This is a genomic window from Mogibacterium diversum (genome assembly GCF_938028775.1).
GTDB classification, from domain to species: Bacteria; Bacillota; Clostridia; order Peptostreptococcales; family Anaerovoracaceae; genus Mogibacterium; species Mogibacterium diversum_A.
The window spans coordinates 1-57,671 of sequence record NZ_CALIZG010000022.1 but is presented as its reverse complement, the minus strand read 5'-3'; the positions used below and the strand labels follow the sequence as shown (position 1 = coordinate 57,671).

Sequence of the window (57,671 nt, the reverse complement as noted above, 5' to 3'; positions counted from 1 at the left end):
ACGAGTAATACCACAGATGCCCTATAACGATTACAAATACTGGCAGTACGAGGTGCCAGGCTCTGTCCAGGAGATTTCCTTCAGCCCCGTACGAGTAAGCCCCTCCAGTTGGCAAGATTCGGAGATTTACCGCAAATATCAATATGCATATCAGAGATAAAAAGAATACTGGTATGTTTCCCGATATTACCCCTGCCTTGCAAATGAATCTATCGAGCTTCGTACCTTCTCGCTTCGCCGACAATCTTCCGAGACGAAAAGCCAGCACGAAGGTCATGATATAAGCTGTTAATCCAAATACTATTGTATTTGCGAGCACGTCACAAATTACCTCAGCAACAGGTCTCTTGTACTTGTACGATAATCCTAGTTCCCCATGAGCTAGATCTTTAAGCCATATGCCGTACTGAACTGGAAGCGACTTCTCTAAGCCTAGACTCTCACGAGCAGCAGTTTTTTGCGCCGCACTCATTCTGTCCACACCATCTCCGTACCACGAACGGAGCGGATCCCCGGGACAGAGACGGGATAGCGCAAACACAATCATTGAGAGAATGAGCAATATGAGAATCATCTCGGCGATTCTGCATAGGGCATATTTAAATGTGCTCTTTCTCTCATAATCCATGTGAATATAGTTACTCCTGTAAATTTGCGTATAAAAAGACCGGGTATGATTGCTTCAGCAATCTATCCGGCCTTCTTGGCTTGGTTAATGTTTTATAAAGGCTATTTAATTGTCGTCGCCACCATAGATTCTTACGATTCTTTCGACCGCATCTTCGATACTATCTTTTACTGGTAGCGCTTTAGTGCCTGCAATTATGGTGTTACAATGCGCAGTCGGAATTAGCACCTTCGGGGCGGTGCTAGAACCTACGCTTTCCGCTATGGCTGGAGATATCTCTCCAAGCATCGCATTAGCAACAAGAATACCAATTGGTCCTGTGATAATCTCTGCCTGCGATGCGCAGTACCTGATAGCATTCTCACCTGTCGCCGCTTTTTTCGCTCCTGCTTTAAGCATGGCATTCGTTGCCATGCTATTGGTCCCTACAGCTACTATATCTGCTTCTGGGATCCTCTCTATCAGCTTAGCTACCAGCTGGCGTCCTATGCCGCCACCTTGCGCATCGATTACTAGTATATTCATGTTATCGCCTCTCTTATTATATCAAGTGCTTCATGCACTCTAATGACGATAATTATTATAACATAGTTCAATGCGCTTTTTTCTGGGGCGAGCTAAGTTACCACAATTAGGCGAGTCTGTATGGAATTATCTTCTTTGTTATGTGTTGTTATGTACTTTTATGCTGCTACTAATTATGCTTTTATACAAAAACTATTAGTACTTTAATCCAAGACCGTCGGCGATATTGCAGATGAAGTCCTGTGCATTTGTTATGATACCCTTCGAAGAGAGGGATCCTCTATCAGCCAGCTTATTTACTACAAATTCAGATGCATCGCAAACGTAGAAATATGTCTGACGAATTGTTCCATCCTCTAGCACGCGGAAGCTTGGTGTCATGTTACCAACAGCGATTGAATGAAGCATTGTAGCCATTGTAATTACAGTCGTCGCTTTGCTAACATGCGCTCTCATAGCGTCCTGTGCATCGTAGCAATCTCCGTACACCTCTGGAAGAGGTCCATCATCACGGATTGAACCACCGAGCACTATAGGAACATCATTCTTGATAGCCGCTGTCATTACGCCATTATCTAGATTCTCCTGCTCAACAAATGCTTTCATAGATCCAGCAGCTCTTACTCTGTTGATCAAGTCTAGGTGGTTATAGTGACCATTTGGCACGTTCTCCTGCGTATAGATATTCTGCCCTAAAGCTGTCTGCATATACGCACCTTCAAGGTCATGAGAAGCTAGAGCATTTCCTGCTAGAACTGCATGAGCATATCCATTTTCGATGAGTGCCGAAAGAGCTCTTCTAGCCTTGATATCGAACGAGAAAGCAGGTCCCATAACCCAAACAACCTTCCCGTTATCCTTCTCGTGCTTCAGTAGCTCAACGATTTCGTCGAAATCCTTGGAAAATGCAGTCTCTCTCGAACGTCCTGTTCTAAATGCAAATGTATCTGCCTTTACGCCTGTGTTTTCATTGAATCCATCGGCGTGCATGTAGATTCCTTCCTCGCAGCACTCTGTACGTCCGCAAACTACAAGTTGTCCTTTCTTAACTCTTCTTGCCTCTAGAGCGAGTACCTTTCCGCCATCGTATACTGGAACTGTGTCCATTCTGCTCTCTTCACAGAGCAACCATTCTCCGTTGATCTTGAAGTACTCAGGGAAAATACTTAGTGCGTGGAAGTCAAATGGAACTACACCATCCTTAGGTGCTTCCTCAAGTCTGCAATCTGGTGAATCAATAAATTTCTGCTCAGCGAAATCTGGATGCGTATATTTTTTTAGTTCGAATGCCATAATCAGTCTCCTTGTACATCTGATTTTTGATAATAACGATTATTTTAACATGTACAGTTCTACGATTTTACTCGATAATGTTCGATAATGCGCAATAATATGTATTATCACGTTACTTTTACGAGTTTACGCAGTCTGTTCTTCTTGCGCTTCTCTTGCCTTATCTGCCTTGCTCTTTAGGAAGCTTGGCTGTAGTTCTGCGATTAGAATAGCGGCAAACATGAGTACGAATCCTATAGCCTTATTCACAGTCATCGTCTCGTTGAAGAATACCATTCCGAACACTATGCCGAAGATGTTCTCAAAGCTTAGTATGATAGATACACTTGTAGGTGACTCTGTCTTCTGTGAAATAGTCTGGAAGAGGAAGCAAAGTCCTGAACAAACTATACCTAGGTAAAGAACTCCAAAGATTACTTCTCCGTTAACCTGCACTTTCCCGAGATGTTCCTGTGTTAAGGTGAATCCCCATGCCAAGACTGCAGATACTATGAACTGTAGCATTGTGATGATTCCTGGATCCTTATCCTTACCCCACTTAGCAATAGCGATAATCTGAGCAGCCCAGAACAGTGAGCTTAGAATTGAGATACTATCGCCAAAGCTGATGCTAAATGTTCCTGCAACCGATACGAATATGATGCCGACTGCACACATTGTCGCAGCAACGATGTGGTACATCTTTGGTTTTTCTCTAAGAACTATCCATCCGATAAACGGTACAAATACGCAGTATGCGGATGAGAGGAAGTGGCTCTTTCCAGGCATCTCAAGCATAACTCCGATAGTCTGCGTGAAGTATGCACAGAATAAGCATACGCCGATGAAAATACCCGCCTTGATATAATCTTTATCTATAAGCTTAAGCTGCTTGCGATAAATAAGAGCTAGTATGACACTTGCAATCGTAAAACGTAGTGCAAGAAGCATACCTGGTGGGATAAAGTCCGTAGAGCCTTTAATGACTACCATCGAACTTCCCCATGCAACCGCGATAAATAGTAGTAAAAGTTTACCTTTAATGCTACCTGACTTCTGCATAAGACAACTCCTTTCATGTCTTTACTTTACTAGAAATAATTTCGTTATTATCTTGTCAGTATGACTTCAAAAAAACTCACAGAACCTCATAAAGATTCCGCAAGTTTATTATAATACATGTTTTTTAATTATTTTTCTTTTATTCGCAAAATTTATTCCTCAATAAAGTCCCGATATACATTAAGCCCATCCATGAACTTCGAGATACTAACTCGCCCTCCTGCTGGCGAAAGTCCTTCTTGAAAGTTGACTTCCATTTTGATAGAAAGATGATCAAATACATATTTTGCATATATCTGAATATCGTCCTGAACCATATCAATCTTTGCTGCCGCAACATTACTTAACGCTTTTTTAAGAGCCCTTCTTACTCGTTGTTCAACATTTTTTTCGCTATCTCCAAGTGATCGAGCAACGTCACCTAAAATATGCTTAGAATATGCACTATTGCTCTTCTCCATGCACGCGTAAATCTTGCGTATATCGTTAGTTCCTTTTTCCCCAAGTATGCCAAGCGATCCGAGCAGAACATCTAGCCAGTTTTGCTTCCTTTCAGCGGTCAATTCCCTCTTAGCTTGTACCCCGTCGCTAGAATTATTAACCTCCATGAATACATTTTGAATGTTATCCACAACTTTCTTGAGCCTTATTCTCTCAATTATGTTCTGGCACACGCGTTCAATCTCTAACACGTTAATCGGCTTGCTTACGAAGAACTCGACTCCTGCATCATAAGCCTGATTTACTAGAGACTTATCGGATAATTTAGAGATCATGATAAATGCCACCTCGCGATTGAACTTTTTAACTTCCTTAATAAAGGTGATTCCGTCCATCTCTTTCATCATGAAATCCACCATTATTATCGATGGATTTTCTTCTTTTATATCCTCAATCGCACACTCAACATCGGTGTTATATCCGATAACTGTACCGATTTTCCTCTCCGTAATTATGTGTTTCAGCGTTTTTACAACCGCTATATCGTCATCTAGGATGTAAAAATCCATCTGGTTTCCTCCTCAAAATTTCCCGGTGGTATCTCGATTACGAATCTAGTACCACCTTCTTTTCGATTCTTAACTTTGATTCTGCCACCGAAGTCATTCTCTACATAGTCTCGTACAAGCGAGAGTCCAAGTCCTCGCTGCACAATTCCTGTGTCCATGTTCATCTTGGTAGAATACCCTGGAAGAAATATTGTTTCGATATCCGCCTCATCGATTCCAGGGCCATTATCTTCGACTTCAATACGGTGACACGGTCCTAGGCTGCTGTGTCTGCACCAGGTAGCCATTACTCTAATCTCTCCATCAGAGCCTTCAAATGCTTCTAGCGCATTAACCGTAAGATTCCTTAGAACCGAAATCGTCTTGTAGCTCTCCTTGACTTTGAAATCTATGCGCTGATCTATATCAAACTTCACATTCATATGCTTGGTTAATGCAGTCTTCAAGACATTACTCTTCATGAACTTCAAGATTTCCGACATCAGAAGATCTGGCTCACCTTGAGAATTTCTATTTAGGTTGTCTAGCGTATCTAGAATCTCTTGATAGCAGCCTTTAATCTCATGTGTCCCTCTAGCTATTTCGAGAGCGCGTCTCGTGAACTCATCAGAAATCCCTGCCTCCTTCATGTCAGTATGTAGAGCGTATGCCTCTTTGAGGACGCGCTCTACATCCTCCTTATTGTTGAGTATAAATCTCATCTCATCAGATATAGTTACACTTTGATCCACCATGAATTGAATCTTGCGATTATGCGAACGCTCCGTCTGCACCTTTGTGTAATACTCCATACTGAGAATTATTGCGAGCGCTATTCCTGTCCTCGCCATCGCTATAATCATTAGTGTATTAAACATATCTGTTGATATGAAATTCCCATTTCTTATCAAAGACAGCACGTACACTTCTGATGCATTTCCCACAAAATCAGCTACGAAAATCGAGATACCAAAGTACATTAACGGAACTTTCTTGTCTCTATATACCACAAGGCATATCGTCATTATAAGACCATACGTAATAAAGAAAATGGCATCAGGAAAACAATTTAACGCATTTTCCTTGAAAGTCATACCTGCGCTCATCGACGTAATAAAACGGAACGTCGGAGAAAAAACTGCAGAGATGAGAGCTATTTGCATAGCAGAATATTTATCTGAAAAGCAAAAAATGAACAGATTAAGAACGATTACATCTATGGCGAACACGAATCCTGGTGCTACCTTGGGCGCATCTATGTTTATCTGCGCCGCGACTGATATAACAAGCGCAATCGCAAGCACGTTCTTGTGTTTATCTAGATAGTGATTCATTTCAGCTCCTTTGATCTTTGTGTATACAATAACAGTATATTATCTTGACCTGCTACTAGCAATAAAAAAATGCCTCGCCCCATTAAGGGGCGAAGCAAATATTTGATCACATTATTAAGAAATTTTTAGTCTTTTACTAACCTAAATAGCATTATAGATCAGTAAGTTTCGTAGTATACTACGCTCTCTTTCTTCTGTAGGAAACAACTCCTGCAAGAGCTGCACCTGCGAGAACAAGAACTAGAGCATATGTAAATGCATTTGAACTGTCGCCAGTCTTAACCACATTTCTGTGCACAGCACCAACTCTAGACATTCCTGGTCTTGATGCTGCACCAGCACCTGCTCCAGGTCTTGAGCTTACGCTCGATCCAGCACCTGCTCTTGTTACAGAGAAGCTTGTAGATGCAGACTCTCCACCTCTGAACTTAGCTTTGATTGAGTGTCTTCCATTACCAAGGCTTCTGATATAGCTCTCTCTTAGTGTTAGGACAACGCTTCCAGCCTTTGCTTCGTAGTTTGAAGGATCTACAGTCTGTCCATCAACTTCGATTCCCTGGAATCTGTCAAACACTTTGTCTCCAGCAGCATTCTTGTCTACTTCTGTATTCTCAATCTTGAATCCAAGATCTCCAGCACTCCATACGGCGTCCTTACCAACTGTGAAGTTATACCCTGTAGCAACTGGCGCTGGAGTAGCAGTCTTCTCGTAAGTGTATGTAATTGTATTGTAAGGGAATGCCTTTACGAATACAGTTGCACCATTTAGTCTTCCATCCTCCAGTGAATCTGGTGTTGCAAGCATTGCGTCTAGCAGAGCCTTATCTGGATCTGCTTTAACTAGCTTATAACCGTCGATTTCCTTTGCAGTTAGTCCAAGTGCGTATAGCTCATGGATTCCGTATGCCTTTACATGCTTTGGTTCAGCAATCTTGTTTCCGTTCTTATCAACGTAATTAACTGTGATGGTTCTCAGCTTAGTGTAGTCATCCATGTTGAATGCAGCATTAGAAGTATCTATTATGCCATCATTTCTTACGATTACAGTTGCCTTGAGGTTCTCGTCAAAGTTCTCCCCATCTGGTGCGAATGTTAGTGTAAATGTATGATTCATACCAAGTGCACGAGGAACGAGAAGCTCGATGTGCTGTTCGTTCTTTGAAGGTACATTTGGAAGGTACATGTTGCTCCACTGCCATCTGTAAGTTGCTCCGCACTCATATACTGGCTTAGCTGGCCACTCTGTTCCGTTTTCGTCAACAACCTTGACCTTCATCTTCTTGGCATCAAGATTAGTTCCACGGAGAACAGCATTTATCTTGAGTGATACGTTGTGACTCTTAACGTCTACTTCGTAGATTTCTGGAGCAGGGTTTTCATCACTTGCTCCGCTTACCATAACTGTAGATAGCGTCTTGTCTGCAGAGTTCTTTCCTGCAGGTAGAACGGAGACTATATCGTATCCCTTTATATATGTCGAATAAATCTGTCTGCCATATATTACAGGGATGATTCTGTATGACTCGGTTCTATCTGTTGCATTTGCTGGTAAATCAGCAGTTACAACTGCCTCAGTGTTGCTCTTCACATTAACAGTGAGGTTGTATGGTGTAACGTCACTGAGTGTAACGTCATTCTTAGCGACATTTACATTGAACTCAGGAAGTCCTGCTACGTTGTTCTTTAGATTGTGACCCTTAATAGTCGCTACGAGATGTCCTCCGTTCGAATCGAATGTAATCTTATTAAATTCCATCGAATCAACGTGTGCTCCATCTGTAATATAACGGAAGTGCTCTCCTGTGCCATCCATCTTGTATTTTAGGTATGCACCCTTATCATTCTTAAGAGCGCCTGCCTTGAACATTAGATATGAAGGCACCTTCTTGTCCTTATCAGCAAGCTGAATAGTTAGAACATTTCCCTCTAATGTTACTGTGTCGTTATCGGTGAGCTCAACCTTTTTGCTTCCTCTATCGGAAAAGTAGATGAATTTCTTGATATCCATCTGGCTGTTTAGAGAAACTGGTTTCTTAAATATAACGTTAAACTGACCATCTCCCATGTTATAAGCCGACCAATCATCGATATCTAGCGCAAATGTCTTTGCTCCTGCTGGAATAGCAGAGGTATCACCTGTCTGCTCCTGCGCCTTCGCCGCAACAGTTAATAGCTGTTCCTGATTGGACATATCTTTAATTGCAGAATAATTTACATTTCCTTTAGTTGCTACTCTTAGAGCGTAAGAAAGCGTTGATGTGCTGCTATTTGTAGGAAGCGTAAACTTTACCTTAGCGTGTGTGTCATCAACTACTTCAACCTGTGTAGGAAGCAGTGCATCATCCACAGTACCCTCTGGATTAACTTTATAAACCTTTGCCTTAAGAGCATCTACCTGAGTAAATCCAACACCGCTTAGCTCTGCAACTACTGCTCCGCCGTTTGAGTCTAGTGATGTCTTGTCATAGCTTACAGAGTTAACCTTTACCTCAGTTGGAGCAACTGGTGTCACACCTGTTCCAGGTGTAGAAGATCCTGACTTTCCTGCCTGTACAAGCGAGAATGATGCGTCAACATCCTCATAGCTGAAAGTATAGCCCTTCTGCTTCTTAATCTTATATGTTATCGAGTCTGTACTTGTATTTTCAGGAATCACAAGCTTGATAGTTCCTGTTGTATTGCTTGTCGCAACTAGCTTTGCCTCGATATTGGTCTTTGTTGAACCAGCATATACCTTTAGGTTGATAGGCTCCCCAAAGTCAAGGTTCTTACCAGTAACCTGAACGTTCACGGTCTTTCCTGCTGCCGGAACATTCTTATCAGCAACACTTAGTGATGTTATTCCCTTATCTAAAGAAATAGAATAACCAACTACATCACTAGTTGTAGGAGTTCCATCTGCTGACTTCAAAGCTCCTGCCTTGAATTTTAGACCGCTATAGTACTTATATCCCCCTGCTAGTTTAATCTTGACATTCTTTCCACTAGCGGTTACCTCATCTGAAGCGTCCAATGGGGTTTCCTGTCCGTAGTTTGTCAAAACAACCTTTTCTTTTGCATCATCAGCTAATGTAACATTGTCGCTAAATGTAACAGTTACAGTATCAGATGATGTCCACTTTGATCCTTCGATTATCGGTTTGAAATTAGCAGCTGAAACGCTCGGTAAAACAACTCCGCTCGTCATCAGCATTGCAACCGAAAGGACCATAGTTGAAAACTTTTTAATAAAGTTTTTCATGCTTTCTTTCCTTTCTTTCTCTTAATATGTGACTAATAACATAGACATTGTTATTCTAATACATTCACACAACTATCACTATTTGATTTATCTATAACAAAAGTCATAAGTATAGATATAATCTATACTTATGACTGCCTTTCTTCAACTCGTTAATATTTCAACGCTTTAAAAATTTAAAAAAATTTAGTTATTTTTTATCAGATTGTATTTGTTTACATAATTTCGGTACTATCGAGCACTATCGTGAACGGTCCGTCATTTAAAAGACTAACCTTCATGTCGGCACCGAACTCTCCACGCTCAACTACATTTACACGTTCCTTGCATCTCTCGATTATATATTCATATAAAGCATTTGCCTCATCAGGTGCACCCGCATCGATGAACGATGGTCTGTTGCCCTTCTTGCAGTTTGCATAGAGCGTAAACTGGGAGATGAGGAGAAGTTCGCCACCTACGTCATCTAGGGATAGATTGGTCTTTCCATTCTCGTCTTCAAATATCCTGAGCTTAATCATCTTATCTACCATCTTATCAGCGATAGCCCTGTCATCTTCCTTTGACACACCGATGAGCACCATGAAGCCCTTGCCTATCCTGCCCAGCTCATTTCCATCAACGACCACATCTGCATGTGTCACTCTTTGTATTACAAATTTCATATGTCCTAACAGCTCCTTATTTCCTTGATTTTTCGCGCATATTCTCATAAAATTATAGCATTATATAGATATAATTACACGAATAAGAATGTTCAATTGGAGGATATTATGAACCCATTTAAAAATACAATAGCACTAAACAAGATCAGAGCTGGCTTTCGTAAATACATGAAAAACGTACCTGCAATCAGGGCCGCACAGGCACAGAATGATCATGCAAAGGCACAGAGACTGATTAGGAAGGCGGAGGATGAATTTTGTGATTATACAGGTAAGACGCTCGGGATTACGGTTGACGTTATTAATCCAGAAAACATTCCTGCCAAGAGCCCTTTCCTCGTTGTTGCCAATCACCAAGGGTATGCGGACATATATGCGATGATTGCAGCTTTCCGTTCTACGCAAATAGGCTTTATCTCAAAATCTGAGACCAAGAAGCTCAAGCCACTCGCTGATGTTATTCGAGGCACACAGTCGGTGTTTATCGACCGCGGCAATCCTCGTTCTGCCGTAAAAACTCTAGCAGAGGTTACCGACCTATTCAAGAAAGGATATTCTTTCGTAATATTCCCAGAGGGTACGAGAAGTCACAGCAATGATATGGGTCATTTCAAGGAAGGTAGCTTTAAATTTGCACAGAAGGCTGGCGTTCCAATCGTACCAGTTTCGATTATCGATTCATATAAAATATTTGAGGAGCACAATACATTCACTGGCGGAACCATTAAGGTTGTAATACACCCAACTGTAGACCTCTCGGGCATGCCTAGGAAGGAGCAGCTTGCTGCGCAGCACGAAGTTGAAGATACTATAAGGGCTGGGATCGAGAAGTATCGCTAGATATTAACTGCGCTCTCTGAATAGGAACTAAGCTACTAAGTTTTAAATATTGGAATCACGATAAAACCACTGCAGCCGCGCTTGCGACCACAGTGGTTTTTGATTTAATTAGAATCGATATTTATTGAAATGATTCTCTGATTATTTATGCCCTCTTCCTTCTGTAAGTAGCAACTCCTGCGAGAGCTGTACCTGCGAGAACGAACATGATTGCAAATGCAACTGTGCTTGAGCTATCTCCTGTCTTTACGACCTTCGCACGCACTGGAGTCTTCTTAACTACTCCTGGTGTTCCAGGCTTTGGTGTCTTCTTTGCTCCTGCTACAGTGAAGTATGTAGTTGCTGGATTTCCACATCTGAACTTTGCCTTGATGGTGTGCTTTCCTGTGCTTAGGCTTCTGATGTAATTCGACTTAAGTATAAGTACGACACTTCCTGGCTGTGCAGTATAGTTCGCTTTATCTACGGCTTTGCCATCTATTTCGATTCCCTGGAATCTGTCGAATACTCTTTCGCCTGGCTGATTCATATCTACTAGAGGATTCTCGATTTTAAATAGCAGATCTCCACCATTCCATACTGCATCGTTACCAACTGTAAATCTGTAGCCATCTTCAGCATTGACAGGGTCTGGCTGAGGTGTTGGCTGTGGTGTTGGTGTTGGCACAACAGGCTGTGGTGTAGGCTGTGGCTGTGGTGTTGGTGTTGGCACAACAGGCTGTGGTGTTGGGGTAGGAACTACAGGCGTTGGCTGTGGTGTTGGCTGCGGCCTTACAGCATCATTCTCGTCTGCTTCCTGAATAAGTATAAATGACATAGTAGGTGCATCCTTAAAGAAATCATCATATGTCTTACCACCGTCAACTGAGTACTTAAATATGTAACCGAGTCTCTTTCCGGTCCTGTTCTCAGGAATTGTTACAGAGCAATTACCAGCAGTGTTGTCCTTTACATTAAGAGTTGCCTCTATATTCGTCGGCTTAAAGTTTGCTGTGCTGCCTCCGGATTCACCTGAATATAGCTTAAGCTTAATATCATGTCCATTATCAAGCTTTAAATTATATCCACTTGCACTTATTTTTAAGGTTTTTCCCTCCTTAGGAACCAAGTTAGTAGTTGGTACTCCTTCGTATTCAATGCCAACACGGCTAAGAGTCTTTTCTACCTTGACATTTGATACTCTAATATCTTCAGTGTTCTTTATGTTTTCATCATTTACATCTACTAAAGAACCCTTCTTGAATACCACACCTGTATACTCTTTCTTCTGTCCTTCTAGAAAACGTATAAAGATAGTGTCGTTTAGATATCCAAAGTCATCATTAGGTCCTAAAGCAACTTCCCTGCCATCAGAAGTTAGCAACTTTACACCTGCTTTGCGGTTCTGTGGAAATGGGTTAACTTTGATATTGCGATCGAACTTTACTCTAATCTCCTGTGGTGCAGCCCATCTTGCATCAACTGGCTTAGCATTGAAATCAGCCGCTGAAACGCTCGGTAGGAAAACGCCACTTGTAAGGAGCATCGTAGCCGATAAAATTAATGCTGAAAACTTCTTGAAAAAGTTTCTCATATTACGGTTCCTTTCGTCTTTCTTAATCATTTTGCTAATAACGTACTTGTATATTTTACTATAAATAAATATCCATTACCATAAATATGACTAAAATAGTCTTGATTAATCGTATTAATTATATTAAAGCGCTATAATTTTTCCATTTTAATACAATGCTAGAAAAGCACCGCATCCATTTAGAATGCAGTGCTTTGCGATTATATGATTCTTAAAAATCCATCTTTTTATTTTATCTATTAAACCCTTTTTCTTCTGTAATAGCAGATGCCTGCAAGAGCTACGATTGCCAAAATTAATGTAGCTTCATATGCAAATGCTATATTTCTGTCACCTGTCTTTACGACACTTCTATGAACTCGTGCTTTCTTAGCAATCACTAGGTTTTTAGCTTTGCTCGAAGCATTTACGATTGACCCAGAGTTTCTCTGTGAATTATTACCAGCAACTGTAAATCTAGCTTCAACAGCCCCATTCTGGAAGTAGATCTTTGCAGTGTGACTTCCGTTACTAAGAGTCTTGAGATAACTGGACTTAAATTTGAGTCTCAGGCTTCCTTTAGTCTTCGTATAATTATCAGCAGATACTAGAACTCCATCCACTGTAACGTGTGAGAAATTATCGTATGTATCTTCGTCGCTACTCTTTGCCTTTACTACTATTTCGAGAGCTTCATCACCGCTATTCCACTTTAGCGAATCCTTGTTTACAACGTAGTATTCTGCCTGCTCATTGCTGCCGTACTCGATTACGTTGTTGTACATAGACATGGTGTCCATCAGGAACTTAACCTTGTCTCCATCTTGGCTAAACTTAACCTTTACTGGCTTTCCTGCTTCATCGATGTAGTATACCTGCTTTACGGATTTTCCAGCGGGTACTTTGCGAGTTACTTCAAATGAACCATGTGCAAGTTTCGAGATTTCTACGCGCGCCATGTTAACGGTATCAATGTCGATAACCTCGTAATCTTTCCCTTCAAATCCCTTTACGGAGCCATTTGGAAGAACTCTCTCGTTAAGAGCGTACTTACCCTCTGTTCCGAAGTTGAGCCCTGTCAATTCCACGTTATCATCGTAAGTGGATATCACAGTGTCATGCTTGTGGTCATCTGCCTTGTCAAACACGATAAGAGATAGCACATTTCTACAGCTGAGGTGGTCATAAGGATGCTTTCCAGAGTTCCATTCCGACTTATCCTTTACAGTAAGAGGGAATGAATCCATCGCATATGTGCCTCCCGAAACCTCGATCATGTAGTTATTATCTTCAATCAAATCACACTCAATAAATCCATCCTCATCTGATGTCACCGTTACAGTATCAATTGGACTGGTGAGTTTAAACTTTACGTTCGGTGCCGGCACCTCACTGCCCTGCTTATCCTTATAAAATACAGGTAGCTGAACCCTTACTCGCTTATGATTATCCGTACCATCTGCAGGCTTAGTGCGCTTTATTAGCACTAGCTTATCGACGGTCTTACCGTCTATCTTGTAGTTCTGGGGCAGAGCTCCATCCTTATTTGAAGTGATATAGGCATTATCCATATCATATTCTTTGTCGTCGATAGAAATTATGTAGTTGTTGTCTTTTACTAAAGTCAATTCCTTTAGCTTCGAATCTGCAGAAACGGCATTAGTCTCATGCTGCTGCGTTGTGCTGTTATATACGGAGAACTTAACTGCCTTAGTAACTGGCACCTCCTTGCCGTTAACCTTTTCATATATAGGAAGATCCGCAAGCTTAACCTTTTCCGTCTCATACACCTTCGCATAATCAGACGGTTTGTATTTACCCTGTTCATTAGGCTTTACAGTTGGTTCGTCTTCCTTAGGACCAGATTTATTAAGCTTCTTCCATAGGTCTGGATAGATATAAATATCCATTACCGTAGCCTTGGTGAGGTTCGGTTCAAAGTCTGTCTCAGGATATGAGATATATACGTCATCTTCCGAGTACTTGCTTATATCGATACCGTTGATGATAATCGGTTTCTTTGCGTTAATGTCAAATACATTTCCTTTTTTTAACGAAACGTATACGTGCACATTCTTCTTCTGGAATTTAACGTCCACCTTGTCAGCATAGTCTGGTTTAGACGAAATTAGCTTTCCATCTGTCTCAGTTATATCAATGCTTAGAGATACATTGTTCTCTTTCGGCTTAGTATCCTCTCCGCTCTGACCGCCCTTCTTGATTAGCTCCCATGCCTCTGGATATATATAGAGGTCTAGCATAGCAGTCTTCTTGATTGAAGGGTCAAAGTCAGACTCTGGATATGAGAAGTAGACCAGCGAGTCCTTATACTTGTTCAACTCCACGCCGTTAATAGAGATTGGCGTATCTCCATCCACCTCAACCTCAGATCCTGGCTTAAAGATGATATTAACTTTTACAAACTTCTTCTCATGCTTTGCCGTAATCTCTTCGACATTGCTTGGCGCAACGCAAGTGATTTTGCCATCTGTGTCTGTAACCTTAATCTCTGTCCTCGCCTTATCCTCTGCAGCTACTGTCCACATAGTCGCTGGCATCATTGTAAAGACAAGCATTAAGGTCATCAGAGTAACTATGACTTTGGTTAAATTCTTTCTTAAATAAGTCATTTATTCTCCTAGCTTCCCTCTTAATTAATAGTAGTAACTAAAAAGCTCTTAATCATTGACTACTTTAATAAGCAATCTTGGATTAAGAGCTTTGAGCTTTTAGTTTACCATCCGCTTATAAATATTTTAAATAGATTATTTCAATATGAATGTCGGATAGAGGAAATTAACTCAATATTCATTCATTTTCATTATAGAAGTTCTATAATTCTATCGTTAAGCCTGTCATAAGTTTTTAAATCTTCGTCTGTTATTTTTATACCTGCATATCTAGCAAGTTCACACAGCATTTTAAATATATCTTTTGAATTTTTCCCTTCCAAATTGCATATCGATTCGTCTGTTATGCAAGTAATATTATGAGCCGCACGATTACGAACGCTCTCCTCTATATCTCTGATTTTGTAAATAATATTTTTTATACTTAAGTCGATTCCACCCTTGCCATTTTCATCAATAATTGCAATATAATCAAATGACTTTACATATTTATTGGTTTCTTTTACCCATGCTGATCCAGACCTCTTGTCAAATCTGACTAATGAATTTAAATCAACAATTTGCGTTTTCTTGATTATCATCTCCAGTAGCTTTAGAAACACGGGTGAAATAGATCTAATATAATCCGCGAATTCCTCTTTCTCTAGTTTGATTCTCATAATCATAAGATATTCAAAGATGTTCCAATGGTCGCCTTGCTTAATTGGATAAATATCGTAATTTACAGACTTTGCTTTCTTCTCACAGTTTGATTTATCAAGCTTTAGCCTAGCGGAACCAGCTTCTATTAGGGAAATTGCATCCTTACTAATGTAATCTCTGACACTATTAGCAACGTCTAATGCCGCTCTATAGTCATATGCTTCTATGTGCTCTTGTATGATGCTTGACTCATGCACTTATGCATTGTTCTTTCTTTTATCAATTACAGCTACAACTATAGCCAGAATTATGATAAGTAGCTCTATTAGCATAAGTTCAAACTGCAAGACAAGTAAAATACCTAATACTGGAAATAGCATAAATAACGCTACAATATAAGCTATGCAAAAACCAACCATACTTTCATCAGCATTTGAATCAATTCTACGCACAGTGAGAAGCAGATAAGCTAAAGTAAGTAATTCAATTAGTAGCATTCTCCTTAACATGGTTGCACTATATCCAGAACTCCAAACTATATAGTAGGCAACTGATTGTAGTATAAGCATTATACTGCTACATGTTAACATCATTTGATTTTTCTTCATTTTCTCTTTCCACCTCTATTTCTTTCAAATAACGCAGTCAAGATCTCTCAAGACCAGACTAATAAAGTTTTCGTCCCCTATCGGGGTTTTCGTTTTCTAATCCACTTTTATTTTCTAGAGTAATATTTAATTTACAGAACATAGTTCCTCCATACTACAAAATAATAAATAATACTGTAGTCTGATTATAGCATTTATGTATCTATTTAAATACATTTTAACCTTTTATACTATAAAAATTTTCTATTAACTTGTAATTTAATACATTGATATACAATCAGATTTAAAGTACTACACTCATATCAAAGAATACCTTAATCAAATTAATATTATTTTCGCACTTAAAAAGGATTGGACGAACCAATCCTTTTTGCTTATTTATTTTCTAATATTGTATGTCCCTTAGAGCTATAGTGTTTTCTCTTTAATTTTTAGAAGATGTTTCACACATATCTAAAGCGTTTACCATCTCCCACTATGATCGAACCCCTTAGATACATAGTTATTATCACCATTTCCGTTATTTGGCACGATTACACGGGAGTTATTCAGAATCTCAATCTGCTTCTTCATGTCCTTAATGCAGAGCATCGCTAGATTCATTCCGAAATCCTGTCTGAGCACTAGTCTCTGTACATCGATATCCTTGATATTCTCTGGCATTGGGTATGCAGGTACCATCCAGCCCTGCATACGGAGACGATCTGCCAGATCATAAAGTGTCCATTCCACATCGACATCGTCCTTAAGCTTCCAACAGATGATTGGAATCTGTTCTGCGCCCTCAAGCACCTCGAAGATTCCCATCTTCTCAATCTCGGAAGCCATGTATCTAGCAACCTCTAGGGTCCGCTCATGGATTTCTTTGTATCCCTTAAATCCATTTCTAAGCAGCATATAATATTGTCCGACAATTTGCGAAGCACTGTGAGAGAAGTTAATCGCCATAGTAGCTTCCTTTCCGCCGAGATAGCTTACCCAGAATATTAATTCCTCAGGGAGAGCTTCCTTACTGCGCCAGATTACCCAGCCAACTCCTGGATATACGAGTCCGTACTTATGTCCAGAAGTACTTATCGACCACACGTTCTTAAGTCGGAAATCCCACTCTAGTTCTGGATCGATAAATGGAGCGACCATACCACCGGAAGCAGCGTCTACGTGAATCCGAATTGGCATATCAGTATGCTCTTTATTGTATTTCTCAACAAGGTTATCGAGTGCCTTAACATCGTCATACTTTCCAGTATAAGTTATGCCCAGTATAGCCACTATTCCGATAGTGTATTCATCAACATAATCTATAACTGTATCCATATTAAGAGATAGATGATCAAGGTCGATTGGCACAGTTCTCATCTCGATATCCCAGTAGCGACAGAACTTCTCCCAGCACACCTGATAAGCCGATGAGATTACGAGATTCGGTCTTCTCTTGGTAAATCTATCTACACCAGCTGCATCTGCCAGCTTTTTCCATCTAAATAGCATTGCTAGTCCACCGAGCATGCACGCTTCAGATGATCCAACCGTGGAAGTTCCGAGTGGCTCTTCCTTTTTATCTACATTCCACAGCTTTCCAATAATATCTACACAGCGATTTTCAAGGTCCGCAGTCATAGGATATTCATCCTTATCAATCGCATTTTTCTCGAAATTCTCCGCCATCAGCTTTGTTGCTTCTGGTTCCATATATGTCTGGCAGAATGTCGCAAGGTTCTGGGTCGCATTACCCTCAACACTCAGATACTGTCTGATCATCTCTGCAGCTACTCCTGGTGCAACTGGCTCATCGTTTATCTTATCCTTTGGCATTGCAGCACCGCTAGTCTCTGTACCGAAAATAGGTGTGCGGTAACCCGTATCATCATTCAAAGAAGATAGACTATCATTCAGTTTTACTTCGTTATTTTCCGAATTTCTCATTTCCTTACCTCTTTTCATCATTAATTGACAATGGTTTAAAACATTTTACTATCTTTTATTTGAATACACCATATCTACTGATAAATGGTTACTTTTCATCACCTGTAGCTTTTCCGCTCGACGACCATCTATGCCTATTTGAATAGATAATCAATGGTGCAGCCATCGAAACGATAAAGCATACTATCAACACTATTTGATATACCCTGTTATCTGCAGCAGTAAGCTTCGATGAAGGGAAAAATGAAATGATTAAAGTTACAACAGTCATAAATAGTCCAACTGCAGCAACGACGATCTTTACCGCGCGTCCTCCAGGAATATGGAATTCACGCTTCATATCCCCCTTTCTTAGAATTAATACAAAGTAACCTAGGAAGAAGAGCACGTACGCAGCTAGATAAATTACAACCGTAAGACCAATCGCTGTTAAGTATCCGACTGATGAATCAGAACCTCCAGCGAGTGCAATCGAACCGCATAACACAGCATCCCATATTGTAACAATTACAGCCTGAAGCATTATCGTGAATACAGATACGCCGTTCTTATTAGTCTCTTCAAATCTTGCTGGTAAAATTCCATCATCAGCGGCTTCTAAGAGTGCCTTTGATGGTCCTACAATCCATGCAGAAATCTCCGCAAATACTCCAAGTGCAAGCAAGAGTGCAACTACAAATACGATCCATCTATACTGTTCTCCAAAATGATTTACATAGATATTCTCAAAAGTCTCAATTACACCATAGGAGAGATTTCCATTTAAAGTCTTAGCTGGAAGAGTAGTTGCAACTGCTAGACCACCAACGGCATCCAAACAGATAGTAAGTACCGTAAGCATAATCATGACTTCAGGATACATTTTGTTTGGCTCCTTAAGTTCATGAACGTGTGATGCAGATGCTTCAACACCCATATAAGCGAGGATGAATGAAGCAAATATTACAAGCGTCTTGACATCGGAAAAATCAGGTACTAACGATTTAACGCTTAAATCTATTTGCGATTTTCCACCAGTCATGAAGTAGGCAACTAAGCCTATATTCAAAATTAGGATAGGAACTGCAATTCCTCCAATCAATCCAATCTTAGAAATCTTCTCAGTGTACTTCGTTCCTCCAAGCTGAGCAAATGTCAAAACCCACACGATAACCGCAACGCCGATGAACATTGCTAATGGATTTTTATATAAAGCATCTACCTTAAATACATAGGCTAAAGCAGCAAGGATGAAGAAGCACATTGTTACAAATCCAACTGTTATCTGGAACCATTGAAAGAACAGAGCCGAAAATCCCCATCGCTGGCCCAGGGTATTTCCTACCCAAGAATATATGCCGCCTTTCTCCCAGCCTTCAACGGTTGCCATCTCAGCTGCACAAAGTGAAACAGGTAAAAACCAAAGCAAACCACCAACAACTAGGAAGAAAACCAGCTTAAACCCCGAAGATGCAAATGACGGATATTCATACACAGTCATGACCATCGAAGCAGTCATTGCGAAAAATCCAAAGACCCCAAGCTGATGAATCGCTTTTTTCTTATTCAGATCTCTATTACTCATAACAATTCTCCTTTCTGTCCAAAATCTTCATAACAGATAATTAGTAAATACAATTCGAATTGTTTTAAATCACTAATAACTTTTTACGGGTTTGGTATATACCCATAGACGGGTCATTTCAAGTCATAAAATTTTGTTTTTTTAAACATGCAGTAAATTTTTCATTCTATTAAAAAAAATTGTGAATTACCCTAAAATCGCTATTTTTTCATTAAAAAATGGCTGAGATTCTCTCTCAGCCATTACAAAATTATAATTGTTTTATACCAGCGTCATCTGCTCGCTTTCAGCCTTTTCCTTCTTGGTCATAGGCTTAGAAGCATCGTCCTCATCGAGGACCTTTGCAAATGATACGATTTCGTCACCAGACTCAACCTTCATGATCTTAACACCCTGAGTTGTTCTGCCTGACTTTGATATCTCGTTAGCTCTTATTCTGATAATTACACCGTTCGAATTGATCAGCATAATCTCATCATCCTTGCTTACGAGCGTTGCACCAACTAGTTCTCCAGTCTTAGAGAACTTAGTCTTATCATAAGTCGAAACTCCCTTTCCACCTCTGGTCTGAAGTCTATACTCGTCGAGGCTCGTTCTCTTACCGAAGCCCTTCTTAGTCATTACAAGCAGTTCGCGCTCACCTGTGCTGTCGAGCTCCATCGATACAACTTCATCATCCTTATCTAAGGTGATAGCTCTTACACCACCGGCACTTCTTCCCATGCTTCTGACATCATCCTCGTGGAATGTGATTGACTTACCCTTCTTGGTCACCACGTATACACTTTCTTCACCACTAGACTGGCTTACCGAGATGAGCTTGTCATCATCCTTAAGCGTAATAGCGATGAGTCCAGTCTTACGGTTAGTATCGAACTGAGACATAGGAGTCTTCTTGATAGTTCCATTTCTAGTAACCATGATTAAGTAATTATCGTCTGCAAATTCCTTAACCGGTATAACCGCAGTTACTCGCTCGCCCTGATCGAGGTTGAGGAAGTTAATAACTGGAGTTCCCTTCGCAGTCCTCGATGCTTCAGGAATCTCGTAAGCCTTAATCTTGTATACCTTACCGAGGTCAGTAAAGAACATCAGATAGTCGTGAGTCGACGTAATTATGAGATCCTTTACAAAGTCAGAGTCTCTAGTCGTGAGTCCCACTATTCCCTTTCCACCGCGGCGCTGTGCCTTGTAAGTATTCTCAGGAACTCTCTTGATATATCCGAGATGTGTGAGCGTAACTGCAACATCCTCTTCATCTATCAAGTATTCCTCATCTATTCCGCCATCATCAGCAACGATTTTGGTTCTTCTGCCATCACCGTACTTCTGCTTGATTTCGGTAAGCTCATCCTTGATAACACCCATCAGCTTGTGCTCGTCAGCGAGGATTGATTTATAGTAAGCGATCTTCTGCATGAGTTCGTTATGCTCGTTCTCAATCTTCTCACGTTCCAGACCCTGCAGTCTAGCTAGTCTCATGTCTAGGATAGCCTGAGCCTGAATCTCACTTAGACCGAATCTCACCATCAGCTTTTCCTTAGCATCATTGTAGCTGGAACGGATTACCTTGATTACTTCGTCTATATTGTCGAGCGCAATCAGTAGGCCTTCTAAGATGTGTGCTCTAGCCTCAGCCTTAGCGAGGTCGAACTTCGTTCTTCTGGTAATTACAATCTTCTGATGCTTTAGATACTCATCGATAATCTCGTGCAGCTTGAGAATCTTAGGCTCACCATTAACTAGAGCGAGCATAATCATGCTGTAAGTACACTGCAATTGAGTATGCTTATATAGTCTGTTGAGGATTACATTAGGATTTGTATCCTTCTTGAGCTCGATTACAATTCTCATTCCCTCTCTGTTAGATTCATCTCTAATAGCGGAAATTCCATCGATTTTCTTATTTCTAACGAGGTCAGCCATAGATTCGATGAGTCTCGCCTTGTTAACCTGGAAAGGAATCTCAGTGATTACTATTCTCATCCTACCGCGAGCAGTTTCCTCAATCTCACTCTTGGATCTTACTGTAATCTTACCTGTTCCTGTCTCATAAGCTTCTCTAGCCGCATCCCTTCCGAGAATGCTTGCACCCGTTGGAAAATCTGGTGCCTTTATAATCTTAATGAGCTCATCATTACTACAATTCTCATCGTCGATTCTCTTAATACAAGCATCGATTGTGTCGCTTAAGTTATGAGGAGGAATGGAAGTCGCCATACCCACGGCGATACCGTTAGATCCATTTATAAGCAGATTAGGTACTCTCGAAGGGAGAACAACTGGTTCCTTCTCCTCACCGTCGAAGTTATCTGTAAAATCAACAGTGTCTTTCTCAATGTCGCGAACCATCTGTAGCGAGAACGGTGACATTCTAGCCTCCGTATAACGCATCGCAGCCGCTCCGTCTCCGTCAACAGAACCGAAGTTACCATGTCCGTCTACTAGCGGATATCTCGTCGAGAAATCCTGTGCCATCTTAACCATGGCATCGTAAATTGAGCTGTCACCGTGAGGGTGATATTTACCCATTACTTCTCCGACAATACGCGCCGATTTCTTGTGCGGCTTGTCAGGAGTAATACCTAGGATGCTCATTCCATATAGAATTCTTCTGTGTACTGGCTTGAGTCCGTCACGAACATCTGGGAGTGCACGTCCGACAATAACGCTCATCGCGTAGTCGATATAAGAATTCTTCATCTCATCATATATTTCATGAGTGATGATTTTGCTATCTTCTAAAAGCGTAGTCATTATATCTCCTTAATGTCCATTAAATATCTAGTGTTGCGTATCTTGCGTTGTCTTCAATGAACTTCTTTCTTGGCGGAACCTTATCTCCCATCAGAGTTGTGAAGATTTCGTCTGCAGCTGTTGCATCATCAATCTTAATCTGCACAAGAGTTCTGTGGTTATAATCCATAGTAGTCTCCCATAGCTGATTGAAGTCCATCTCACCAAGACCCTTGTATCGCTGTATTTCAATCTTAGCATTCTTGTTTTTAGCTTTTAACTCAGCGAGTAATTTATCCTGTTCAGCATCTGAATAAGTGTAGTGAATTTCTTTTCCCTGCTTAACTCTAAATAAAGGTGGTTGAGCTGCGTACACATATCCGCCTTCGATAAGAGGTGTCATGAATCTGTAGAAGAATGTAAGAAGCAGCGTTCTGATATGAGCACCATCGACATCGGCATCAGTCATTATGATAATCTTGTGATATCTGAGCTTTGTGATATCGAAGTTGCTTCCCACTCCGCATCCAAATGCAGTTATCATGTTCTTAATCTCATCTGAATTAAGAATCTTATCTTCTCTTGCCTTCTCAACGTTGAGAATCTTACCTCTTAGCGGAAGTACAGCCTGACGATTACGGTCTCTTCCAGACTTAGCGCTACCGCCGGCAGAATCTCCCTCTACTAGGAAAATCTCTGACAGAGCTGGGTCTTTCTCCGAACAATCAGCTAGCTTACCAGGTAGAGAAGTTGTCTCGAGTACCGAAGTCTTACGAGTAATCTCTCTAGCCTTTCTAGCAGCCTCTCTCGCACGAGCAGCCTTGAGGCACTTATCTACGATTAGCTTTGCTTCCTTTGGATTCTCATCGAGGAAGAAAGACAGATTCTCGTTCATGTTGCTCTCAACGAATCCTCTAACCTCGCTATTTCCTAGCTTAGCCTTAGTCTGTCCTTCAAACTGAGGATTTGTCAGCTTAACACTTACAATTGCTGTCAGACCTTCTCTAACGTCTTCACCCTGAAGAGAATCATCGTTATCTTTAAGAAGCTTAGTTCTTCTCGCATAATCGTTGATAGTTCTAGTGAGAGCAGCTCTAAACCCAACTAAGTGGAAACCACCTTCGATAGTGTTTATATTATTTGCATAAGAAAGTGTGAGCTCACTATACCTGTCGGTGTACTGCATAGCAACCTCTACCTCGTATCCGTCATTCTCATATTCAAAGTAAAAAATCTTGTTGTTGATTAATCCCTTATTCTTGTTGAGATACTGAACGAACTCTATGATTCCACCTTCGTAGTGGAAACTCTCTTTCTTCTTTCTACCTTCTCTCTTATCCTCGATAGAAATTCTTAGACCCTTGTTGAGGAAAGCCATCTCACGCATACGTCTCTGAAGTGTATCGTAATCAAAGACAGTTTCATCAAATATTTCTGCATCTGGCCAGAAAGTTGTTTTGGATCCTGTATCCTTTGAAGTTCCAATAATCTCTAGCTCAGTAACTGTCTTTCCTCTCTTATACTCCTGCTTATAGAGATTACCATTTCTCTTAACCTCTACAATCATATGAGTAGAAAGTGCATTAACTACAGATGCACCTACTCCGTGAAGACCTCCAGAAACCTTATATCCGCCATCTCCAAATTTACCACCTGCGTGCAGCTGAGTATGAATAACTTCAACTGCAGGAATTCCAAGCTTAGGGTGAATATCTACTGGCATTCCTCGTCCATCATCGGTAACGGTTATTGAGTTATCTTCATTTATCGTAACAGTGATGTGCTTACAATACCCAGCGAGTGCTTCATCGACAGAGTTGTCAACAATCTCATATACGAGATGATGGAGTCCTGCAGGTCCAGTACTACCTATGTACATACCAGGTCTAACCCTTACAGGTTCTAGTCCCTCAAGTACGGTAATCTGGGAGGCATCATATTTATTTTGCTTATTTTCTGCGCTCATATTGACCTTCCTTTTTATATTTCTAACCCATTTATTTTAGCATAGAGGCTTTAAAATATCAATAAAGGTAGTTTCACCCTTTTACAGAATAAAACTACCTTAAATCGCTTATTTTTCGATATTTTTATATTTTATAACTCATTTATTCTAAATTTTGTTCCAAAATTATACAAGTGAGCCACTTTTTACGTTAAATATCTTTCCTTCTTTCATACCATGAAGGAGTTCCGAATTAACCTCGGTCGACGTAAGAAATAACTGAACATCTTCTATCTCATTTAGCAGATAACTCTGTCTCTCTCTGTCGAGTTCAGATAATACATCATCCAGAAGCAAGACTGCGTTCTCACCCAAAATCATCTCTGCGAGCTGAATTTCAGCAAGCTTTAGAGATAGAGCAACGGTCCTCTGCTGACCTTGTGAGCCAAACTTCTTGGCATCTATTCCATTGATATAAAAATCAAGGTCATCTCTATGAGGTCCTATACTGCAGTGACCATTGTAAATATCTCGTTCACGGGAATTTATAATTTCATCTAGGATATTCTCAGCTGCTACCGATTCAACATATTTTATCTCCAAAGTTTCTCGACCTTTTGAGATGTTGTTCTGTATCTTGGAAGCTTTCTCCGATAGCATCTCCACAAATTCACGGCGAATTTTGATAATTTCACTTCCGTATTTTGCAAGCTGCATATCGTAGATTTCAAGCATATCTCTCATCTTAGTTTCACTACCATTTGCTTTTAACTGCTTGATAAGTGAATTCTTCTGCTTAAGAACATCTTTATAGTTACGTAGCGCTTCGAAGTAGCTAGGTCTAAGCTGACTAATCTCTTTATCTATGAAATTTCTGCGCTTTTCTGGGCTGTCTTTTATTATTCTTAAATCATCTGGCGAGAAAACCACAACTACGAGATTATTTAATAGTTCTGCAGTTCTACTGAGAAATTTATTATCCTTCTTAATCATCTTTTTACCACTATTATTGATGGTAATACTAATTTTCTTATCTATATCTTCGCTAACTGCTTCGACGGATACGTTACAGTTCTCCTCTCCAATCTTGATGAGATCCGTAGAATTGCTCGTACGAAAAGAACGCGCAAACGCGCAGAGATATATGGCCTCTATGAGGTTTGTCTTACCCTGCGCGTTTTCACCTATTATTATATTTCTTTTATGGTCGAACTCTACCTCAAGCTCGCCATAGTTTCTGAAATTTTTTAACTTTAAACTATTTACTCTCATCCACAGTTTCCTATTACTAGCTAATTCTTACAGGAAGCACCAGATATAGATAAGTGTCTCCCTTTAGTGGAGTTATGATGCATGGCTTTACACTATCGCTCATGCTTAGGATGATTTCTTCATCGTCGATCACTTTTAGCACATCCATCATGTATCTTGAGTTGAATCCAATCTCGAGGTTATCTCCCTCTTTCATAATCTCAACCATTTCTTTTATGCTGCTCTTCTCAGAGAGAGAAGTTATTTCAATCTGATCATCCTCGATTTTCATCTTTATGAGATTATTATTCTGAGCAGAAGCGATGATAGCAGCTCTATCGATGCTCTTCATAAGCTCTATTCTGCTAGTTCTTATCTTGATGCTGCTCTCAGCCTTGATAATTCTATTGTAATCTATATATTTTCCATTGAGTGTGTTTAAAATTACTCTGTTGTTATCGAAGAGCATTACTACCTTGTTATCCACAATCTCCATGAATAGCTGTTCATCATTATCATCGTCACTTATAATCTTTGACACTTCCCCTAGAAGCTTCGCAGGAACCACGATGCTGAGTTTTTCATCAGTATCTACCTTTGCATTGTAAATAGCCATTCTAAATGTATCCACTGCTACCATGCGAAGGTTTCCATCACCAAGCTCGATGAGGATACCCGTAAGTACTCCGTTAAGCTCGTCAGCGCTTGCAGAGAACGAAGTCTTGCGAATTAAGTTTTTTATATCTTTCTTGGAGAGAATAATCTTCTGACCTTCTCCAATATTGAATCTTGGAAATTCATCTGCTGAGAAACAATTAAATGTAGATGAAGATTTGCCACTGTTAATCTTGATCTGATTCTTTTCATGATTGTAGTCCATCAGTACTTCCTCTTCAGGAAGCTTATTAACGATGTTGGCAAAATTCTTTTCTTCTATAACAAATGAAACATCACCTTCACTATCAACAGGAATATTCGACTCGATAGTCATGTTAGTGTCTGTTGCTGTCAGATACATTCTATCACCCTTAGTCTCAATAAGTATTCCTTCTAATATAGGTGAAGGCGTTCTTGTTGGAATTGAGTGAGATACATTGTTAATAGCTCTATTAAGTTCATTTCTTGTGCAGTATATTTTCATAGAAATTCCCTTTCTTTATATATTATATATTTAGTAATAATAGTAGGGGCTGTTGATAATGTGGATAACTTTCTTTTTGCTTATATTATCTCGCATCTAGTTCAAAAAGTATATTGATAACCCCTGATGATAACTAGTTAGTAAAATATGGATAATTAAACTTCATGAAAAATTAGTTGTTCACACCTATAAATCATGCTTTTTAAGTTTCTTGTTAATCTCATCTATATCATATTTGATTAACTCATCTTCATGGTACAGATTCTGTATTTTATTACAATTACTCATTACAGTCGAGTGGTCTCTGCCACCAAATATCTCACCTATCTTAGAAAACGAGAAATCAGTACTCTCTCTACATAGATACATAGCAACCTGCCTAGCAAGTGCAATTTCAGCAGTTCTACGCTTAGAGTCGAGGTCTGAAACCTTGATATCGTAGTAAGAAGCTACTGTTGATCTAATTCTCTCTGGAGCGATTGCCTTATCTGTATCTCTATAGATATCCTTGAGAACTATCTTAGCAAAATCAAGATCAATCTTATTGTTCATAATCTCGGAGAAGCTTATCATGCGGTTCATAGCACCTTCTAGCTCTCTGATATTATACTTGATTTTCTCAGCGATTAGATTACATACCTCTTCAATATCACTATCCAGTTCTATATCAGCAAGTTCTATCTTTTTCTTAAGAATCGCTACTCTTGTTTCAAAATCAGCAGGCTGAACGTCAGCCGTTATTCCAAATCCAAATCTAGTAGTAAGTCTTTCATCGAGCTTCTGTAGGTTGCTCGGTGGTCTGTCACTAGATATTACAATCTGTTTGTTGTTCTCGTATAGAGTGTTAAATGTATGGAAGAACTCTTCCTGAGTAGCTTCCTTACCTTCCAAAAACTGGATATCATCTATAAGTAGTATATCTATATTTCTATATTTTTCTTTGAACTGATTGGTATTCTGAGTATTTATCGCCTCTATAAGTTCATTCGTGAAAGTCTCGGATGATATATACAGAACATTTGAAGTAGGATCATTCTTTATAACCTGAATTCCAATTGCCTGCATGAGGTGAGTCTTACCTAGTCCGGATCCTCCATATAGGAAAAGAGGGTTGTAAGCTTCCGCAGGTGACTCTGCAACAGCGAGTGATGCGGCATATGCGAATCTATTATTACCTCCAACAACGAAGTTTTCAAAATTAAATTTAGGATTAAAAAGCTTAGAATTATCCTTATAAAGCGACTTTCTTACTTTTTTCTTCTTATCAATCTTGTTACTCTTATACTCATCCTTTGACTTTATGATAACTTGAAAATCATCCCCGAGCATTCTCGAGAATATATCTTCGATTTGAACAATGTATTTCTCTCTAAGAAATTTGATAATGCTGATGTCTTCGAGCTGGATATAAATTATCTTATTATCGACATCGAGCTTGTAAAGAGATAAATCAGAAAAGAACATGTCGAAGCTTAGCTTGCTTGTAGACTTTTTGATTTCCTCTATGAACGAATCCCATATCTTGTTAGTGTCCAATGTACAGCCTCCTAGGTGAATAAACATATTCTACACAAATAAATCCACAACAGCAATAATGCTGAATCCTATAAAATCACTGTATTAGCACTTAACAAAAATAAAGTTATACACATGTTGTGGATAACTTTGTTAATAAGTTAAAGCTACCACTAAATGTAGTATGTGATAAAATTTTAAAAAAATTTAAATTATTTTTTTCCTAAAGAACACCTTCAAAATGGCGTATACATTGACTTTGTTATGGTTTGAAAGTATAATATCGTGATGTATGTGCCTTTGGAATTTAGAAGACACAACTATATTAGATTATATCAAACGTTGATATGGAAGGAGAAACTAACAATGAAAAGAACTTACCAGCCTAAAAAGAGGCAGAGACTTAAGGAGCACGGCTTCAGAAAGAGAATGGCAACTGCAAGTGGCAGAAAGGTTCTCAAGAGAAGAAGAGCTAGAGGTAGAAAGAGCCTTACAGCTTAATAGCTGATAGAAGGTAAAGTGATCATGCTCAAGGAATCAACGCTAAGGAATCAGCTTGACTTTAAGGTTGTCTATAACAAAGGCAAATCTAAAGTCTCGAGATTCATGGTAATTATCTACAAAAAGAACGGGCTTAAGTATTCGCGATTAGCTTATGTTTCTAGTAAAAAGGTTGGAAACAGCGTTAGACGCAACAGATCGAGAAGACTCATGAGAGAGGCTTATAGATTACTAGGCTGCGAAGTTAAGAACGGGTACGACGTTATTTTTATAGCTAGAAATTCTATAAATGATCACAAGTGTGAAGAAGTTAGAAGGTCAATGTACGGGGTTCTTCGTTCGGAACACCTTCTAGACAAGTAAGGGCTTTTACAATGATAAAGCTTTTAAAGAACATTATTAAACGCATATTGATAATTATCATCAGAGGATATCAGAAATTTATTTCGCCTTTATTCCCTTCAACGTGTAGATTCTATCCTACATGCAGCACGTATTTTATACAGGCGCTCGAGAAGTACGGCCCTTTTAAAGGAACTTATTTAGGAATAAAGAGAATACTTAGATGTCATCCGGGAAACCCCGGAGGATATGATCCTCTAAGATAAGAAAGGACAGAATATGGGATTTATTGCGGTGCCTTTGGGTTATCTACTAACGTTTATCTACAAATTAGTTGGTAACTACGGTATTTCACTAATAATACTAACGGTACTCGTTAAGCTGCTCCTCTATCCTCTCTACTTCAAACAGATTAAATCGACAGCTTCGATGTCTTCGCTTCAGCCTAAGATGAAGGCTATTCAGGAGAAGTATAAGAACGACAAAGAGAAGATGAATGAAGAGATGGCTAAGCTCTATAAGGAAGAGAATTTTAATCCGATGGGTGGTTGTCTTCCGATGCTTATCCAGGTACCTATAATTATGGGGCTTTTCACGCTTCTCAGAAATCCTATGAGGTATATAGCTGATGAGAATATGATTTTCGCTGTTCATCAGTCGTTCCTATGGATTAAAGACCTCGGACAGCCTGACCTTTGGATTCTTCCAATTGCTGCAGCTGTTTCAACATACATCTCTTTTGCGATGACACAGCAGCTTACAGGTCAGAATGAAATGATGGGTGGCCAGGGAAAATCAATGAACATGATAATGAAGTATTTTTTCCCACTCAGCATCTTATGGCTTGCTAGAGCTTACCCAGCTGGACTTGCTATATATTGGGCAGGTGGACAGTTCATTCAGATTTTCTTGAACATCAGAATGAATAAGTTCCGCTCTAAGCTCAAGGAAGAGCAGGAACTTGAAGAAAAGAGAAGACGTGCTGAGAAACAGCTTGAGAAGATGAAGAAAGCAAGGATGAAAGGATAATGATGAAAGCTTCAGAAAAATGGGGAGTTGATGTCGACACAGCCGTAGAGCTTGCGCTTCAGGAACTCAAACTCACCAGAGATGAAGTCAACGTTGAAATCCTTGAGGAATCGAGCAAAGGATTCCTCGGTATAGGATCTAAACTTGCTAAAGTGAGAGTTACTCCCAAGAATGACGGTGCTGATAAAGCACATAAAGAAAAAGCAACTTTCGATGATATAGACAGAATCCTCGCTGGTCTTCCTGAGAATAACACTGTTGTTGTTCCTGATGAGATCAGAAAAGACTATGATAAGTACGAAGAGGAAGAGCTTGAGGATGCTCGTGCAAGCGAGCGTGCTAGACAAGGCGAGAAGAGAAAATCTTCTAGACCTAAGAAGAGTAGAGAGAGAAACAAAAAAAATCATGGTAATTTTGAAGCAACTCTACTTCTTGATGTCGATAAGCTAACACCAGTGCAGGATCATCCAGTTGAAGCATTCCTAAAAGAAATCACAAAAGAGATGGGCATTGACCTCGATTTCGAAGTTAAGGAAGGCAAGGATCTTATCTATGTAAATGTTACTGGTGCAGACACTGGTACAATCATCGGCAAGAGAGGACAGACACTCGATGCTGTTCAGTATCTAGCTAGCCTTGTAGTTAACAAGGAAAATGGTGGATACACAAGAGTGGTTATGGACGCTGAGAATTACAGAGCTAAGAGAGAACAGACTCTCGTAAGTCTTGCAAATAGACTAGCTGGTAAGGTGGAGCGTTCCGAGAGAAAGATTACTCTTGAACCAATGAATCCTTACGAGCGTAAGGTTATTCATTCAACACTTCAGAACCATCCAAGTGTAACGACTAGGAGTGAGGGTAAAGACCCTTATAGAAGAGTTATAATCGAGAAGAAATAACACTGAGAGCCCATCTATGATGGGCTCTTTTCGTCAATAGGAGAATTTATGGCAGATACTATTGCTGCAATTGCAACGCCTCTAGGGGAGGGTGGAGTAGGTATAGTTCGTGTGAGTGGACCTAATTCACTATCCATTATGAAAAGCATATATCGTGAATGTCCTGATGAGGTAATCCCTCGTCACGTTTACTATGGTCATGCTATCGATAATAACGGAACAGTTATAGATGACATGGTATCGATATACATGAAAGCACCTCATACCTTTACAGGTGATGATGTGGTTGAATTTCAGGCGCATGGAAGCAATGTATCTCTAAAGCTTATCCTAAGAAGTGTAATCTCCTCTGGGGCAAGACTTGCAGATCCAGGTGAGTTTACTAAAAATGCCTTTCTTAATGGTAGGCTAGACCTATCTCAAGCAGAAGCTGTGATTGATCTTATAAAAGCGAGAAGTGAGAAACCACTTAGCATTGCTTCTGAGCAGCTTAATGGTAGCCTAGGTCAGGAAATTATAGATATTCGTAATCATATTAAAGACGTGCTAGCTCAGATGGCTGTGAATATAGATTTTCCAGATGAAGACATAGAGCAAGTTTCTTATGATGAGTTCTTAGCAGAACTTATGAAGCAACAAGGTAGGTTAGGTAAGCTTATTAAATCTGCTGAATTTGGCAAGCTTGCAAGAGAAGGGATAAAATTAGCGCTCGTTGGTCGTACAAACGTTGGGAAATCATCTCTTATGAATGGATTGTTAGGAGAGGATAGAGCGATAGTAACTAATATCCCGGGAACTACGCGTGATACGATCGAGGAGAGTGCAACAATCGGTGGATATCCGATTGTGATTGTTGATACTGCCGGAATTAGAGACACTGATGATGTAATAGAGCAGATTGGCATTGAAAGATCTAAGAATCAGATTGATATTGCTGATTTTGTGATTATGGTTATCGATGGCAGTAGTAGTCTCGAAGACGAGGATTTTGAAATTGCCAAGCATATAGAAGGGAAACAGGTACTTCTGGTTGTAAATAAAGAAGACCTTGGAGTTAATATATCTGAAAGTGAAATTGAAAGGATTAAAAGCATACTTAACTGCACAGGTATAGTTTATGCAACTGTAAAGACTATCGAGGGAATCGGGAGAGTGCGTGAGGCGATAGAAAAAATTTTTACAGAAGGATTTGTTAAGAGTGATGGAGGAAATATAGTCACAAATGAGAGGCACAAAGATGCTCTCGTGAGAGCAAGTGAGTCATTAGCTCAAGGTATAGACCTTTTAGAAATGTGTGAACCACTTGAAATTGCTGAAATAGAGGTGCGAGATACCTTTCAGATATTAGGAGAGATAATCGGAGAAACCGCGAGTGAAGAGATTCTCGATACGGTTTTCTCTAAGTTTTGTTTGGGAAAATAAGTATGAATTTGCAGGAAATTAAAAATTCAAATAAATATAGTATGATGGGTGAATACGATGTAGTTGTCGTAGGTGCTGGACACGCAGGTTGTGAGGCTGGTCTTGCTTCTGCAAGAATCGGATGTGAGACACTCCTTCTCTCCATGAACCTCGAATCTGTAGCGATGATGCCTTGTAATCCTTCTATTGGAGGAACTGGCAAGGGTCACCTCGTGTGTGAGATAGATGCTCTCGGTGGAGAGATGGGGCTTAATATCGATAAGACCTTTATACAGAGCAAGATGCTTAACACATCTAAAGGACCAGCTGTTCATTCTCTCCGTGCGCAGGCGGATAAGACGAGATATCATCTCGAGATGAAAAAGACCATCGAGAATGAAGAAAGACTAAGTCTTAAGCAGGCGGAGGTTGTTGATCTTATCATCGATGATGGTGCGGTGTGCGGAGTAGTAACGAGAACCAACTCCATTTATTTGTCTAAAGCGGTCATTATGTGTACAGGAACATTTCTGGCTGGTAAGGTATTTATAGGCGAAAGTGCGTATTACAGTGGTCCGAGTGGTCTAGCTCCTTCGATGGAGCTTGCGGACAAGCTGCACGAATATGGTCTCCCGATGCGTAGATTCAAGACTGGGACCCCTGCTCGCATGCTTGCCTCGACACTTGATTATGACAAAATGAAGCAGCAGGATGGAGATGAAGAGATTATTCCTTTTTCATTTATGAATGAAGGTAAGGAACTTGGAAGAAATCAGATATCGTGCTGGCTCTCTTATACAAATAGTGAAACGCATAGGATTATCCTTGAAAATATAGAGCGTTCGGCGATGTACTCCGGCAACATTGTAGGTGTCGGTCCCAGATATTGTCCTTCTATTGAAGATAAGGTTTCGAGATTTAAGGATAGGGATAGACATCAGTTATTCGTTGAGCCAGAGGGTCTGGATACTGATGAGATGTATATACAAGGTATGTCTTCTAGTTTACCAGAAGATATTCAGGAAGAGTTTTATCACACTATTCCTGGACTTGAAAATGCTGAAATTGTCAGACCAGCTTATGCCATAGAGTACGATTGTGTTGATCCAACAACTCTGAAGCCTAGTCTTGAGAGCAAGCTTATAGATAATATGTTCTGTGCTGGACAGTTTAATGGAAGCTCTGGATATGAGGAAGCAGCTGCGCAGGGTCTTATAGCTGGAATTAACGCTGCGCGTAAGATTAATGGTGAAAATCCTCTAGTGCTCGGAAGAAACGAGGCTTATATTGGCGTTCTAATCGACGATTTAGTGACTAAAGGTACTATGGAACCTTATAGAATAATGACGTCTAGAGCGGAATTTAGGCTTATTCTGAGACAAGATAACGCAGATCGACGTCTGACAGAGATTGGATATGAGTATGGACTAGTTTCTGATGAGAGATATTCTAAGTTTATCGCGAAGAAAAAACTTGTAGATGGAGAGATAGAGAGACTGAGAAATAAGTATGCTGAATTTAGTAAACTTAATGAATTTTTAGTATCTCAAGGCAGTCATGAGGCAACGAATAACAATATTACTTTTTATGATCTCCTAAGAAGGCCAGAAATTTCCTACGAAGCATTAAAGGCAATAGATGATGAAACTAGACCAGAGCTTAATAGAGCTGAGAGATACGAAGTTGAAGTTAGAATTAAGTATGCAGGCTATATCGATAAGCAGCTAGCGCAAGTTGAAAAAATGAGAAAGCTCGAGAATAAGAAGCTTCCAGAAAATATCAATTATAATGAAATCAATGGCCTCAGACTTGAAGCTAGGCAGAAGCTTTCTGAGATTAATCCAATTAGCATTGGTCAAGCGAGTAGGATTAGCGGAGTTTCTCCGGCGGATATAAATGTACTTCTGATTTACTTAGAGAAGGAAAGAAGAAGTAATGAGCGAAGCGAGAGGAATGAGTATGAAGGATAAGTTAATCTCAGAACTGAATAGTAGATATGGGAGCGATAATACCGATAAGCTAGTCAGATACATGCAAAGAATCCTTGAAATTAATGAAAATATCAACCTTACGGCAGTTAGGGTAGAGGATGAATTTCTTGAGAAGCATATTGTTGATTCTCTAGCTTGCAACGATTATGAGGAATTTCAGAGAGCTAAGTTTGTTGTTGACATGGGGACAGGTGGTGGATTTCCGGGCATTCCGCTTGCTGTAACAAATCCAGATAAAAAGTTCATTCTGGTAGATTCCCTAAACAAGCGACTTAAAGTAATAGGTCAAGTTGCTGAGGAGATAGGGATTAACAATATTGAACTTATTCATATGAGAGCTGAGGATATGGGGCACAATATTAAGTATCGAGAGAAGGTAGATGTGTGCGTATCTCGTGCAGTTGCTTCTCTTGATATATTATCTGAATGGTGTCTTCCGCTAGTGAAAAAAGGGGGTTATTTTATTCCGTATAAGGGGGAAAGTGCGGAAGATGAAATTGCTTCTGCTGATGCTGCTATTAAGGTTCTTGGTGGCAATGTTGAAAAGATAGAGAATCCTTCAGAGGATAAGAACGCTATATCTGGACATAGGCTCATTTTTATAAGAAAGTACAATAGTACCCCGAAGAGGTTTCCACGCAAGCCGGGAATTGCGAAAAAGAGCCCTATACGTTAAAAAGACTTAATCCTATAATGTAATAGATTAAATTGTAGTAGTGGGTAGTTAAAATGTTTCACGTGAAACATTTTAACTACCCACTACATATTGTTTCACGTGAAACAATGAGAAGTCTTTTCACTAAAAACTCACGCAAATATAAGAAGAAATAGACGAGAATTGTGGATAGGAAAGCCATAATATTATATAATTACACTAGTGAAATCTCGAAAAGGAGACTTATATGGGAAAGGCAATAGCAATATTTAATCAAAAGGGTGGAGTTGGTAAAACAACTACCAATATAAACCTGAGTGCCTGCCTCGCTGTACAAGGCAAAAAGGTTCTAGTAATCGATATAGATCCACAGGGTAATACAACTAGTGGAATAGGAATTAAGAAAAGAAAATTAACTGATACATTATATGATGTATTGGTTAATAAAGATTACGATGTCCACAAAGCTATCCTTCAAACGAAGACAGCCAATCTGGATATTATTCCTGCGAGTGTAGATTTGGCTGGAGCTGAAATTGAGCTAGTAAATATTGAGGGAAGAGAGAGAAGACTCAAGAAAGCAATCGAGCAGGTTAGAGGAGAATATGATTACATATTCATAGACTGCCCTCCATCACTTGGATTATTAACAATTAACTCGCTGACGGCAGTTGACAGCGTACTAATACCAATTCAGTGTGAATTTTACGCATTAGAAGGGGTCAGTCAGCTTATGAGCACTGTTGAGCTAGTGAAAAAGAATATGAACCCAGACCTTCAAATTGAAGGAGTAATCCTTAGCATGTTTGATGGTAGAACGAACCTAGCAATTCAGGTAGTACAAGAAGTTAAGAAGTACTTTGGTAAATATGTATTTTCAACTGTAATCCCAAGAAACGTAAGGCTCGCAGAGGCGCCAAGCTATGGGATGCCTATTGTTAAGTATGATCCTTCATCGGCAGGTGCAAAAGCTTATAACAAATTTGCACTAGAGTTCCTAGATAGAGAAAAGAGGAGAAAGAAGAAAAATGGCTAAAAGAAAAGGTGGTCTAGGAAGAGGGCTCGATGCACTCTTCGCAGATGCAGCTCCTCTGTTTGAAGAAGACTTGGAACAAAACGAGGAAGAAGATATAGACACGAAACTGCTAGATATCATCGACGATGTAACAGGAGATAAGAGCAGAGAACGTTTTGATTCGAAAAGTAAGGCTAAGAGCAACAAAAAGCATAAGACAAAATCAGATAGAGACGAAGCAAAAGGAAATAGCTTGAGCAGCACCAAAGAAGACAAGACTTCAAGAGAACATGCCGTTCAGTTAGAAGAAAGAAATATAAAAGATTCAAAAGGTGAAACTTCCCAAACGCAAACAGCTTCAGCGAAAATCGAGGTTGATGAAGATAGGGTTTTATATATCGATATTAATGACATCAAACCAAATAAAGACCAACCACGAAAGACCTTCAATGAAGAAAAACTAAAAGACCTTGCGAACTCCATCAAGGAGAATGGGGTGATTCAACCTTTAATCATCAGAAAAGCACAGAATGGTTACGAGCTTGTTGCTGGTGAAAGAAGATGGCGAGCAGCTAGGATTGCTGAAATCAAGAAGGTTCCTTGTATAATAAGGAATTTTGACGAAAAGCAGAACATGATAGTCGCTATCATAGAAAATATGCAGCGAGAAAATCTCGACCCTATTGAAGAAGCACTTGGTCTTAATGAGATGATCAAGCGATTCGAGTTCACACAAGAGCAGGTATCAAATGCTTTAGGAAAGAGCAGAGCATATATAGCAAACTCACTTAGACTTCTGAAGCTACCTGAAAAAATACAGAACATGATTATCGAGGGACGGATTTCAGCTGCACACGGTAGAACGATTATCACAATCAAGGATGAAAAGAAACAGATAGAGGTTTGTGACAAGATAATTAGAAATGGACTATCTGTGAGAGCAGCAGAAAGGCTTACCGAGAAGATAAAGGATGACGCAAGACCTGAGCGTAAGAAGAGAAAGCCATGTGTCAATGCGGAAATTGTAGCAGTAGAGGATGAATTAAGAAAGATATTTGGCACAAAAGTCAACATAAATGGCAAGGCGTCAACTGGAAAGATTGAGATTGAATATTACAGTGTAGATGAATTGAACAGGTTGATAGACATGCTTAGAAGTATAGAGTAGCCAAAGTTAGGAGTAGAAGATTTATGAACAAAAACGCAGGAAATATAGCAGGCGCAGAGTTTCTTGAGAGCTTGCCAGTGCCGGCGTGTATGGTCAATAAAGAAGGAGTCGTTGTATATGCGAATTCGCTCATAAAAAACGTGTTTGCATATGATGACATAGTGGATGGAAATTTCTTTGCGCTTACGGGAAGTAAGCTTGAAGATTTAGAAGAGGCTCGAGATACAGGCACAGAAGTGAAGATAAAGCGTAACGAGCAGATTTTTGTGTTAAACACAACTCGCGAGGAGCGAGAAGACGGAATAATAACAGTTTTCTTCAACAATGTAACTGAACGCGAGACACTTCGTTCAAACTACAGAGATGAACATGTGTGCCAGATGTACATCAGCCTAGATAACTACGATGAACTGATTTCAAATTCGCCTTCAGACAGTAAGATGACAGTTCCAGCGGAGGTGGATAAGATTCTAAGTAAATGGGCAGAATCTAACAACGCCGCTATAGAAAGTATCAGCGAGGATACGTATCTTGCTACACTTTACAGGCGAGACGTTGATAACTTGATCGAAGGAAGATTCTCCATTTTGGATACAATTAGAGCCATCCAGCCCAAAGACGATTTTCCAGTTAGTCTAAGTATAGGCGTTGGAATGGGAGTACGAAACCTGCAGGATGCCACAGAGCTTGCGGAAGCAGCACTTGATCTCGCTATGGGACGTGGTGGAGACCAGGCGGTAGTCAAGAACGGTGATAGAACTCATTACTATGGCGGAAAGCTCCAGTCGATGGAGAAAAACAACAAAGGAAAATCGAGAATTATCGCACATGCGCTAAAGCAGTTAGTTAGAGAGAGCTCAAATGTAATCGTAATGGGGCATCGTTGGCCGGATATGGACTGCTTTGGTTCTGGAATAGGGGCTTATAAAATTGCAAAGCACATGGAGAAGGATGTTGCAATTGTGATCGAGGAGTACAACGAGGCTTTGCAAGCTATCTACAAGCAAGCTGTTGAGACCGATGACTACGAGATTGTGAATAGGGAAAAAGCGATAGAGCTTTGCGAGGAGAAGACCCTTGTAATTGTTGTCGATACACATAGACCTGGAATGGTTGAATGTCCTGAAATCCTTGAGAAGGCTGATAAAATTGTCGTTATCGACCACCATAGACTGTCCGATGATTCGATAGACAATGCGATACTATCATATGTTGAATCATATGCGTCCTCAGCGAGTGAACTTATGACGGAGATTATCCAGTACACTTCTAACAAGAAGATTGTCAACAAGTTCGAAGCAGAAGCTTTGTTAGCTGGAATAACGGTAGATACGAATAGGTACTCTATTAAGACTGGGGTAAGGACATTTGAAGCCTCTGCGTGGTTAAGGCGTGTAGGTGCTGATACTACTGAAGTTAAGAGGTTTTTTCAGTCGGAGGTTACGTCGTTCCAGATGAGAGCAGAGGCAGTTGCCAATGCTGAATATATGGACGAAGGTGTTGCGCTTTCGATTTCTCAGGGATATTCGACAGATGCACAGATTATCAATGCGCAGGTTGCGGACGAGCTATTAATGGTTAAAGGAGTGAAAGCTTCGTTTGCTGCGGGCAAGAATGATAAGGGCAAGACAGTGATAAGCGCGAGATCTCTCGGGGAAGTCAATGTTCAGTTGATTATGGAGAGATTCAATGGAGGAGGGCATCTTAATTCAGCAGGTGCTCAAACTGACATGGAGCCAGAAGAAGTAATAGCGGAACTTAAGAAGATAGTACCAGAGTATTTGGGAACAGATGGCGAAGAATCGGATGCTTACGGACAGGAGTAAGGGATAGAGCTTCGGAAGTGTCCAAATAGGCGAGGAATGTATATAAGATTGAAAATGTGTTAGTAAAATAAAAAAGGATTTACAAGAACAACAAGAATCTAAGCGACGAGAATTAGTAAAATAAAGGCGACAGGAAATTGCACAGAAGAAAAAGGAGGGCAATATGCAGATTATTTTAAAGAAAGACGTTAAAGGAACGGGTAAAGCCGGAGACGTTGTTAAGGTAAGTGACGGTTATGCAAGAAATCGCTTAATTCCAGGTGGATTTGCAATTGAGGCTACTCCTTCAAATCTCACGAAAGTTAAGAGAGATAAGGCTAACCGCGAAGAGCAGATTGCACTAGATAAGGCAGAAGCTAATCAGGTGAAAAAGGTGCTCGAAGGAGAGGTTATCAAGCTTAAGACTAAGGTTGGTGAGGGCGGAAAGCTATTCGGATCGATTACCTCGATGGATATTGCTAATGCAATCAAGGAGCAGACAAAGCTCGATGTCGACAAGAAGAAAATAGTGCTGATAAAGCCAATTAAGGAAATCGGTGAACATGAAGTCGATATTAAGCTATACACAGATATTACAGCTCGCATCAAGGTGGCTGTCACCGAGGAATAAAAATGCCAAATGAAATAAACAGTCAACTTTCGGAGGCCCTAGAGCCTCCGAAAGACATAGAAGCGGAGAAGGCGGTTCTAGGGTCGATGATGCTAAGCGACGATGCCGTTCAGGACGTCGTGGACATACTTAAGCCAGAGGATTTTTACCTCAAGGAACATCAAGAGATATATAAGATGTTCATGAGTATGTTCAGAAGAAGCATAACTATTGATCTTATGACGACGAGAGCGGAGCTTAACAAGGTACATCAACTTGAGCTAGTCGGTGGTATGACATATCTGAGCAGACTGTCAGGTGATGCGATTAACCCTTCAAATGCAAAGTTCTATGCACTCACCGTCGTTGATAAATCGAAGATGCGAAAGCTCATCAAGTCTGCTGACACTATGCGAAAGAACGCATACGATGGAAGCATGGATAGTGAACGGATTCTCGACGAGGCAGAAAAGGAAATTTTTTCAATCGCACAGGCTTCACAGCGCAAGAACTACTCCCCTATTCAGGAAGTGCTGCAGACTAATATTCTCCAGATAAATGAGCTGGTGAGGAACAAGGGGCAGCTTCCTGGTATTACAACTGGATTTAGAGATATTGATAAAATGCTCGGCGGTCTCAAGAAGACCGACCTTGTTGTGCTTGCAGCTAGACCTGGTATGGGAAAGACTGCGTTTGCGCTTAACGTAGCAGAAAATGCGGCGATGGCAGGTCATTCGGTGCTCGTGTTCAGCATGGAGATGTCCAAGGAACAGCTGGGACAGAGAATGCTCGCCATGTCAGCAAGAGTCGATATGGAGCACATCAAGAACGGAACTATCGAAGACGACGAATGGTTCAGTATCGACACAGCTCAGGAGAAATTCGAGAGTGTGAATCTCAATATCGACGATACAGCGCAGATCTCGATTCTCGAGATGAAGAACAAGTGCCGAAGACTAAAGGAGAAGAGTGGGCTTGACCTCGTAATCATTGATTACTTGCAGCTCATGTCCCTCGGCTATGGCGGAGATAACAGAACTAATGAAATAAGTGCGATTACCAGAAGCATCAAGATTCTTGCAAAGGAGCTTGACGTATGCGTAATCCTGTTATCGCAGCTTTCCCGTGCTTCTGAGCAGCGTAAGGATCATCGTCCGATGCTGTCTGACCTCAGAGAGTCTGGCTCAATCGAGCAGGATGCAGATATCGTAGTATTCCTAAAAAGGGATGACTACTATCAAAATGAGGATGAAGAGGCTGATACTTCATCAGGGAACACATGTGAAGTAATTATTGCCAAGCACAGGAGTGGTCCTACGGGAACCGTTAACCTGGCTTGGATTGCAAGGTACACGAAGTTCGGAAACCTCGAGTACACAGTATAGATTTGTATAAAATAAGTTTTTCAAGGAGAACCATGAACAACACTGAGTTTGTTACAGAACAGAATAAAGACGTCTACCTGTTTAGCACGGAAGTCGAGAACCTCATGATAAACGAGTTCTTTACCAGTGCGAACGGTGACTATGTAAAAGTGTATTTGCTTGGTTTGATGCGTGCAAAACACGGGATAGTAGAGGACAGAAGTAAGACTGCAAATGTTCTTGGCATAACTCCAGACGAAATCGATGCGGCGTGGGACTACTGGGAGAGCGTTGGCGTTATAAGACGAGACTATATGCCGGACGACTCATATAGAGTGGTTTTTTTAAGCCAGATTTCAAGATTTTACGGAAACAAGAAAAGTAGAAGCTCTGGAAGTGAGTCAGAAGAACAGGATTCGCGCCTTGTAAATCTCGATCTAAAGCACCTATATGACACTTACGAGAGTGCGAGCGGAAGAAGCATACCTTCTAGCGATGCCCGCAAGATAGCCGATACCATTGGTACATTCGGGGTTTCGCCAGAGGTGTACGCTTATGCGATAAAATACAGCAGTGATAACGGTCATAACGATGTTCGTTATATAAACAAAGTCGCTATTAATTGGCACAAGGAAGGATGCAATACCGAGGCAGACGTAAAGGCGCTTCTGGATAAGGACGCGAAACGAAGATACCTATATGGCAGGATATTCAAGGAGATTGGATTTAATCGCCAATGGAATTCCGGGGACTGCGAGATGATGGATCGCTGGTTCGACAAGTTTGGATACAATATAGAGGAAGTTCTTGAGGCTGTGAAGCTCACTGCAGGAAAGCGTGAGCCATCACTTAGATACGTCGATGCCGTCTTGGAAAACAAATATCGCAAAGCTGGAGGGATTGAGCCTAGCTACAAAACCAATAATCAGAACGGTACCCAAGGAACTAGATCTGCAGGCGATAAGTCGATGCAAGTAGAAAAGATAGGAAGTACAAACTCGGAAGGCAGTGTAAACGTCAGTAAGCGAGTTCTAGAGGAGTATTATAAGTACCTCAGAGAAAAGGCTGTGCATGATCAGAAGGAGAAACAGCAGAGGCTTGAAACAGAAATGCCTATAATGCAGAAATTTGCAAGTATTGAGGCGGATATCAAAGAAAAGCTACTCGCTGGACTTGGAAGTATAGGCAAGGAAAAACGGACGGAATTGCTGCAGAGACAGAAGGAGCTTATCGAGCAAAAGAAAGAGTTCCTTGCGGTGAACGGGTATCCGGAGGATTATTTAGAAGTTAAATACAAGTGTCCGATATGTAAGGACCACGGAATTATGGACGATGGAATGCGCTGCTCTTGCGTTAAAGAGAGAGCAGATGAGGCTTATAGATGGAACAAAGACAGGCAAATAAAGTAGACAATAAAGATAACAATTTACAGAATGTAGAGAATATGGAGAAAAAGCAGATGGCTCCGTCTAAGGCAGAGAAGAAGGCAGCACAAAAAGCTGCTGGTAAGCAGGCAAAAGAAGCTAAGAAGGAGAAAGCCGAAGCTGCCAAGAAGGCGAAGAAGCAAGCTAAGCAGGATAAGGTCAGAGCCATAGAGCAGAAGAAAAACGAAGCCAGGGCTGCTAAGAAGGCCGCAAGGGCAGCGAAGGGGCCTACCGTATGGAATAAAATTGGTTCTGCGATAGCCACAACTGCTGCTGCACCAATCTATCTGCATGACAGGATCCAAGATGCTTCCGACAGGTTCTTCATTGGATGTGGGTTCAGTCTAGCTACAGAGTATCATGACATGCGTGTCAGATATAAGGGAAGTGGAGCCAAGATGGTGAGCGGGCTTTTTGCTTTGATTATCATGGTCTGTGGTGTGTTACTGACGATGCAGCATTACACAGTCTATGAATATGCATATAACGGGCGTGTACTCGGATATGTAAAATCCGAAGATAGTGTCGTCGGGCTTTTGGACGTTGCAGGAGACCATATGTCATCGAATAACAATGGTGCACGCATCAAGTTTATCGCTGGCAATAATGTGACATTTAGGAAGGTTTCAGCAGCAGAAAAGGATTTAGATGATGCTGACACTGTTATGAATAAGCTGACATATATGACGGATATTGAGGTTTCTGCGTATGGCATCTACCAGGACGGCAAACTTCTGACGGTTGTAGAGACGAGGGGAACAGCGGATTCCCTAGTTAAGGAAACTCTTGCTCACTATAAAAAAACTGCAAAGGGCATGAAGCTTGAGCAGATTAAGTTCGCTAAGAAGGTAGAGGTTAAGCAGCTGGATGTAATGCTTACTAGCGTTCAGAGTAAAAAGCAGGCTTCGGAGCAGCTTCTTAACGGCGGAAATATTAACATGAGCCACATCATAAAAGAAGGCGAGAACATAAACAGCGTCGCTAGGAAGTATGATGTAAATGTCAAGGACATGAGTGGCAAGAATAGCGAGCAATCCGTGAATGACCTTAAGCCGGGAGACCTTGTAAATATGGAAAAGAAGGTTTCGCCGCTTGAAGTTAGAACCGTTGAGACTGGAAAGATGTCAGAAGAAATCCCATATGAGACAGAGAAACAGGAGACTAAGGATCTCTACAAAGGCGAGTCTCTAGTCGCACAGGAAGGTGTTAACGGAAGACAGATAATCAGCGGAACGATTACTAAAGTAAACGGTAAGGAAATAAAGAGAAATATCAAGCACAAAGAGGTAGTTGTTCAGCCGATTAAGAAAATCGTTAAGGTCGGAATCAATGATAAACCTAAAACTTCATCGAGTGGCTCGTATGCAGTGCCTATAAAGAACAATTACGTTATCAATAGCAACGGAAAGTTCGGAAGCAGATGGGGAAGAATGCACGAAGGATTAGACTTCTCTTGCCCAACAGGAACACCTATTTATGCTGCCGATGGGGGAACTATTACTAAGGCCGGTACGTTCGGTGGCTACGGAAACTGTGTAATTATCAAGCATGATAATGGACAGGAAACACTATATGGACACTGCAGCAAGATAAACGTAAGCGTCGGTGATAAGGTATATAAGGGACAAGTAATCGCAAACGTAGGAAATACAGGTCGAAGCACGGGCGCCCACCTTCACTTCGAGGTTCATGTCGGAGGAAAGGCTGTGGATCCATGGAGCTACATATTCTAATTACAGGGACGACAGATTTTAATGAGCAAAAGCAGAAAGAAGAACAGAGAGCTGAGGTCATCCGATAGGGTGGCCGCAGCCTCAACTGAAAGCAGAGAAACTTGGAAGACGACTAGGAAAAAACAGAAAAAGAAGAAATCCGGCATAAGAGGGATTTTTTCAAAACCTGCAAACAGGCGCAATTTGATAATTGTGGCTGTGGTTTTGCTATTGCTCGCAGCGTCAGTTCGCAACATAGTCAAACTTGAGCTCGAGAATAGAAGGCTTAAGCATAAGCAGAAAGAGCTCATAGAACAGAGAAAAGAACTCAAAATTGAGCTCAGGAATGTAAACAGCAAGGAGTATATAGAGGAACAGGCTCGAAAGCAGCTAAGGCTTGTTGATCCAGATGAAATCCTATTTGTATTTCCTAATGAGAAGGATAAGGATAATGCAAAAGACAAATAATTTGGAGAGAGCGGATAGGCTGATCATAAACGAGGCGATAGTCGTAGAAGGTCGTGACGATGTCGATGCTGTAGCAAAAGCCTGCGATGCGCTAATTATTGCAACGCATGGATTTGGAATAACGAGTGGGACCTGGGGACTGATCGAGAAAGCATATAACGAAAAAGGTATTATTATCTTGACTGATCCCGACTATTCTGGTGAGGAAATAAGGCGAAAGTTAACGGCAAAATTTCCGAAAGCACTGCATGCATATTTACCAAAAGCAGAGGCAATTAGGGACGATGATATCGGAGTTGAAAATGCTGCACCAGATGCCATCAGACAGGCGTTAACTAAAGTTCATGGCATCACCAAGAGTGCCAAGCTAGACAACATCACTATGGACGATCTTAATGAACTGGAGCTCGTCGGAGGACAGCAGGCTTCGGTGCTTCGTGAACATGTGGGGGCAGAGCTCGGAATAGGGTATGGAAACGGAAAAGCATTTCTAAGAAAGCTAAACGGATTTGGAATATCTAAAACAGATCTCGAAGTAGCACTTATAAAGGTCGAGGCAGAAAATTTAAATACTAATGCATAAAACTGAGAAATAGCGAGAAAAAATTGGGAAATAAATCGAAACACAAAGGGAAGTATAACTCCGGTAGTGGACGGGCACCGCATGGCTTTAAGCACGCGAAGAGTCTCGGACAGAACTTCCTAAATGACCAAAACGTAATAGACGACATAGTAGAGGGTAGTGAAATAGATGAGCAGACTTTGGTTGTCGAAATTGGGCCGGGTGAAGGTGCTCTTACAACCGAGCTCATAGATGCTGCTGGCTACGTTATCGCAATAGAGCTTGATAATAGGCTAATCCCTATCCTGCGCACTAAGTTTGCATTGCATGATAACTTTGAAGTTATCCACGAGGATATTCTAAAAGTTGATATCAAATCAATTGTGGACGAAAGCATGAGAGCCCATGGTCTTACGAAGACTAGAATAGTCGGAAACCTACCATACTACATAACGACGCCGATAATCACTAAGCTGATTGAGTCTAAGGCGAGATTTGAAAGCCTTACTGTTATGATGCAAAAGGAGGTAGGCGATAGAATTGCAGCCGATCCAGGAACGAAGCTAGCCGGGGCGATTACCTATGCGGTTCATTATAGGTGTACAGTGGATAAGATTTGCGATGTTTCACGCGAATCATTCTATCCGGTGCCAAAAGTGGATTCGGTGGTGCTTAGGCTCAATATGAGAGATGAGCTAGCGCTAGAAGTTAACGATGAAAACAATTTCTTTAGGTGCATAAAAGCCGGTTTTTCGATGAGGCGTAAGACGCTTCTAAATTCCCTACAAGCACTAGATGATGTTAACAAAGACGTCATAAAGCATGCACTTGAGAGTGCTAATATAGACCCATCGCGCAGGGCGGAGACGCTTACGATGGAAGAATTTGCGGAATTATCCAATTCCATTTGGAAGGAGTAACTTAATATGAAAGTTAAGAATTTCTGTAGAGAGGTTCTGGCAAAGATAAAGGGTGGCGCACACAAGGTGCACGACAAGTACCGTGCGAGATTTCCGAAGAAGGTGCCGAAATTAAATGACGGAAAGCTACATGATCGAAAGTTTATTTTAAAGCTTGCAATTGCATCAATTTTAATGAACTTATACATCGAGACATTTGCACGAATTACGAGTGGTGTCTTCGATGGCGTTATGTTTTTATTCAAGCATCCGATCATTTTCTTATATAACTGTTTGATTATCTTTACAACGATGTGCCTCGCACTTATGTTCAGAAAGCGTGGCTTTGCATTTCTGATTCTATGTACAGTCTGGGGGATTCTAGGAACTGTCAACGGTGTCATCTTGCTCAAGCGAATGACCCCATTCACACTATATGACTTGCAAAACACTAAGGACGGCTTCTCCCTACTCACCACATATTATTCGAAGGCGCAGATAACTCTAGGGGCTGCGATTATTGGTGTTGCGCTGCTCATAGTCGTGCTTTATTACATAAATTGCTATAAGTGGACGAACTTAAATTACAAGAAAGAGCTAGGTATAATCGTTGTAGCAATTGCAACATGCTTTGGTGGCACTTTCGGTCTGATTGAGACTAAGGCGCTAAGCACGTTCTTCGGTAACCTCAACTATGCGTATAGAGATTATGGGTTTGCGTACTGTTTCTTAAATACCTCTGTCAATAAAGGAATCAGGAAGCCAAACCATTACTCAAAGAAAGAAATTCAATCAATCCTTGAAAATTACACTAAGAATGGTACAAATACCACACTAGTGCAGAAAAATGATGCAAAGAAATATCCTAATATTATCATTTTGCAGCTAGAGTCATTCTCTTATGCACAGGATTATAAGAATATCAAGGTTTCAAATGATCCAACGCCTAACTTCACTAATCTAATGAAGAACTACTCTACAGGTTGGTTTAAAGTTCCGGCATGCGGAGCGGGAACTGCTAACACGGAGTTTGAAGTGCTAACAGGTATCAGCTCTAGGTTCTTTGGACCGGGAGAATATCCATATAAGGGCAAGCTCCGTGAGCAATCTCTCGAGAGTCTCGGATATGTGTTAAAGAGTCATGGCTATGATACGCACGCAATGCACGACCACAGAGCATTGTTCTATAATCGTAATGAAGTCTACGCATCGCTCGGATTTGATAACTTCACATCGCTCGAATACATGAATAACATCGTCAAAACGCCAACTGGATGGGCGAAGGATAAGGTCATGACCGACGATATCATGAATATAATTAAGAGGTCAGATACGAGAGATCTACTGCATATCATCTCAGTACAAGGACATGGTGCATATCCGACGGAGCGAGTGTTCAAGGATCCATATACAACGGTAACTGCAAAGGATGAAGCTACTAAGTGGAAGTACGAATACTACGTGAATGAACTCCACGAGATGGATGAATTTACAGGGGACTTGTTAAAGAAGATAGAAGAATCTGGCGAGCCTACCGTCGTGCTAATCTACGGAGACCACATCCCTGCACTCGATATCAAGGAGTCTGAGTACGGTACAGGAGACCTCTACCAGACTAGATATGTAATATGGGACAACATCGGTCTTAAAAAGAAGGACAAGGATATCACGTCATACGAAGTTACTGCGGATATTCTTAAGAATGTCGGGCTAGGTCATCAAGGGGTAATCTTTGATTACGAACAGACTGCGGACAAGAACTCTAAAGACTACGAAAAGAACCTAAAAGCGCTCGCTTATGACATGCTATATGGAAAGAACTATGTATTTGGCGGTAAGAATCCATATAAGCGGACAAAGATGCGCATGGGATACAAGAAAATCAAGATTGATGGCATAATCTCAATCGGCAAGAAATACTACATAAAAGGACAGAATTTCACGGAGCACAGTACAGTCAGCCTAGATGGAAAAGTGCTAAAGACAGTATATCTAAGTCCGACGTTGCTCGGCCTCAGTGAAAAAATCGACCAAAAGGACGTTAAGAAGCTACGAGTGAGCCAGATTGACTCCAAAGACGAGACGATCTTATCAACGATAGGCGGCAATGAGGAGCTATAGTCCTGGGAGGAACAATGGAAAAAGAAAAGAAAAGCACAGCTACGGAGTCAGCAGTGGCTACGAAAGCTAAAAAGACCACAAAGGCATCAGAAGTTAAAAAAGATAAAATAACAGCTAAAAGGGCTAGATCAAAAACGAGCGAAGCAGGGGAGGAGGCAGCCCCTGCTAAAGCTACTAGAGCCAAGAAAGTGGCAGTAAAAATAAAGAAGTCTGAAGTGCCTGAAGAGGCTCTAGTTGCGGAAGCTCGTGAAAGCACTGAAGTATATGACTCTGCAGAGGCTTCCTCAGTAGGTGAAGCTTTCGCTTCGAGCGAAACTGAAACGCTAAAAGACAAAGCCGTTAAGGCTGAAGAGGCTGAGGCAGGAGCGAATGAAGAGTCCTCAGATGCCTCAGACGAAGCAAAAGTAACAGAAATCGAACAAGAGCGTCCAGAGGTCGAGGGAATCCTCGATATCGCAGAAGCGGGATTTGGATTCCTCAGATTCAATAATTTCTTAACATCTGAGAAGGATATCTACGTATCTCAGACTCAGATAAGAAGGTTCGGTCTTAGAACTGGTGACAAGATTCGCTGTATCTCGAGGCATCCTAATCAGGGTGAGAGATTCGGAGCACTTCTATATGTGAAAGAAGTAAACGGAGAGACGCCGATTAGTGCGAGGAGAAGACCTCATTTTGACAGACTGACACCGATATTCCCGAATGAGAGAATCGTGCTCGAGGACACTAGTATCAAGCTGGCGATGAGAGCCATGGACTTAGTCGCACCTATCGGCAAGGGTCAGAGAGGTCTTATCGTAGCTCAGCCTAAGGCGGGTAAAACGGTTCTGCTCAAACAAATAGCAGCTAGTATCGAGAAGAAATATCCAGAGATTGAGATGATTGTACTCCTCGTAGACGAGAGGCCTGAAGAGGTTACGGATATGAAGAGGGCACTCACTCGCTCAGAGGTAATATATTCGACATTCGACGAGCTGCCTGCACACCACGTCAAGGTAGCAGAGATGGTAATTCAGAGAGCAAAGCGCCTAGCAGAAGAGGGAAAAGACGTAGTCATTCTACTGGACAGCATCACAAGGCTCGCGCGCGCATATAACATGGAGACGCCATCGTCGGGAAGAACGTTATCTGGTGGACTTGATCCTGGGGCTCTTCATGCTCCAAAGAAATTTTTTGGTGCGGCAAGAAACCTCGAGGAGGGCGGCAGTATAACGATACTCGCAACTGCTCTCGTAGATACGGGGAGCAGGATGGACGATGTAATATATGAGGAATTCAAAGGTACCGGCAACATGGAGCTTCACCTCGATAGACAGCTAAGTGAGCGCAGAATTTTCCCTGCGATCGACTTGGCAAAGTCTAGCACGAGAAAGGAAGAGCTACTCTTAGATGATAACGAATATCTCGTGATGAACATGATGAGGCGTGAGATGGCGGCAGGAAATCCTGCTGACGTCGCGGAGAAGGTACTTGACAACCTGAGCCATACCAAGTGCAATAAGGACTTCGTAGATGTGATGCTCAAGGAGCTGAATTTCTAGCAGTCGGAGGAAAGATGGATTATAGTAAGATTTTCATCAAGGACGCTAAGCCGACCAAGATTGGCGGTCAGGCGGTAATGGAAGGCGTAATGATGCGCGGTGCAGACAAACAGTCGCTTGCGGTCAGACTTCCTAATGGTGATATAAAGCTAGAGATAGAGGATATCAAGCCACCTTCTAAGGTGACGAAAATTCCGTTTATAAGAGGAATAGTTAGTTTTTTCTCTTCACTAATATCGGGCATGAAGACGCTGATGCGTTCATCCGAAATCCTCGAAGAAGCAATGCCTGAAGAGGAGATAGAGGATCCGAGCAAGTTCGATCAGTGGCTGGAGAATAAGTTTAGTCCTAAGACCGTGTGGAATGTCATGATTGGCATCTCGGTGGCGATATCGCTGCTCATCACAATTGTTGTGTTCGTAATCATGCCGACATATAGTGTAAACCTGCTAAAGCACGTTACCAAGAACACAATACTGCTCAACCTCGCGGAAGGTGTACTGAGGCTGGTGATTTTCGTAGTGTATGTTCTAGCGATTTCTAAGATGAACGACGTCAAGAGACTTTTTCAGTATCACGGTGCGGAGCATGAGACGATTCACTGCTTTGAGAATGGTCTTGAGCTAACTCCTGCAAATGCCAAGGAGTTTTACACGCTTCATCCTCGCTGCGGGACTAGTTTCCTCATGTTCGTAATGATTATCAGCCTTGTGCTGTTCTCATTTCTCGGATGGCCAAATCTAGCATGGCGAATCATATCTAGGCTTCTTCTGATGCCAGTAATTGCAGGCCTCAGTTATGAGCTCCTAAGGTGGGCGGGCAGAAGTGACAGCGCATTAGTTAAAGTGCTGAGCTGGCCAGGACTCATGATGCAGAAGCTAACCACTAGAGAGCCAGACGAAGAACAGCTAGAGGTTGCAATTGCTTCGCTAAAGGCTGTGCTCGGTGAACTCGAACCAGGTGTAATCAGCAAGCAGAATGAAGATGTTAGTGACGACTTAGATGATGCATATGAAGAGGAAGCACTCGATTCGATTTTCGATAATCTCGAAGATAAGAGGTATAGCGAAGATGAAACTATGGTAAAGAACCTAGTTCGAGCGGGGAGAGCGAAACTTCAAGAGGCCGGTATCAGCAATCCGAACGGAGATGCGGATGATATATTCTGCTACGTAACTGGATTTACCCATAACGAGATAATAACAAGAGACACAGAGCTTCTCGACACCGCGGATGTCGAGGCATATATCGAGCGAATCGGACAGCGTGCATCGGGCATTCCACTCCAGTACATCACTAAGGTACAGGAGTTCATGGGTCTGCCATTCTGTGTAAATGAGAATGTTCTCATTCCTAGACTCGACACGGAAGTATTGGTTGATCAGGTGCTTGGCATCATCAGCGGTATGGAACTAGAGAATCCAGCGGTGCTTGATATGTGCACAGGTAGCGGTGCGATTGGAATTTCGATTGCGAGGCTAGCACCAGGTGCTCGCGTCAAGCTGGCGGATATCAGCGAGAAGGCACTCGAAACAGCGAGAAAGAATGCGGAAATTAACGATGTACTGGATAGGGTAAGTTTTGCACTCGGCAACATGTTCTCTTCACTTGATGGAGATGAAAAGTTCGACCTAATCGTCAGCAACCCACCTTACATCAAGTCAGAGATTATCGAGACGCTCGATCCAGAGGTGAAGGATCATGAGCCAAGGCTTGCGCTAGATGGTGGAGAGGACGGCCTTGATGCATATAAGGTTATCGCAAATAACGCTGCTGCTCACCTCAAGGACGGCGGAGTACTCGCCCTAGAGATAGGCTACGATCAAGGTGAGGCGGTTTCATTCCTGCTAGAGAGAACGCACTATTATAAACCAGCCGCGATTATTAAGGATTTGGCAGGAATGAATAGAGTCGTGATAGCAGGGAAAAAAAAGGCAGAAGAAAAGTAAATATTTTAAGGCAAGCTACCCGTAGTATAGAACGTGTGCGGATAACTTAGCCATTCACCAGATGTGGGAGGTTAATGATGAATATTGCAGTTATATTTGGAGGAAGGTCCGATGAGCATGAGGTGTCGCGAAGTTCAGCGGTAAATGTCATCAAGGGACTCGATTCTGACCGCTACGAAATTACTAAAATTGGAATAACTAAAGATGGCAGATGGTATCTGACTGAGGCAAGTACAGATGAAATCGCTAGCGATGCTTGGGAAAATAGACCTGATAACAGACAGGCGTGCATCCCTGCGGATCCGACGGTACACGGAATCCTCGTTTTCGATGAAGAGGATAGAGCGACCGCAAAGCGCATAGACTGCATAATACCAGTGCTACACGGAGATAATGGAGAAGACGGAACGGTACAGGGTCTCTTTGAGCTTGCTGAAATTCCTTACGTTGGTCCTGGAGTAAAGGCTTCTGCTAATGGAATGGATAAATCATTTACCAAGATTATCGTGGGTGAGACTGGCATCACTCAGGCGAAGTACTGTGTGATTAAGAAGAAGGATTTTGCCGATGACCGAGAGGGCGAAATAATGAATGCTCTTAGCACGAATGACGGAAAGCTACCGCTGTTCGTTAAGCCATCTTCGGCGGGATCCTCGGTTGGAGCTTCCAAGGTCGAGAAGAAGTCGGAGCTCGAAGGGGCTATTGAAAATGCATTTAAGTATGATGACAAAGTTCTCGTAGAGGAGATGATTGTCGGCAGAGAGATGGAAGTTGCGGTTCTCGGTAATCACAATCCGAAGGCATCGTGCGTGGGAGAGATTCTATCCGCTGGTGAATTCTACGATTACGATGCGAAGTATAACAATCCTGAATCACAGACGAGAGTTGTCGATGATATCCCGATGAGCAAGCAGAAGGAGATTAGAAACAACGCTGTCGAGATATTCAAGGCGATGGATTGCCGCGGCCTATCGAGGGTGGATTTCTTCTACACAGAAGACGGCAGAGTTGTGTTTAATGAGATTAATACCCTGCCAGGATTCACGAATATCAGTATGTATCCACAGCTGTGGGAAGCCATGGGCATAGACCAGCCGACACTGCTCGATAGTTTGATTAAGCTGGCGATAGAAGAGCATACGTATGATGAGAAATATTAATAAAAATAAAAATAGTATGTGATAAATGAAAAGAAGGTCTGAATTGGTGATAGGCCTTCTTTTTTCAGAAGAAATATGAAGGATTAGATTATGCAAAATAAACTACTAAGGAAGGCTCTTGTCATAACTTGCTGCTTACTCGTGGGAGTAGGGGTAGTCTTTATAAGATGGTATGTTAAAAGAAACCTTATGCAACACGCAGTTTACTATGCGATGCATATTGAACATGCCAAAGGGACACATCCAGATTTTGCAATAGTGATTGACAATATGGAAAGAATTAAGCAACCAAAGGTAAACAAGGTTGTATACAGGCCGGAAAGTGGAAAAGATGGAGCATTTAGTGGTAGAGTTTTTATTTTTAATAAGGCATACTCTATTGACGGTAAAGTACCAGAACTTTACTTAGGGACTGGTGATGAACATGCCTATATCTATATTGATAATAGAGGGATAAGATATGAATTTGATGAGTCTTTTAAATTGAGAAGCGCATACGACGATGATAGTTACGATGAAATAGATATACATACGATAGATGAGAAAGCTATCAGTGATGAGCTGTATAAGTATTTCGGATTCCTTATAAAGGCCAATGATAAAAAGCCAAAGATTAATTTGCAGTGGCTTTTTAATAAAAAGTACCATAAAAGATTTAATTAGTGGTTCAGTATAAATTTTGACTAAACATAACAGTACCCTCAGATAAGATATGTGCCCAGAATCCTGGACGCATATCTAATCTGGGGGTTTTTAAGTGCCAACACATGCAGAAAGCACACTGCTTAGTAAGAAGGGGAATGTTGAATATCGTATTTAAAAGTTTGTCATATAAGCTAGGGAAAAATTTATGATATTAACCACAAAGGTGCTAATGTCAGTAATTGTGGCAATTTCTTTTGGATTTGTATTGGTGATACGCTAGGATGCTATATTATAATTTTTTAAAATAGAATTAAGGAAAGGAGGAGACCCAGTGAAAATTGGAACAATTATTAAAGAGAAGCGTACTAAATCAGGACTAACACAAGAAGACTTAGCTAAAAAATTACACGTTTCAAGATCTACTATTTCAAATTGGGAGATTAATAGAAATTATCCAGATATAAAGCTAATAGTTAATATCTCAAATATTTTGGAGATTCCACTGAAGGAGCTATTGCAGGAGGAAAGTGATATTGTGAATAGACTTTCTGAAGATACGATTATTAGAAAAAAGATAAGTAAGAGAAATAAAATACTATATTTCTTAATTTTTATTTTATTAATAATTCTTTTGTCAGTTGTGATTTATTTCAGTAATATAAATGATATCTCAAATAAAAAAGAAATTGTAGGTGCATACATATCTAATGAAAAGTTATATATAAAAACAGATTTGCCTATATATAAAAGTATTGGTGGATATTATATGGATGTTAATAATAATACTTTAGAAGTTTCTTTATTTACAAAATTTTCATTCAAGCACAATGAAAAAATTTCAATTCCAATTACTGAACTTCCAATTACTAAAGAGAAACTTAAAGAAATAAAGGCAATAACATTTATTTATAATGGTCATATTTATAAAACAATTTCTTTAGAGTAAATGGCAAAGGTAAATATATTTATAAAAACAATGGCTCCAAGTTAATTTTGGAGCCATTGTCTTTGTGGGAATTAACGGGGCTACATAGAAAAGAATCTAAGTATATGTATTTATTTAGAACAATTTTCAAAACAAAAACATATTGTTTTTCGATATGCTCCGAAGTAAGATATAGATAAATTAAAGGTGTAAGGAAATGCATTTCGAAATTAACTGTGTAACATTCGTAAGACGAAAGGAGCACCAATATGAATAAGGATAATATAACTTTTAAGCTAACAAGATCAATATTGGTAGTTTTTACATTAGCAACTATGCTAGCAGTTGCACTAGGGAGCATAGATATTTTGACAACACGATTTACAAACTTTGCAGCTATAACAGAAGCTTTATATGGGATCATTATTACAGTGGGGATAGTTACCGTGATAGCTAAACTGTGGATGTTGCCAAGTATAAATGAGGGATTTTCCTTAAAAGAAGCAAAGACTTGCAAATCTATTGCTAACATCTTTCTATTTGAATTCGCATGCGAGCTAATTCATGGGGTACTATCAAATAAAGGCGAGCGTATATTTGAGATATTTAATGTAAAAGTATCAATTTTGATGATAGTATTTCTTCTATGTGCATTTGCATTTATGTCGGTAGGAAAACTAATACTCAACTACGTTGAACTGCAAGAAGATAACAAGTTAACAGTATAGACAGCGGGAATATAAAATATGTCAATCAAAATAAATTTAGACAGTATCCTCGACAGCCGAAATATAACTATTCGTGAACTATCTGAGGCAATCGATATCACGCCAGCTAATATTTCAATATTAAAAAATAATCGTGCAAGAGCTATTCGGTTTACAACACTAGATAAAATGTGTGCATATCTGGATTGTGAGCCTGGAGATATACTCGTGTATGAGAAAGATGCGGTAGATGTGAATGACTGACTATTTTAAGAATATCAAAATTGATTTGATAGGAGAGAATCTTACGGACGATAGCTTCCTAACTGAAGAAGGTCTTAGATGGACGGATAAAACAGAAGTTGAGCTCATATCGGGCTTGGTCATTGGTTTTTTATTTAGTCCTTATGGGCTTCCGATGATAGGAGCGACTGTGATAGCATTTATTGAATTGATAAATGAGAAGATTAAAGCGTTGTAGGAAAATAGATATTTTATGAGGAGGAGAGGCAACTTGAAAGAATATATTGCGAGTTTAGAAAAAGAATTTTCTTTGATAGAAAATGGTTTCAAAGAGGAAGAGAAAAGAGCGTTAACCGATTATAAATCTAATGATAATGAATATGCTAAGAATTTGGCATTTTTAGCATATAAATCTGTTACTTATCAAGTAAGGATGTACGGTGTATTTCTTTTTGGATATTTATCAGAACAAGATGATATTTTAGTATTTATGAGAGATGAAGTTTCCAAAGATGATAATTGGAGAGTTCAGGAAGTATTGGCAAAGGCATTTGATGAATTCTGCAAGAAAAAAGGATATGAAAAAGCACTTCCAATAATTGATGAATGGTTAAAAAACAATAATCCTAATACAAGGAGAGCAGTTACAGAGGGGTTAAGAATATGGACAAGTAGACCATATTTCAAAGATAATCCGAATGAAGCTATTGAAAGAATTGCCAACTTAAAAGAAGATGTAAGCGAATATGTGAGAAAATCAGTTGGAAATGTTTTAAGGGATATTAGTAAGAAATTTCCAGAGTTGATTAAAATTGAGCTTGGTAGCTGGAAATTAGAATAAAACAAGTTTCAAACTACAATTGTTTTCAAATATTTCCTTTATAGGAATAACATTAGTGTTAGGGTGTTCTGTATTATTTTATTTTCTTTTAGATAAGGGATTAGATCCCATATTTGAAGATTTATTTCCATCAAGTAAAGAAAACTATCAACAAATTATCCGTTTAATAAAGATATCGCCGATTGTCAGTTTTCTCTATTTTTGCATCCTTGCACCTATTCTTGAGGGAGTTTTAATGAGAGGATTCTTGCTTGATGGTCTTTCCACAAACTATGGGAAAATTGTTGCCTTACTTATATCTGCCGCACTTTTTTCAATACTTCATTTTAATATCGCTCAAATAGTACCTTCATTTATATGTGGCATAATTTTAGGTTTGCTTTATTTTTATACTGATTCTATATTTTCTTGTATCCTTGCTCATATAGGATATAATTCAATTTCATATATGATGATAATGTTACCTATATATATAAATCATCTCAAATAACTTAGTTTAATTACAATCGAACTGTTAAGATATAAAAGTTTTGCTTATAATTTTATTCAAAAGGAGGAAGAAAATTGAAAATTGTACTTAATATTTTTTCTAGAGCATTTATCGCATTGTATGCAATTTTGACTCTTATTGCAGTGATTGTGGAAATGAAAGAGATAGGTTTTCAAAGCATTCACTTGCTATATTTTATCGGAGCTATTTTGTTGATTTCGGCTACAGTCACGAATCTACCATGGCTTGTATATCTTTCCTTAGTGTTAATGATTCCATTGGTAATTTTTACCGGTTATATAGTTGGAAATTTACAATTGTCTCATATTATAATTCGTATATTGATTACAGTACTGTTGTCTTTAATATACGGTTTTTCAGTTCGCTGAGTAAGTAGAAAAAATAAAAAAATAAATTTTTTACAAGCTTATCAAAAACAGATTGTAAGTCCAATAAAAAATCTTGTTTAAAGTGAGTGATTTTAGAAACATACGGAACTTTGGTAAAACCGCAGAATTCTCTAAGATGTCAGGATAATGAAGGAAGACCAGTAAAAGAGAATCTGTAGGAATAGAAAACAGGCGTTGAATGATCAAAGCCCAAAGCATAGCAGTCAAAGGATATTTTCGATTTCTACCTGTGGCTGCATAATAATGATTGTAAAAAGAAAACGGAATAATTTCATCAAGGTCAATGTGATTTTCGAGCAGAGTAAGAAACTGAGGTTTGTCAGATTCAAAAATATCTTTACAATCTTCAAAAATATCTGCCAAAGATAGTTGTTTTTGTGATATCATAGTAATGTCTCCTTTAGGGATGTGGTTTATGGTTTTGTGCAACTCCATTATATCACAGATCTAGAGGAGATTTTTATATTCAGTAACAAAAAAGTGTCGTATTTATACGGCTTTTGGTGTTTCGCAAAGGCCTATAAGTATTCAACATTTAAGGAACATTCTTGGGGGACAAAGGAACTGTCTTCATGAACTATTAGTAGAGATTGCTTGTGTATCGGATATCAGTATGGAAAAAATAATGTTCCGAAATGTCTCGTAATGTTATTGGGATAGCAAAATAAGCATTTAGAATTTTTTTGAGGAGACAGTGTACAATATCTATTGAAATTCGTAATGCTTCG

At 40.3% G+C, this 57,671-nt stretch carries 49 protein-coding genes and 1 pseudogene (1 of these 50 running past the window's edge); 30 read left to right on the top strand and 20 right to left on the bottom strand.

The features are described 5' to 3' along the window. The 8 genes from Q7O90_RS05835 to dtd form a co-directional block, all read right to left on the bottom strand. Positions 1 to 628, bottom strand: the 5' portion of a protein-coding gene (locus Q7O90_RS05835) for an ABC transporter permease (RefSeq protein WP_304128548.1). It extends 368 nt beyond the left edge of the window; 628 of the gene's 996 nt are visible here — the first part of the coding sequence; it begins with the start codon at positions 626 to 628; its stop codon lies off the left edge, out of view. Between the two features lie 105 nt (positions 629 to 733). Continuing rightward, a complete protein-coding gene (locus Q7O90_RS05830) occupies positions 734 to 1,153 on the bottom strand; it encodes a DUF3842 family protein (protein WP_304128546.1) in 420 nt (139 codons plus the stop codon). 195 nt (positions 1,154 to 1,348) lie between these two features. Beyond that, entirely contained in the window at positions 1,349 to 2,446 is a 1,098-nt protein-coding gene (locus Q7O90_RS05825) for an ornithine cyclodeaminase family domain (RefSeq protein WP_304128544.1), read from the bottom strand. A gap of 126 nt (positions 2,447 to 2,572) precedes the next feature. Further along, positions 2,573 to 3,487 carry a DMT family transporter gene (locus tag Q7O90_RS05820; protein ID WP_304128542.1) on the bottom strand — a complete coding sequence of 305 codons (915 nt, stop codon included), beginning with the start codon at positions 3,485 to 3,487 and terminating at the stop codon, positions 2,573 to 2,575. A gap of 152 nt (positions 3,488 to 3,639) precedes the next feature. Further along, complete coding sequence (locus tag Q7O90_RS05815; protein WP_304128541.1) at positions 3,640 to 4,497, bottom strand: response regulator; 858 nt, start codon at positions 4,495 to 4,497, stop codon at positions 3,640 to 3,642. Further along, a complete protein-coding gene (locus Q7O90_RS05810) occupies positions 4,479 to 5,810 on the bottom strand; it encodes a sensor histidine kinase (protein WP_304128539.1) in 1,332 nt (443 codons plus the stop codon). The genes Q7O90_RS05815 and Q7O90_RS05810 overlap by 19 nt, the downstream gene beginning before the upstream one ends. Positions 5,811 to 5,988: 178 nt before the next feature. Next, on the bottom strand, positions 5,989 to 9,051 hold the full coding sequence (locus tag Q7O90_RS05805) for a MucBP domain-containing protein (RefSeq protein ID WP_304128537.1): 3,063 nt from the start codon (positions 9,049 to 9,051) through the stop codon (positions 5,989 to 5,991). A gap of 215 nt (positions 9,052 to 9,266) precedes the next feature. Then, complete coding sequence (dtd, locus tag Q7O90_RS05800) at positions 9,267 to 9,716, bottom strand: D-aminoacyl-tRNA deacylase (RefSeq protein WP_273279800.1); 450 nt, start codon at positions 9,714 to 9,716, stop codon at positions 9,267 to 9,269. Between the two features lie 108 nt (positions 9,717 to 9,824). Here dtd and Q7O90_RS05795 point away from each other — a divergent pair, with 108 nt between their 5' ends. Next, positions 9,825 to 10,556 (top strand): lysophospholipid acyltransferase family protein, encoded by a 732-nt coding sequence (locus Q7O90_RS05795; protein ID WP_304128535.1) that lies wholly within the window; start codon positions 9,825 to 9,827, stop codon positions 10,554 to 10,556. A gap of 145 nt (positions 10,557 to 10,701) precedes the next feature. Here the strand turns inward: Q7O90_RS05795 and Q7O90_RS05790 are convergent, their stop codons facing one another. The 11 genes from Q7O90_RS05790 to dnaA all read right to left on the bottom strand — a co-directional run bounded on the left by Q7O90_RS05790 (position 10,702) and on the right by dnaA (position 28,087). After that, positions 10,702 to 12,129: a hypothetical protein gene (locus Q7O90_RS05790; RefSeq protein ID WP_304128533.1), complete on the bottom strand. Its 1,428-nt coding sequence runs from the start codon at positions 12,127 to 12,129 to the stop codon at positions 10,702 to 10,704. A 239-nt stretch (positions 12,130 to 12,368) separates the two neighbouring features. Then, positions 12,369 to 14,738 carry a hypothetical protein gene (locus Q7O90_RS05785; protein WP_304128531.1) on the bottom strand — a complete coding sequence of 790 codons (2,370 nt, stop codon included), beginning with the start codon at positions 14,736 to 14,738 and terminating at the stop codon, positions 12,369 to 12,371. A gap of 191 nt (positions 14,739 to 14,929) precedes the next feature. Beyond that, the gene (gene csm6 / locus Q7O90_RS05780; protein ID WP_304128529.1) at positions 14,930 to 15,637 is read right to left on the bottom strand and encodes a type III-A CRISPR-associated CARF protein Csm6; all 708 of its coding nucleotides are present in this window, start codon (positions 15,635 to 15,637) and stop codon (positions 14,930 to 14,932) included. Continuing rightward, positions 15,638 to 15,988, bottom strand: a complete 351-nt coding sequence (locus tag Q7O90_RS05775) for a hypothetical protein (RefSeq protein WP_304128528.1) — start codon at positions 15,986 to 15,988, stop codon at positions 15,638 to 15,640. It lies immediately after the preceding gene. A gap of 462 nt (positions 15,989 to 16,450) precedes the next feature. Next, a complete protein-coding gene (locus tag Q7O90_RS05770) occupies positions 16,451 to 17,914 on the bottom strand; it encodes a glutamate decarboxylase (RefSeq protein WP_304128526.1) in 1,464 nt (487 codons plus the stop codon). A gap of 88 nt (positions 17,915 to 18,002) precedes the next feature. Continuing rightward, positions 18,003 to 19,478, bottom strand: coding sequence for an amino acid permease (locus tag Q7O90_RS05765; RefSeq protein ID WP_304128524.1), 1,476 nt, complete (start codon positions 19,476 to 19,478; stop codon positions 18,003 to 18,005). A gap of 261 nt (positions 19,479 to 19,739) precedes the next feature. Beyond that, on the bottom strand, positions 19,740 to 22,235 hold the full coding sequence (gene gyrA / locus Q7O90_RS05760; protein WP_304128522.1) for a DNA gyrase subunit A: 2,496 nt from the start codon (positions 22,233 to 22,235) through the stop codon (positions 19,740 to 19,742). 19 nt (positions 22,236 to 22,254) lie between these two features. Continuing rightward, positions 22,255 to 24,180, bottom strand: coding sequence for a DNA topoisomerase (ATP-hydrolyzing) subunit B (gene gyrB / locus Q7O90_RS05755; protein WP_304128521.1), 1,926 nt, complete (start codon positions 24,178 to 24,180; stop codon positions 22,255 to 22,257). A gap of 165 nt (positions 24,181 to 24,345) precedes the next feature. Continuing rightward, positions 24,346 to 25,431, bottom strand: coding sequence for a DNA replication/repair protein RecF (recF, locus tag Q7O90_RS05750; protein WP_304128520.1), 1,086 nt, complete (start codon positions 25,429 to 25,431; stop codon positions 24,346 to 24,348). A 16-nt stretch (positions 25,432 to 25,447) separates the two neighbouring features. Beyond that, on the bottom strand, positions 25,448 to 26,551 hold the full coding sequence (gene dnaN, locus Q7O90_RS05745; RefSeq protein WP_106057757.1) for a DNA polymerase III subunit beta: 1,104 nt from the start codon (positions 26,549 to 26,551) through the stop codon (positions 25,448 to 25,450). Positions 26,552 to 26,737: 186 nt separating this feature from the next. After that, positions 26,738 to 28,087, bottom strand: a complete 1,350-nt coding sequence (gene dnaA / locus Q7O90_RS05740; RefSeq protein ID WP_304128518.1) for a chromosomal replication initiator protein DnaA — start codon at positions 28,085 to 28,087, stop codon at positions 26,738 to 26,740. 345 nt (positions 28,088 to 28,432) lie between these two features. Between dnaA and rpmH the strand changes: the two genes are divergently transcribed. The 29 genes from rpmH to Q7O90_RS05595 all read left to right on the top strand — a co-directional run bounded on the left by rpmH (position 28,433) and on the right by Q7O90_RS05595 (position 56,533). Continuing rightward, positions 28,433 to 28,567, top strand: a complete 135-nt coding sequence (gene rpmH / locus Q7O90_RS05735) for a 50S ribosomal protein L34 (RefSeq protein ID WP_106057755.1) — start codon at positions 28,433 to 28,435, stop codon at positions 28,565 to 28,567. Between the two features lie 24 nt (positions 28,568 to 28,591). Beyond that, positions 28,592 to 28,930 carry a ribonuclease P protein component gene (gene rnpA / locus Q7O90_RS05730; RefSeq protein ID WP_106057754.1) on the top strand — a complete coding sequence of 113 codons (339 nt, stop codon included), beginning with the start codon at positions 28,592 to 28,594 and terminating at the stop codon, positions 28,928 to 28,930. 11 nt (positions 28,931 to 28,941) lie between these two features. After that, entirely contained in the window at positions 28,942 to 29,175 is a 234-nt protein-coding gene (gene yidD / locus Q7O90_RS05725; protein ID WP_094233508.1) for a membrane protein insertion efficiency factor YidD, read from the top strand. 13 nt (positions 29,176 to 29,188) lie between these two features. Further along, positions 29,189 to 29,938, top strand: coding sequence for a YidC/Oxa1 family membrane protein insertase (locus Q7O90_RS05720; protein WP_304128515.1), 750 nt, complete (start codon positions 29,189 to 29,191; stop codon positions 29,936 to 29,938). Next, positions 29,938 to 30,837, top strand: a complete 900-nt coding sequence (gene jag / locus Q7O90_RS05715; RefSeq protein WP_304128513.1) for an RNA-binding cell elongation regulator Jag/EloR — start codon at positions 29,938 to 29,940, stop codon at positions 30,835 to 30,837. The genes Q7O90_RS05720 and jag overlap by 1 nt, the downstream gene beginning before the upstream one ends. A 48-nt stretch (positions 30,838 to 30,885) precedes the next feature. Next, the gene (mnmE, locus tag Q7O90_RS05710; protein WP_304128512.1) at positions 30,886 to 32,259 is read left to right on the top strand and encodes a tRNA uridine-5-carboxymethylaminomethyl(34) synthesis GTPase MnmE; all 1,374 of its coding nucleotides are present in this window, start codon (positions 30,886 to 30,888) and stop codon (positions 32,257 to 32,259) included. 2 nt (positions 32,260 to 32,261) lie between these two features. Then, entirely contained in the window at positions 32,262 to 34,208 is a 1,947-nt protein-coding gene (gene mnmG / locus Q7O90_RS05705; protein ID WP_330667059.1) for a tRNA uridine-5-carboxymethylaminomethyl(34) synthesis enzyme MnmG, read from the top strand. After that, positions 34,174 to 34,905, top strand: coding sequence for a 16S rRNA (guanine(527)-N(7))-methyltransferase RsmG (gene rsmG, locus Q7O90_RS05700; RefSeq protein WP_304128511.1), 732 nt, complete (start codon positions 34,174 to 34,176; stop codon positions 34,903 to 34,905). Before mnmG ends, rsmG begins: the two co-directional genes overlap by 35 nt. A gap of 226 nt (positions 34,906 to 35,131) precedes the next feature. Then, the gene (locus tag Q7O90_RS05695) at positions 35,132 to 35,920 is read left to right on the top strand and encodes a ParA family protein (RefSeq protein WP_106057749.1); all 789 of its coding nucleotides are present in this window, start codon (positions 35,132 to 35,134) and stop codon (positions 35,918 to 35,920) included. After that, positions 35,913 to 37,067 carry a ParB/RepB/Spo0J family partition protein gene (locus Q7O90_RS05690; RefSeq protein ID WP_304128509.1) on the top strand — a complete coding sequence of 385 codons (1,155 nt, stop codon included), beginning with the start codon at positions 35,913 to 35,915 and terminating at the stop codon, positions 37,065 to 37,067. Before Q7O90_RS05695 ends, Q7O90_RS05690 begins: the two co-directional genes overlap by 8 nt. Positions 37,068 to 37,090: 23 nt before the next feature. Then, entirely contained in the window at positions 37,091 to 38,893 is a 1,803-nt protein-coding gene (locus Q7O90_RS05685; RefSeq protein ID WP_304128507.1) for a DHH family phosphoesterase, read from the top strand. A gap of 163 nt (positions 38,894 to 39,056) precedes the next feature. After that, positions 39,057 to 39,503, top strand: coding sequence for a 50S ribosomal protein L9 (rplI, locus tag Q7O90_RS05680; protein WP_304128506.1), 447 nt, complete (start codon positions 39,057 to 39,059; stop codon positions 39,501 to 39,503). Positions 39,504 to 39,505: 2 nt separating this feature from the next. Next, positions 39,506 to 40,867 carry a replicative DNA helicase gene (gene dnaB / locus Q7O90_RS05675; protein WP_304128504.1) on the top strand — a complete coding sequence of 454 codons (1,362 nt, stop codon included), beginning with the start codon at positions 39,506 to 39,508 and terminating at the stop codon, positions 40,865 to 40,867. Positions 40,868 to 40,899: 32 nt separating this feature from the next. Beyond that, positions 40,900 to 42,255, top strand: coding sequence for a DnaD domain protein (locus tag Q7O90_RS05670; RefSeq protein ID WP_304128502.1), 1,356 nt, complete (start codon positions 40,900 to 40,902; stop codon positions 42,253 to 42,255). Next, positions 42,228 to 44,003, top strand: coding sequence for a M23 family metallopeptidase (locus tag Q7O90_RS05665; RefSeq protein ID WP_304128500.1), 1,776 nt, complete (start codon positions 42,228 to 42,230; stop codon positions 44,001 to 44,003). Before Q7O90_RS05670 ends, Q7O90_RS05665 begins: the two co-directional genes overlap by 28 nt. Before the next feature lie 21 nt (positions 44,004 to 44,024). Then, entirely contained in the window at positions 44,025 to 44,450 is a 426-nt protein-coding gene (locus Q7O90_RS05660) for an FtsB family cell division protein (protein ID WP_304128499.1), read from the top strand. Continuing rightward, positions 44,434 to 45,033 carry a ribonuclease M5 gene (gene rnmV, locus Q7O90_RS05655; protein WP_304128497.1) on the top strand — a complete coding sequence of 200 codons (600 nt, stop codon included), beginning with the start codon at positions 44,434 to 44,436 and terminating at the stop codon, positions 45,031 to 45,033. The genes Q7O90_RS05660 and rnmV overlap by 17 nt, the downstream gene beginning before the upstream one ends. 23 nt (positions 45,034 to 45,056) lie before the next feature. Next, on the top strand, positions 45,057 to 45,932 hold the full coding sequence (gene rsmA / locus Q7O90_RS05650; RefSeq protein ID WP_304128495.1) for a 16S rRNA (adenine(1518)-N(6)/adenine(1519)-N(6))-dimethyltransferase RsmA: 876 nt from the start codon (positions 45,057 to 45,059) through the stop codon (positions 45,930 to 45,932). Between the two features lie 6 nt (positions 45,933 to 45,938). Then, complete coding sequence (locus Q7O90_RS05645) at positions 45,939 to 48,032, top strand: LTA synthase family protein (RefSeq protein WP_304128493.1); 2,094 nt, start codon at positions 45,939 to 45,941, stop codon at positions 48,030 to 48,032. 14 nt (positions 48,033 to 48,046) lie between these two features. Then, positions 48,047 to 49,573: a transcription termination factor Rho gene (gene rho, locus Q7O90_RS05640; RefSeq protein WP_304128491.1), complete on the top strand. Its 1,527-nt coding sequence runs from the start codon at positions 48,047 to 48,049 to the stop codon at positions 49,571 to 49,573. A 14-nt stretch (positions 49,574 to 49,587) separates the two neighbouring features. Next, complete coding sequence (gene prmC / locus Q7O90_RS05635; protein WP_304128489.1) at positions 49,588 to 51,522, top strand: peptide chain release factor N(5)-glutamine methyltransferase; 1,935 nt, start codon at positions 49,588 to 49,590, stop codon at positions 51,520 to 51,522. 77 nt (positions 51,523 to 51,599) lie between these two features. Further along, on the top strand, positions 51,600 to 52,682 hold the full coding sequence (locus Q7O90_RS05630; RefSeq protein ID WP_304128487.1) for a D-alanine--D-alanine ligase family protein: 1,083 nt from the start codon (positions 51,600 to 51,602) through the stop codon (positions 52,680 to 52,682). 90 nt (positions 52,683 to 52,772) lie between these two features. Then, entirely contained in the window at positions 52,773 to 53,345 is a 573-nt protein-coding gene (locus Q7O90_RS05625; RefSeq protein ID WP_304128485.1) for a hypothetical protein, read from the top strand. A gap of 313 nt (positions 53,346 to 53,658) precedes the next feature. Beyond that, positions 53,659 to 54,273: a helix-turn-helix domain-containing protein gene (locus Q7O90_RS05620; protein WP_304128483.1), complete on the top strand. Its 615-nt coding sequence runs from the start codon at positions 53,659 to 53,661 to the stop codon at positions 54,271 to 54,273. Positions 54,274 to 54,521: 248 nt separating this feature from the next. After that, positions 54,522 to 54,980: a hypothetical protein gene (locus Q7O90_RS05615; protein WP_304128481.1), complete on the top strand. Its 459-nt coding sequence runs from the start codon at positions 54,522 to 54,524 to the stop codon at positions 54,978 to 54,980. A gap of 18 nt (positions 54,981 to 54,998) precedes the next feature. Next, positions 54,999 to 55,223: a helix-turn-helix domain-containing protein gene (locus Q7O90_RS05610; protein ID WP_304128479.1), complete on the top strand. Its 225-nt coding sequence runs from the start codon at positions 54,999 to 55,001 to the stop codon at positions 55,221 to 55,223. Next, on the top strand, positions 55,216 to 55,440 hold the full coding sequence (locus Q7O90_RS05605; RefSeq protein ID WP_304128478.1) for a CD1845 family protein: 225 nt from the start codon (positions 55,216 to 55,218) through the stop codon (positions 55,438 to 55,440). The genes Q7O90_RS05610 and Q7O90_RS05605 overlap by 8 nt, the downstream gene beginning before the upstream one ends. Positions 55,441 to 55,473: 33 nt before the next feature. Beyond that, positions 55,474 to 56,043: a DNA alkylation repair protein gene (locus tag Q7O90_RS05600; protein ID WP_304128476.1), complete on the top strand. Its 570-nt coding sequence runs from the start codon at positions 55,474 to 55,476 to the stop codon at positions 56,041 to 56,043. Between the two features lie 55 nt (positions 56,044 to 56,098). Continuing rightward, a complete protein-coding gene (locus Q7O90_RS05595) occupies positions 56,099 to 56,533 on the top strand; it encodes a CPBP family intramembrane glutamic endopeptidase (RefSeq protein WP_304128474.1) in 435 nt (144 codons plus the stop codon). Positions 56,534 to 56,953: 420 nt separating this feature from the next. On the opposite strand, the pseudogene Q7O90_RS05590 reads toward Q7O90_RS05595, so the two are convergent. Then, positions 56,954 to 57,330, bottom strand: a pseudogene (locus tag Q7O90_RS05590) (transposase); the annotation flags it as partial. Positions 57,331 to 57,671 lie beyond the last annotated feature (341 nt).

Coding starts and splice junctions, on each gene's coding strand:
- Q7O90_RS05830 (WP_304128546.1), bottom strand. CDS start 1,153: ATGAATATACTAGTAATCGATGCGCAAGGTGGCGGCATAGGACGCCAG.
- Q7O90_RS05825 (WP_304128544.1), bottom strand. CDS start 2,446: ATGGCATTCGAACTAAAAAAATATACGCATCCAGATTTCGCTGAGCAG.
- Q7O90_RS05820 (WP_304128542.1), bottom strand. CDS start 3,487: ATGCAGAAGTCAGGTAGCATTAAAGGTAAACTTTTACTACTATTTATC.
- Q7O90_RS05815 (WP_304128541.1), bottom strand. CDS start 4,497: ATGGATTTTTACATCCTAGATGACGATATAGCGGTTGTAAAAACGCTG.
- Q7O90_RS05810 (WP_304128539.1), bottom strand. CDS start 5,810: ATGAATCACTATCTAGATAAACACAAGAACGTGCTTGCGATTGCGCTT.
- Q7O90_RS05805 (WP_304128537.1), bottom strand. CDS start 9,051: ATGAAAAACTTTATTAAAAAGTTTTCAACTATGGTCCTTTCGGTTGCA.
- dtd (WP_273279800.1), bottom strand. CDS start 9,716: ATGAAATTTGTAATACAAAGAGTGACACATGCAGATGTGGTCGTTGAT.
- Q7O90_RS05795 (WP_304128535.1), top strand. CDS start 9,825: ATGAACCCATTTAAAAATACAATAGCACTAAACAAGATCAGAGCTGGC.
- Q7O90_RS05790 (WP_304128533.1), bottom strand. CDS start 12,129: ATGAGAAACTTTTTCAAGAAGTTTTCAGCATTAATTTTATCGGCTACG.
- Q7O90_RS05785 (WP_304128531.1), bottom strand. CDS start 14,738: ATGACTTATTTAAGAAAGAATTTAACCAAAGTCATAGTTACTCTGATG.
- Q7O90_RS05775 (WP_304128528.1), bottom strand. CDS start 15,988: ATGAAGAAAAATCAAATGATGTTAACATGTAGCAGTATAATGCTTATA.
- Q7O90_RS05770 (WP_304128526.1), bottom strand. CDS start 17,914: ATGAGAAATTCGGAAAATAACGAAGTAAAACTGAATGATAGTCTATCT.
- Q7O90_RS05765 (WP_304128524.1), bottom strand. CDS start 19,478: ATGAGTAATAGAGATCTGAATAAGAAAAAAGCGATTCATCAGCTTGGG.
- gyrA (WP_304128522.1), bottom strand. CDS start 22,235: ATGACTACGCTTTTAGAAGATAGCAAAATCATCACTCATGAAATATAT.
- gyrB (WP_304128521.1), bottom strand. CDS start 24,180: ATGAGCGCAGAAAATAAGCAAAATAAATATGATGCCTCCCAGATTACC.
- recF (WP_304128520.1), bottom strand. CDS start 25,431: ATGAGAGTAAATAGTTTAAAGTTAAAAAATTTCAGAAACTATGGCGAG.
- dnaN (WP_106057757.1), bottom strand. CDS start 26,551: ATGAAAATATACTGCACAAGAAATGAACTTAATAGAGCTATTAACAAT.
- rpmH (WP_106057755.1), top strand. CDS start 28,433: ATGAAAAGAACTTACCAGCCTAAAAAGAGGCAGAGACTTAAGGAGCAC.
- rnpA (WP_106057754.1), top strand. CDS start 28,592: ATGCTCAAGGAATCAACGCTAAGGAATCAGCTTGACTTTAAGGTTGTC.
- yidD (WP_094233508.1), top strand. CDS start 28,942: ATGATAAAGCTTTTAAAGAACATTATTAAACGCATATTGATAATTATC.
- Q7O90_RS05720 (WP_304128515.1), top strand. CDS start 29,189: ATGGGATTTATTGCGGTGCCTTTGGGTTATCTACTAACGTTTATCTAC.
- jag (WP_304128513.1), top strand. CDS start 29,938: ATGATGAAAGCTTCAGAAAAATGGGGAGTTGATGTCGACACAGCCGTA.
- mnmE (WP_304128512.1), top strand. CDS start 30,886: ATGGCAGATACTATTGCTGCAATTGCAACGCCTCTAGGGGAGGGTGGA.
- mnmG (WP_330667059.1), top strand. CDS start 32,262: ATGAATTTGCAGGAAATTAAAAATTCAAATAAATATAGTATGATGGGT.
- rsmG (WP_304128511.1), top strand. CDS start 34,174: ATGAGCGAAGCGAGAGGAATGAGTATGAAGGATAAGTTAATCTCAGAA.
- Q7O90_RS05695 (WP_106057749.1), top strand. CDS start 35,132: ATGGGAAAGGCAATAGCAATATTTAATCAAAAGGGTGGAGTTGGTAAA.
- Q7O90_RS05690 (WP_304128509.1), top strand. CDS start 35,913: ATGGCTAAAAGAAAAGGTGGTCTAGGAAGAGGGCTCGATGCACTCTTC.
- Q7O90_RS05685 (WP_304128507.1), top strand. CDS start 37,091: ATGAACAAAAACGCAGGAAATATAGCAGGCGCAGAGTTTCTTGAGAGC.
- rplI (WP_304128506.1), top strand. CDS start 39,057: ATGCAGATTATTTTAAAGAAAGACGTTAAAGGAACGGGTAAAGCCGGA.
- dnaB (WP_304128504.1), top strand. CDS start 39,506: ATGCCAAATGAAATAAACAGTCAACTTTCGGAGGCCCTAGAGCCTCCG.
- Q7O90_RS05670 (WP_304128502.1), top strand. CDS start 40,900: ATGAACAACACTGAGTTTGTTACAGAACAGAATAAAGACGTCTACCTG.
- Q7O90_RS05665 (WP_304128500.1), top strand. CDS start 42,228: ATGGAACAAAGACAGGCAAATAAAGTAGACAATAAAGATAACAATTTA.
- Q7O90_RS05660 (WP_304128499.1), top strand. CDS start 44,025: ATGAGCAAAAGCAGAAAGAAGAACAGAGAGCTGAGGTCATCCGATAGG.
- rnmV (WP_304128497.1), top strand. CDS start 44,434: ATGCAAAAGACAAATAATTTGGAGAGAGCGGATAGGCTGATCATAAAC.
- Q7O90_RS05645 (WP_304128493.1), top strand. CDS start 45,939: ATGAAAGTTAAGAATTTCTGTAGAGAGGTTCTGGCAAAGATAAAGGGT.
- rho (WP_304128491.1), top strand. CDS start 48,047: ATGGAAAAAGAAAAGAAAAGCACAGCTACGGAGTCAGCAGTGGCTACG.
- prmC (WP_304128489.1), top strand. CDS start 49,588: ATGGATTATAGTAAGATTTTCATCAAGGACGCTAAGCCGACCAAGATT.
- Q7O90_RS05630 (WP_304128487.1), top strand. CDS start 51,600: ATGAATATTGCAGTTATATTTGGAGGAAGGTCCGATGAGCATGAGGTG.
- Q7O90_RS05625 (WP_304128485.1), top strand. CDS start 52,773: ATGCAAAATAAACTACTAAGGAAGGCTCTTGTCATAACTTGCTGCTTA.
- Q7O90_RS05615 (WP_304128481.1), top strand. CDS start 54,522: ATGAATAAGGATAATATAACTTTTAAGCTAACAAGATCAATATTGGTA.
- Q7O90_RS05610 (WP_304128479.1), top strand. CDS start 54,999: ATGTCAATCAAAATAAATTTAGACAGTATCCTCGACAGCCGAAATATA.
- Q7O90_RS05605 (WP_304128478.1), top strand. CDS start 55,216: ATGACTGACTATTTTAAGAATATCAAAATTGATTTGATAGGAGAGAAT.